The 44897-nt window shown below is 73.4% G+C and carries 35 protein-coding genes and 2 pseudogenes (1 of these 37 cut by a window edge); 18 read left to right on the top strand and 19 right to left on the bottom strand.

Annotated elements, in window-relative coordinates; genetic code table 11:
• The 3 genes and pseudogenes from LQ326_RS33980 to LQ326_RS33970 form a co-directional block, all read left to right on the top strand.
• Positions 1-1188, top strand: a pseudogene (locus tag LQ326_RS33980) (IS110 family RNA-guided transposase); the annotation flags it as partial.
• A gap of 79 nt (positions 1189-1267) precedes the next feature.
• Positions 1268-1858 carry a GNAT family N-acetyltransferase gene (locus LQ326_RS33975; RefSeq protein ID WP_234542917.1) on the top strand — a complete coding sequence of 197 codons (591 nt, stop codon included), beginning with the start codon at positions 1268-1270 and terminating at the stop codon, positions 1856-1858.
• A gap of 315 nt (positions 1859-2173) precedes the next feature.
• Positions 2174-2611 (top strand): DUF4442 domain-containing protein, encoded by a 438-nt coding sequence (locus LQ326_RS33970; RefSeq protein ID WP_234542916.1) that lies wholly within the window; start codon positions 2174-2176, stop codon positions 2609-2611.
• Positions 2612-2736: 125 nt separating this feature from the next.
• On the opposite strand, the gene galU is transcribed toward LQ326_RS33970, so the two are convergent.
• Positions 2737-3693 (bottom strand): UTP--glucose-1-phosphate uridylyltransferase GalU, encoded by a 957-nt coding sequence (galU, locus tag LQ326_RS33965; RefSeq protein ID WP_234542910.1) that lies wholly within the window; start codon positions 3691-3693, stop codon positions 2737-2739.
• A gap of 423 nt (positions 3694-4116) precedes the next feature.
• On the opposite strand from galU, the gene LQ326_RS33960 reads away from it, so the two are divergent.
• On the top strand, positions 4117-5784 hold the full coding sequence (locus tag LQ326_RS33960; RefSeq protein WP_234542909.1) for an RICIN domain-containing protein: 1668 nt from the start codon (positions 4117-4119) through the stop codon (positions 5782-5784).
• Here LQ326_RS33960 and LQ326_RS33955 read toward each other — a convergent pair.
• From LQ326_RS33955 to LQ326_RS33905, 11 genes and pseudogenes are all read right to left on the bottom strand, one after another.
• Positions 5728-6237, bottom strand: a pseudogene (locus LQ326_RS33955) (cysteine hydrolase family protein); the annotation flags it as partial. The gene LQ326_RS33960 and the pseudogene LQ326_RS33955 overlap by 57 nt on opposite strands.
• Before the next feature lie 163 nt (positions 6238-6400).
• Positions 6401-7957, bottom strand: a complete 1557-nt coding sequence (locus LQ326_RS33950; protein ID WP_234542908.1) for an amidase — start codon at positions 7955-7957, stop codon at positions 6401-6403.
• On the bottom strand, positions 7954-8385 hold the full coding sequence (locus LQ326_RS33945) for a cupin domain-containing protein (RefSeq protein WP_234542907.1): 432 nt from the start codon (positions 8383-8385) through the stop codon (positions 7954-7956). Before LQ326_RS33945 ends, LQ326_RS33950 begins: the two co-directional genes overlap by 4 nt.
• Positions 8386-8395: 10 nt before the next feature.
• The gene (locus LQ326_RS33940) at positions 8396-9181 is read right to left on the bottom strand and encodes a creatininase family protein (RefSeq protein WP_234542906.1); all 786 of its coding nucleotides are present in this window, start codon (positions 9179-9181) and stop codon (positions 8396-8398) included.
• Positions 9178-10608 (bottom strand): FAD-binding oxidoreductase, encoded by a 1431-nt coding sequence (locus LQ326_RS33935; protein ID WP_234542905.1) that lies wholly within the window; start codon positions 10606-10608, stop codon positions 9178-9180. The genes LQ326_RS33940 and LQ326_RS33935 overlap by 4 nt, the downstream gene beginning before the upstream one ends.
• Complete coding sequence (locus tag LQ326_RS33930; RefSeq protein ID WP_234542904.1) at positions 10608-11783, bottom strand: substrate-binding domain-containing protein; 1176 nt, start codon at positions 11781-11783, stop codon at positions 10608-10610. Before LQ326_RS33930 ends, LQ326_RS33935 begins: the two co-directional genes overlap by 1 nt.
• 46 nt (positions 11784-11829) lie before the next feature.
• A complete protein-coding gene (locus LQ326_RS33925) occupies positions 11830-12705 on the bottom strand; it encodes an ABC transporter permease (protein WP_234542903.1) in 876 nt (291 codons plus the stop codon).
• Positions 12702-13460, bottom strand: a complete 759-nt coding sequence (locus LQ326_RS33920) for an ABC transporter ATP-binding protein (RefSeq protein ID WP_234542902.1) — start codon at positions 13458-13460, stop codon at positions 12702-12704. Before LQ326_RS33920 ends, LQ326_RS33925 begins: the two co-directional genes overlap by 4 nt.
• 132 nt (positions 13461-13592) lie before the next feature.
• A complete protein-coding gene (locus tag LQ326_RS33915) occupies positions 13593-14813 on the bottom strand; it encodes an amidohydrolase family protein (RefSeq protein WP_234542901.1) in 1221 nt (406 codons plus the stop codon).
• Position 14814: 1 nt separating this feature from the next.
• Entirely contained in the window at positions 14815-15699 is an 885-nt protein-coding gene (locus LQ326_RS33910; protein WP_234542900.1) for an MBL fold metallo-hydrolase, read from the bottom strand.
• A complete protein-coding gene (locus LQ326_RS33905; protein ID WP_234542899.1) occupies positions 15696-16217 on the bottom strand; it encodes a flavin reductase family protein in 522 nt (173 codons plus the stop codon). The genes LQ326_RS33910 and LQ326_RS33905 overlap by 4 nt, the downstream gene beginning before the upstream one ends.
• A gap of 182 nt (positions 16218-16399) precedes the next feature.
• Here LQ326_RS33905 and LQ326_RS33900 point away from each other — a divergent pair, with 182 nt between their 5' ends.
• The 7 genes from LQ326_RS33900 (at position 16400) to LQ326_RS33870 (ending at position 32564) form a co-directional block, all read left to right on the top strand.
• Positions 16400-17062, top strand: a complete 663-nt coding sequence (locus tag LQ326_RS33900) for a helix-turn-helix domain-containing protein (RefSeq protein ID WP_234542898.1) — start codon at positions 16400-16402, stop codon at positions 17060-17062.
• Between the two features lie 562 nt (positions 17063-17624).
• Positions 17625-24569: a type I polyketide synthase gene (locus LQ326_RS33895; protein WP_234542897.1), complete on the top strand. Its 6945-nt coding sequence runs from the start codon at positions 17625-17627 to the stop codon at positions 24567-24569.
• 1 nt (position 24570) lies between these two features.
• Entirely contained in the window at positions 24571-29205 is a 4635-nt protein-coding gene (locus LQ326_RS33890; protein ID WP_234542896.1) for a type I polyketide synthase, read from the top strand.
• Complete coding sequence (locus LQ326_RS33885) at positions 29202-29519, top strand: acyl carrier protein (RefSeq protein WP_181809046.1); 318 nt, start codon at positions 29202-29204, stop codon at positions 29517-29519. Before LQ326_RS33890 ends, LQ326_RS33885 begins: the two co-directional genes overlap by 4 nt.
• 3 nt (positions 29520-29522) lie before the next feature.
• The gene (locus tag LQ326_RS33880; RefSeq protein ID WP_234542895.1) at positions 29523-30338 is read left to right on the top strand and encodes an alpha/beta fold hydrolase; all 816 of its coding nucleotides are present in this window, start codon (positions 29523-29525) and stop codon (positions 30336-30338) included.
• Positions 30335-31525 carry a glycosyltransferase gene (locus tag LQ326_RS33875; protein WP_234542894.1) on the top strand — a complete coding sequence of 397 codons (1191 nt, stop codon included), beginning with the start codon at positions 30335-30337 and terminating at the stop codon, positions 31523-31525. The genes LQ326_RS33880 and LQ326_RS33875 overlap by 4 nt, the downstream gene beginning before the upstream one ends.
• A complete protein-coding gene (locus LQ326_RS33870) occupies positions 31509-32564 on the top strand; it encodes a class I SAM-dependent methyltransferase (protein ID WP_234542893.1) in 1056 nt (351 codons plus the stop codon). The genes LQ326_RS33875 and LQ326_RS33870 overlap by 17 nt, the downstream gene beginning before the upstream one ends.
• A gap of 16 nt (positions 32565-32580) precedes the next feature.
• Here LQ326_RS33870 and LQ326_RS33865 read toward each other — a convergent pair whose 3' ends face one another.
• Positions 32581-33606: a lysylphosphatidylglycerol synthase transmembrane domain-containing protein gene (locus tag LQ326_RS33865; RefSeq protein ID WP_372497024.1), complete on the bottom strand. Its 1026-nt coding sequence runs from the start codon at positions 33604-33606 to the stop codon at positions 32581-32583.
• 201 nt (positions 33607-33807) lie between these two features.
• Between LQ326_RS33865 and LQ326_RS33860 the strand changes: the two genes are divergently transcribed.
• Positions 33808-34446, top strand: a complete 639-nt coding sequence (locus LQ326_RS33860) for a DedA family protein (protein WP_234542892.1) — start codon at positions 33808-33810, stop codon at positions 34444-34446.
• Between the two features lie 89 nt (positions 34447-34535).
• Here LQ326_RS33860 and LQ326_RS33855 read toward each other — a convergent pair whose 3' ends face one another.
• A complete protein-coding gene (locus LQ326_RS33855) occupies positions 34536-35063 on the bottom strand; it encodes a gamma carbonic anhydrase family protein (protein WP_234542891.1) in 528 nt (175 codons plus the stop codon).
• A 109-nt stretch (positions 35064-35172) separates the two neighbouring features.
• Here LQ326_RS33855 and LQ326_RS33850 point away from each other — a divergent pair, with 109 nt between their 5' ends.
• Positions 35173-35937, top strand: coding sequence for an acyltransferase (locus tag LQ326_RS33850; protein ID WP_234542890.1), 765 nt, complete (start codon positions 35173-35175; stop codon positions 35935-35937).
• A 31-nt stretch (positions 35938-35968) separates the two neighbouring features.
• On the opposite strand, the gene LQ326_RS33845 is transcribed toward LQ326_RS33850, so the two are convergent.
• Positions 35969-36826, bottom strand: coding sequence for a DMT family transporter (locus LQ326_RS33845; protein WP_234542889.1), 858 nt, complete (start codon positions 36824-36826; stop codon positions 35969-35971).
• A gap of 124 nt (positions 36827-36950) precedes the next feature.
• Between LQ326_RS33845 and LQ326_RS33840 the strand changes: the two genes are divergently transcribed.
• Together LQ326_RS33840 and LQ326_RS33835 are read left to right on the top strand one after the other, a co-directional pair.
• Positions 36951-37523: an XRE family transcriptional regulator gene (locus LQ326_RS33840; protein WP_234542888.1), complete on the top strand. Its 573-nt coding sequence runs from the start codon at positions 36951-36953 to the stop codon at positions 37521-37523.
• Positions 37524-37561: 38 nt separating this feature from the next.
• The gene (locus LQ326_RS33835) at positions 37562-38116 is read left to right on the top strand and encodes a YbaK/EbsC family protein (RefSeq protein WP_234542887.1); all 555 of its coding nucleotides are present in this window, start codon (positions 37562-37564) and stop codon (positions 38114-38116) included.
• On the opposite strand, the gene LQ326_RS33830 is transcribed toward LQ326_RS33835, so the two are convergent.
• Entirely contained in the window at positions 38113-39378 is a 1266-nt protein-coding gene (locus LQ326_RS33830) for a cation diffusion facilitator family transporter (RefSeq protein WP_234542914.1), read from the bottom strand. The genes LQ326_RS33835 and LQ326_RS33830 overlap by 4 nt on opposite strands.
• A 150-nt stretch (positions 39379-39528) precedes the next feature.
• Between LQ326_RS33830 and LQ326_RS33825 the strand changes: the two genes are divergently transcribed.
• Positions 39529-39894, top strand: a complete 366-nt coding sequence (locus LQ326_RS33825; protein WP_234542886.1) for an ArsR/SmtB family transcription factor — start codon at positions 39529-39531, stop codon at positions 39892-39894.
• Positions 39895-39942: 48 nt separating this feature from the next.
• On the opposite strand, the gene LQ326_RS33820 is transcribed toward LQ326_RS33825, so the two are convergent.
• The 3 genes from LQ326_RS33820 to LQ326_RS33810 all read right to left on the bottom strand — a co-directional run bounded on the left by LQ326_RS33820 (position 39943) and on the right by LQ326_RS33810 (position 43530).
• Entirely contained in the window at positions 39943-41166 is a 1224-nt protein-coding gene (locus tag LQ326_RS33820) for a 4-hydroxybenzoate 3-monooxygenase (protein WP_234542885.1), read from the bottom strand.
• A gap of 71 nt (positions 41167-41237) precedes the next feature.
• Positions 41238-42875: an APC family permease gene (locus LQ326_RS33815; protein ID WP_234542884.1), complete on the bottom strand. Its 1638-nt coding sequence runs from the start codon at positions 42873-42875 to the stop codon at positions 41238-41240.
• A 229-nt stretch (positions 42876-43104) separates the two neighbouring features.
• Positions 43105-43530: a CoA-binding protein gene (locus LQ326_RS33810; RefSeq protein ID WP_234542883.1), complete on the bottom strand. Its 426-nt coding sequence runs from the start codon at positions 43528-43530 to the stop codon at positions 43105-43107.
• 205 nt (positions 43531-43735) lie between these two features.
• Between LQ326_RS33810 and LQ326_RS33805 the strand changes: the two genes are divergently transcribed.
• Together LQ326_RS33805 and LQ326_RS33800 are read left to right on the top strand one after the other, a co-directional pair.
• The gene (locus LQ326_RS33805; protein WP_234542913.1) at positions 43736-44467 is read left to right on the top strand and encodes a hypothetical protein; all 732 of its coding nucleotides are present in this window, start codon (positions 43736-43738) and stop codon (positions 44465-44467) included.
• A protein-coding gene (locus LQ326_RS33800) for a SixA phosphatase family protein (protein WP_234542882.1) crosses the window boundary here: on the top strand, positions 44464-44897 show its 5' portion. The gene runs 124 nt beyond the window's last position; only the first 434 of its 558 coding nucleotides appear in the window; the start codon lies at positions 44464-44466; its stop codon lies beyond the right edge, outside the window. The genes LQ326_RS33805 and LQ326_RS33800 overlap by 4 nt, the downstream gene beginning before the upstream one ends.

Here is a 44897-nt window from a genome sequence, read left to right as displayed (position 1 = left end):
TGACATCGCCGTCGTCGACCACACCGGCACCCAGCTCGCCAAGGCCCGCATCAGCGACGACGCGGCCGGCTACCACAAGCTCCTGGAGGTCCTGGCCGAGCACGGTGACAGTCCGGAGAGTCCGATACCCGTGGCCATCGAGACCAGCCACGGCCGCTCGTTGCCGCACTGCGCGCCGGGAGCCGTCAGGTCTTCGCGATCAACCCGCTCTCCGCGGCCCGCTACCGCGACCGCCACGGCGTCAGCCGCAAGAAGTCCGACCCTGGCGACGCCCTGGTCCTGGCGAACATCCTGCGCACGGACATGCACGCCCACCGGCCGCTGCCCGCCGACAGTGAACTCGCCCAGGCCATCGCGGTGCTGGCCCGCGCCCAGCAGGACGCGGTCTGGAGTCGGCAGCAGGTCGCCAACCAGATCCGCTCCCTGCTCCGCGAGTACTACCCCGCCGCCCTGCTCACCTTCCAGGGCAAGGAAGGCGTTCTGACCAGGGCAGACGCCCGGGTAGTCCTGACCCTGGCCCCGACACCGGCGAAGGCGGCGCGGCTCACCCTCGCCCAGATCCGGGCCGCCCTCAAACGCAGCGGGCGCACCCGGTCCTTCGACACCGAGGCCGAGCGCCTGCAAAGCGTCTTCCGCGCCGAGTACGCCCACCACCTCCCGGCTGTCGAGGATGCGTTCGGCCAGCAGTTGTTGGCTCTGCTCAAGCAGTTGGACGCCGCCTGCCAGGCCACGGGCGACCTCGCCGCTGCCGCCGCAGCAGCCTTCCAGCAGCACGCCGACAGCGAGATCCTGCTCACCTTCCCTGGTCTCGGTCCTCTACTCGGAGCCCGTGTCCTTGCGGAGATCGGGGACGACCGGACCCGTTTCGCCGACGCCAGGGCACTCAAGTCCTACGCCGGCTCTGCCCCGATCACCCGAGCGTCCGGCAAGAAGCGCTTCGTCGGCCGCCGCTTCGTCAAGAACAACCGGCTTCTGCACGCCGGCTTCCTCTGGTCCTTCTCAGCCTTGCAGGCCTCGCCCGGAGCCAACGCCCACTACCGCCGCCGGCGTGAGCACGGAGACTGGCACAACGCCGCCCGGCGCCACCTGCTCAACCGCTTCCTCGGGCAACTCCACCACTGCCTCCAGACCCGGCAGCACTTCGACGAGGAACGTGCCTTCGCGCCGCTTCAGTCAGCGTCTGCCTGACTTGGGCGCGACACCACGCGGTGGTTGAACAGGACCTCCGCCCAAGCCGGCAGCATGAGCCAGAGGCGGGCTTGCCATGATGTCGATCATGCCTTCTCTGGTTACCCCCGTCATGCCTCCAGGCAGCCTCAACGCCTCTGGCCAGCCGACGCTGCTGATCAACGGCGGCTTGCTGCTGCGGCCTTGGCTGCCTTCCGACGCAGCCGCTGTCGCGCGAGTTTTCCAAGACCCGAGGATCCAGCAATGGCACCTGCGCAGGGCGGACTCCGAAGACGAAGCCCGGGAGTGGATCAGACAGTGGTGCGACGGCTGGGAGAGCGAGACTGCCTGCCACTGGGCCGTGGCCGATGCTGACGACGACAAGGTCCTTGGACGGGTCTCCCTCCAGTCCATCATCATGACCGGCGGCCAGGCAGAGATCTCCTACTGGACCGCCCCGGAGGCCCGTGGCAAGGGCGTCTGTTCCCGGGCAGTGGCCCGGGTGTCGAGCTGGGCACTGGACGAAGCCGGATTCAACCGCCTGGAGCTCGGCCATGCTGCGGCGAACGTCGCGTCCTGCCGTATCGCTGAGAAGACTGGCTTCGCTCTGGAAGGCGTACGGCGTCGGGCACTGCTCCACGCCGACGGCTGGCACGACATGCATCTGCACGCCCGCGTTCTCGAAGGCTGACAAAAAGACCGTGGAGCCAGGCCTGGCCGAGCGACGTCATGACCTCATTCGAACTGCCGAGCACGGACCGGTTGACTCCCCGCCCCCTGAGATGTCTAGTGCCGGCCGGTCCCGGCGGCTCAGCCGGCCGGACGTCGTACCGCCCCAGGGGGAAGAGGGTCTCGCGACCTTCCAGCCGCCGACCGTGGGTTTCAGGCCGCCGGAGGCGGCGGACGCGAGGGGCGGGGCCGGCGGGTGGTGATCCGGTTGCCGTGCCGCGGCTCTGGCCAGATCCTGCTACTCATGAGTAACATGTCCGTCATGGGCACTGACCAGATGTCGATCGGCGAGATGCTCGCCGCCACGGTCCCGATGGTGCGGACCCTCAACCTGGAGTACCTGGAGACCACTCCGGAGCGGGCCGTGCTGTGCCTGCCGGACCAGGGGGACTTCCACAACCACATCGGCGGCCCGCACGCGGGCGCGATGTTCACCCTGGCCGAGTCCGCGAGCGGCGCGATCGTGCTCGCCGCCTTCGGCGACCAGCTCTCCCGGGCCGTACCGCTCGCCGTCAGCGCCGAGATCGCCTACAAGAAGGTCGCCCTCGGCCCGGTCAAGGCCACCGCGACCCTGGGCCGTCCGATCGCCGACGTCGTCGCCGAACTCGACGCGGGCAAGCGCCCCGAGTTCCCGGTCACCGTCGCCATCACGCGCGAGGACGGCGCGGTCACCGGCGAGATGACGGTCGTCTGGACGCTGCGTCCCAACGGCTGACCGGCCTGTCGGACGTCGCCCGCAGCGGACACCGCCTGCCAGGGGCCGGCCCGCGCACGTCGTCGGCCGGCCGACGACGTGTCCCGGCGAGCGTCCGGCCGGGGCCGTGGCTCTCCGGGGCCCGCTCAGGCGGCGCGGCTCTCCTCGCGGCCGGTCCCGTCTTGCGTCAGGCCCGCCACGAAGTCCTTGAGCCACGCCGTGAACTCGGGCCCGAGATCCGGGCGTTCGCAGGCGATCCGGACCACCGTGCGCAGGTAGTCGGCCTTGTCCCCGGTGTCGTAGCGCAGTCCGTCGAAGACCACCCCGTGCACCGTGCCGGCCGCGGCCAGTTCCTGGAGCGCGTCGGTCAGCTGGATCTCGCCGCCGCGGCCGGGCGCGGTCTTCTCCAGGACGTCGAACACCTCCGGGTCGAGGACGTAGCGCCCGATGACCGCGTAGTTGCTGGGCGCCTTCTGCGGGGACGGCTTCTCCACCAGGCCGGTCACCCTGACCACACCGTTCTCGCCGGTCGGCGCGACGGCGGCGCAGCCGTAGCGGTGGACCTGCGACGGGTCGACCTCCATCAGCGCGACCACGCTGCCCTGCCGGCGGTCGCGGACGTCCAGCATCCGGCTGAGCAGGGTCTCGCGGGCGTCGATCAGGTCGTCGCCGAGGAGCACCGCGAAGGGCTGGTCGCCCACGTGGTGCCTGGCGCACAGCACCGCGTGGCCGAGGCCGAGCGGGTCGCCCTGGCGGATGTGGTGGATGTCGGCGAGCCGCGCGGGATCGCGCACGGCCTCCAGGCGCACGGTGTCGCCCTTGGCGCTCAGCGCCTGCTCCAGCTCGAAGGCGTTGTCGAAGTGGTCCTCGATGGCCCGCTTGTGCCGGCCGGTGACCATGAGGATGTCGTCGAGTCCGGCCTTCGCCGCCTCCTCGACGACGTACTGGATGGCCGGCTTGTCGACGACCGGCAGCATCTCCTTCGGTGTCGCCTTGGTGGCGGGCAGGAACCGGGTGCCGAGCCCGGCGGCCGGCACCACGGCCTTGCGGACCGGTCGGGGGGAGGCGGGGGCGGGGGAGGGGGAGGGGTGGGGGGCGGTCATGCGGCACATGCTGGCCCGCCGGGATGAGAGAGGGCCGGGAGAAACGTGGGAGGCGGCTGTGGAACTCCGCGTCCGCCGCGGTGGGGGCCGAGCGACCGTGACCGTCCGGGTGTTGAAGGTTTCGTGTGCCATCGGGTGCCCGGCGCGCACAAGTTGGAGCTGGGTGACGGCTGAATCCCGGCCGAGTGCGGGTACCGCCGGTAATTCATCTGAAACCGCCGGGCATTTGAACTCAGGCCACGCCAAGTTCTTGTTTCCTGTGATGCGTGTGTGCAAAGGTGGGCCACCGCGCGGGAGGGTCCATAGACGGTGCGGCCGGCGGGCCGCTCGTTATGGACCCTAAAGGTACGCACCAATCAGCACTGCATTCCGTCAGGGCGGCATTTCGCACGCCCGTCCTGCGGCACGGAAGGAAACGGTTCAGTGCAACCCCCCTACCCCCCACGCCCGCCCTACCCGCCGCACCCCGGTCCGACCCCGGGGGGCTCCGACCGCGAAATCGTCGCCCGGCTCACCGGCGCCCCCGCGGCCAGACACCACGCCGTCGCCCTGCTGCTGGCCCGGCACTGGCGCGCCACCTGTGACTACGCCGTCGTCTGCCTGGCCGCCGCCACGCCCAACGCCCAACTCGTCGCCAGCGCCGCCTTCGAGCGGGTCCTCGGCGGACTGGCCGGCGGCGCGGTGGGCGCCGCCCTGCGCCCGCAGCTCCTCGTGGCGGTACGGGAGACGGTCCGCGCGTGGGCCGCCGACGAAGCCATTTCCGTCGTCGTACCGGAACTGCGCAAGACCACGGGCGGCCGCGGACTCGCCGCCGCAAGACCCGGCACCCCCGAAAGGAGGCAACTCGCGGAGCGCGCTTTCCAGGCCCTTCCGGGAGCGTCGCAATGCCTCCTCTGGCACTCCGAGGTCGAAGCCGAACCCATAAACATACCAGCCGGTCTGCTGGGTGTCGACACCATCGCCGCCGCGGCCGCTCTCGATCAGGCCCGCGAACAATTCAGGACCGAATTGGTGCGCGCCCACCGGGAACTCGCGCCCTCGAAGGAATGCCGCTTCTACAACCGGCTCCTCGACGTCCCTATTCGCCGGGGCGGCTCTCTGCTCCCCGATGTGCAACGGCATCTGACCGACTGCCGGTACTGCCGGCAGGCCGCCGAGCAGCTCAGCCATTTCGACGGCGGCCTGGAGGTGCTGCTCGCCGAGACCGTGCTGGGCTGGGGCGCCCGCCGCTACCTCGACACGCGGCCCGGCCGCGGCGCGGGCGGCGGCGTCTGGCCGGCCGCGGGCGAACCCGTACCCGCGGCGGTGTCCGGCGGACGGCACCGGCACCGCGTCGGGTCCCGGAGCGGACGGCGCAAGGCCGTGCTGGCCGGCGTCGGCCTGGTCTCCCTCGTGCTGCTCGCCACCGTGCTCGTGGCCAGGAGCTGGTCCGGCGACCACGGTGTCCCGCGCCCCGGCGCCACCACCTGGGGAGCCCCCGGCGGCGGTACCCCCCGGCCCGGCCGCGCCGCGCACCCGCCGTCCTCGGGTTCCCCGTCCGCGGCCTCCGCGAGCGAGCCCCTCGAGATCGCCCACGGCAGGCTGCGCAGCCCCGGCGCCGGGCGCTGCGTCGACGTGCGCGGGGGTGAGAGCGGGGTGCGGGTGGGTGCGGACCTGCGGCTCGGCCCGTGTTCGGACGCCGCGTCCCAGCAGTGGTCGTACCAGGACGACGGCATGCTGCGCAGCGCGTTCGACCCCGCCCTGTGCGTCGCCGCCGACCCCGGCGCGCGCAGTGTCGTGGTCGCCGGCTGCCTGGTGCACGCGGGGGAGGTGTCGTACGACATCACGGTGCGCGGTGAACTCCTGCTGCGCTGGGACAGGGGTCTCGCCCTGGCCGCCGACGGCACCCGGGTGGTCGTGGCCCGGCGGAACGGGTCGGCCGGGCAGCGCTGGGGGCTGGAGCCGGGGGCTTCACTTCAGCGCCTTCCGCAGGGCCTCGGCGGTGAGGGTGAAACCGAAACACTGGCGGACGTTGTAGAGCGTGGCGTCCATGCAGTACGCGGGCGAGGTGGTGGCCACCGCGTCCTCCAGCATGAGGACGTCGTAGCCTAGGTTCGCGGCGTCCATGAGGGTGGCCAGGACGCACTGGTCGGCGTTGACGCCGGCGAACAGCAGGGTGTCGACGCGCAGGTTGCGCAGCACGCTGTCCAGTTCGGTGTCCTGGAAGCCGCTCATCCGGTACTTGGAGATGTGGAGATCCCCGCCGGCCGTCTCCAGCCCGGCGACGATCGCGGCCGAGGGGCTGCCCTGCTCCAGCACCCGGCCGCCCGGCAGCGGGGCGCCGATACCGCCGCCGGTGCCGTCGGGGTCGTAGACGTGCAGGACGCCGGGCGGCAGGTTGGCCCGGTCGGGGCGGTTGCCCCAGTTGAGCCATATGACGGGGACGCCGGCGGCGCGCAGCGGGGGCAGCAGGCCGGCGATCACGGGGATCGGCACGCGGGCGGGGGCCACGTCCACGCCGACGGAGGCGAGCCATCCGCCGGGTGCGCAGAAGTCGTTCTGCATGTCGACGACGATCAGCGCGGTGGCGGCGAGGTCGGCGACCACGGTCCGGGGCAGCGCCTCGACGGTGACCGGGCGCGGGGCGGGCCGGGGGCGGGCCAGGGTGACGGACCCGCCGTCGGTCCGCCAGGCGTTGCGGGAGTTGGGTCCGATCAGACCCTGGGCCTCAGGCATGCGTGGGGCTCCTCGTTTCGGCGGTGAGGTCCAGCAGTGCCCGGTCCGTGCCCCGGGCGCCCAGTGCGCACAGTCCCACGGGCAGCGAACGGACCCGCAGCAGCGGAGCGACGACCGACGGGAGCCCGGCCAGCGAGGCGAGGCAGGTCAGGCGGAGGGTGGCGGCGCGTACCGCCTCCACCTCCTCGGACGGCGCGTCGGCGAGCAGGGCGGGACCGCTCGTCGCGGGCAGCAGCAGGGCGGTGCCGGGCGGCAGCGCGGCGTCCAGCGCCTTGCGGGCGTCGGCCAGGATCTGTTCCGCCTCCGACCGCTCGGCCGCGGTCACCCGGCGTCCGTTCTCGAAGCGCGCCGCGACGTCAGGGGCGAGCGCGCCCGGGTGACGGGTGATCCAGGCGCCGTGCTGCTCCCATGCCTCGGCGGCCTGGACGGTACGGAAGGCGGCGAGCCACACCTGGAGGCGCTCGGCGGCTCCGGTGGACGTACGCGCCAGGGGCAGCCCGGTGCGCAGGACCAGCGCGCGGCAGGCCGCCTCGAAGGAGGAGCGGACCTCGGGGCCGGCGAGCGACACCAGGTCCTCGTCCACCACGAGCGCGGTGATCGGCGCCGGGGCGTCCTGTGCGCGCAGCAGCACCTCGGCCGCCGTGCGCAGCAGTACGGGGTCGCGGGCCAGGAGCCCGGCGGTGTCGAAGGAGGGTGCCAGGGCGAGCAAGCCGCCGGCAGGGGTGGCGCCGTGCGTGGGCCGCCAGCCGTACAGGCCGCAGTAGGAGGCGGGCACCCGGATCGAGCCGGCGGTGTCGGTGGCCAGGCCCAGGTCCGCCCAGCCGCGGGCCACGGCGGCGGCCGGACCGCTGCTGGATCCGCCGGTGATCCGGCCGGGGGCGGCGGGGTTGACGGGGGTGCCGTAGTGCGCGTTGGTCCCCGCGAGGCTGAAGGCCAGCTCGTCGGTCTGGGCGATGCCGGCGAGTTCGGCACCCGCGTCGAGCAGCCGCCGTACGGCGTCCGCGTGCGTCTCTTCCGTCCGGGCTTCCGCCAGCCACCCCGGATTTCCCGCGCCGACGCGCTGTCCCGTCACGGCGAACAGGTCCTTCACCGCGGTGCGGACGTGCGCCAGCGGGCCCTGCCCGGTGGACGCCACCAGCGGCCCGGCCACCCGCCACACCGCCGGGTCGGGGCGGTCGTCCGGCACGGGTGCGGACACGGCGCTGACGTGCGCGGCGGCGATCCGCCACCCGGTGCCGGCGTGCTGCCACACCTGGGTCTGCAGCCCGCGCGCCCCGTCCTGCCTGCGGGTCTCGGCGGTCACGACCGCGACCGACGGTGCCGGGCGCACGACGTGCACCCGCTCGACGACCCGCGCCGGAGCCCCGCCTCGCCCGCGCCGGAAGTCGGCGACGGCGGTGTGGCCCACCAGCACGGTGTCGCCCTCGGCGCGCAGGGTGCCGGGGGTGTCGAGGAACCAGTGGTCCAGGCCTGCCAGGTCGTTGGCGGCCAGGGCCTGTTCGTATGCCCAGAAGGCGGCGAGAAGATCCGCGTCCGGGGAGTCGGTCACGACGTCCCCGCCCGCAGTACGGCCAGGTCCTGCGCGTCGAGCGCGGCGAGCGGCCCGCCTTCGACGAGGTCGGCGAAGCCTTCGTCGGGGGACATGACGGTGAGGGTGTAGAGGCGCTCGGTGGCGGACGTGTTGACGATGCGGTGCCTGGACCCGGCGGGCAGCACCAGGACGTCGCCGGGGGCGAGGTCGCGCTCGTGCTCGTCGCTGGCGGCACGGCCGTGGCCCGCGAGCACGACGAACGTCTCGACCGACTCGGGATGCCAGTTGAGGGGCTGGGCGCCGCCCGGTTCCCACACCTCGAAGACGACCGTGGTCGGCGAACCGTCCCGGGGGCCGGTGAGGACGGCGAGCTTGACGGTGTCGCCCGCGGTGATGTGGTGGGCGGTGATGGCGCGCAGCGGGGTGTGCAGCGGAGGGTTGGCCATGGCGGGCTCCCTAGGAGGTCGAGGGGCGGTCGGGCAGGAAGCGTGCGCATTCGCGCAACGCGGCGGCCGCCGCGGCGATGGACGCGTCGACGAGCTTGCGGCCGAGTTCCGGTGTCGCGCCGGTGGGGTCGCCGATGACGCCGTCGCCGGTGGCGAAGTCGTCGCTGGTCCAGCCGAAGGACACCGGCTTGCCGAAGCCGATGTGCTCGTACGCGGTGAGGTGTTCGGGGACGCTGCGGCGCGCCCGTGTCATGTCCACCAGGTCGGGGCGGAGGTGGAGCATGGCGGCGGTCTCCTTGAGTCCGCCGTGCACGCCCATGCCGAGCTCCGTGGCCGGGGAGGCGCCGCCCTGGTCGGCGGGGAGGGACGCGTGCAGCAGAAAGGTGCGCAGGCCGTGGCGGGTGCGCAGTTCGCGCAGGGCCACGCCGAGCAGGGCGCTGTTGCCGCCGTGCGCGTTGAGGAAGGCGAGCCGTCGCACGGGACCGGCGGCCAGCGAACGGCCGAGGTCGTCGAGCACGGAGAGCAGAGTGCGGGCGGTGAGCCACAACGTGCCCGCGGACCAGGCGTGTTCGTCGGACTTGGTGTAGGCGAGGCCCGGCAGCAGCGTGATGTCGCAGCTCTCGCCGGCCAGCCGGGCGGCGCCTTCGGCGATGGCCTCGGCCATGTAGTGGTCGGTGGCGACGGGCAGATGGGGTCCGTGCTGCTCCACCGCGCCGACCGGCAGCACCGCGACGGTGTCCTCGCCGAGCCGCTCGATGTCCGGGCCGCTGAGGTCGATGAACCGGGTGAAGGTCACGGGGCCACCTCGGGATCGGTCTCCTTGGAAACGGTCTTCTCGGGAACGGTCTTCTCGGGAACGGCGGGGATCTTGCCGGGGTTGAGCAGGCCGAGCGGGTCGGTGGTGCGGGCGGCCTCCCGGACCAGGTCGAGGCGGCGGTCCACGAGCCAGTTGTGCGGGCTGTGCACGCCGACGCCCAGGGCTTCCAGGGCGGCGATACCGTCGTACACCGTCTGCTCGTCCTGGTAGCGGGCCATGAGCATGCCGACCGTGCCGGAGCGCATGCCCTCCAGGTGGAGCAGGGTGCCGGGGAAGACCTTCCGGATCTCGGTGGTGTCACCGAGCAGGACGTCGCCGCGGATCTCCAGGTGGAACCAGCCGTCCTCGGCCTTCATCAGGTGGTACGTGGGGTGATTGAAGGACAGTGAGCTGATCAGTGCGGGGCCCTCCGGTGCGGGCCGGACGTCGAGGACTTCTCCGCCGTACGACTCGACGAGCGCCCGTGCCTGGCCGACGGCCTCCTCCTCGATGATCGCGCGCAGGTTCAGGGCCGTGGGATCCAGTGCGGGGTCCGGCCGGTAGACCCGGACGAGGCCGGCCTCGTCCAGCGAGGCCAGGCGCGGGGCCGGTGCCATGCGGACGAGTGCCGACAGGGCGGCGGTGGCGGACGCCCAGTCGTCGAAGGCCGCGAACAGCCCGGTCCAGGTGCGGGCCCGCTGGAGCCGCACGGTGGCGGTGGTGATGACGCCGGTGGTGCCGTAGGCGTGGATGTACGGCAGCGTGTCCGCGTCCCGGACGGTGAAGGGGGCGGCCTCGGCCGTGCAGGGCACGACCGTCAACTCCTGGACGAAGCCGTCGCTGTTGGTGTTGTGCACGAGGGATCCGGTGCCGCCGTTGCCGCCGGAGAGGAAGCCGCCGAGCGTGGTCCCGAAGGTGGACGGGAACATCCACAGTTCCTGGCCGAGCGTGCGGGCGTGGGCTTCCAGCTCGGACATCTTCGCCCCGGCCTCGGCGCGGATCCAGCCGTCGCCCGCGTCGAGGACGCGGTCACAGCCGGTGAGGTCGAGCACGGCACCGTCGTACAGCGGGATCGCCTGGCCGTAGTTCCCGGTGCCCTTGCCGCGCGGGGTGAGGGGGACGCCGCGGCGGTGGGCCAGGGCGAGGAGGCCGGGGATCTGCTCGTGCGCGGTGGGGCGCAGGACGACCTCGGCGTGGCCCGCGGGGAGCTTCGCCGCGAGGATGGGCGACATGTGGGCCCAGTCGCAGGAGGCCTTCTCCCGTGCGGCCGGGTCGCGGATCACCCCGTCGGCGCCCAGGAGTCCGGCGGCCTCGCCACAGAATTCCTCGATCCCGGGGGTGGGCTGACGCGCCGGCTCTGCCGAGGCGCTTCCGGCGTCGTGGTCGGCGACCAGTTCGGTGAGCGTGGTCAGGTTCGCGGGCGTCATCACTTCAGTCCGATCGAGGGGTCGATGAACTCGTCGGTCGCCAGGTCCTGCGCGCTCAGACCCGGCTTGACCTTGGCGCCGCTCTGCTCGACGAGGGGGGTGAAGGTCTTCAGGGCGGAGGCGACGCGCTTCATGTCGAAGCCGCCGAGGCTGCCGTCGGCCTCGTTGCCGAGGATGCCGAGCTTGACCATCTGCCCGGCGGCGAAGGTGCCGGTGCCCTCCGAGTAGACCCAGCCGGTGTTGTACTGCTGGACCAGGTCGCTGATGAGCTTGACCGTCGCCGACGGCTTGGCCGCGAAGTCGGCGGCCGACCGCTGCAGGATGGGGACGAGCTTCTTCAGGCAGGGGCTGAGCGACTTCAGCTCACCGCTGCGCACGGACAGGGACTCGGGGTAGACGTTGTAGCCGACGTCCGCGAGCAGCTGGTACTTGATCGGCTTCTTCCAGGCCGTCACCTCGTGCTGGTAGATGTACGGCTCGGCGGTGGCGAAACCCTGCTGGGCGATGCCCGGGTTGGACACGAAGCGGGCGGGTGCGCCGTCGTAGCTCCCGTCCAGCTGGCTCTTCTTGATGAGGCCCTTGTCGACCAGCAGTGAGGCGTAGGTGCTGCCGTCCACGTAGACGACCTTCGCGTTCGACTTGCCGATGTCGGCGATCGTCTTCCAGTCGGGGTGGGTGGCGGGGTCCCACATCAGGACCTGCGGGCTCTTCTTCATCAGCGCCGCGACTGCGGTGACCGGCTGCTTGACGGACGCCGAGATGGCCAGGTCGGTGGTGACCGTGCCGAGGGTGATGCTCTTGTCGACGTACATCTGCGAGGGGACGGTCTGGTAGCCGATGGCGGAGCCGCCGGCCCGCACCTGGATGTCGACGCCGGTGTCCTTGCCGCCGGTCACCAGCGGCCCGGTGACCCGCTTCTTGCCGGTGTCGACGGTGTAGCCGGGGCCGACGAGGTTGTAGAGCGGGCCGTGTTCGGCCTCGGGCTCCCAGTCGACCTGGACGACGACCGTCTTGGGGCAGACACCGGCAAGGCGCTGGGCGGCGGGAGCCTCCGGGAGCTTGTCGGCGGAACCGGCCGAGGAGGCGGCGGAGCCACTGCCGCAGGCGGTGACCAATACCAGGGTGATTGCGGAGGAAACGCCTGCGGCGGCGGCGCGTCTGGCGGAAGAAGGCATGACTGACTCCCTGAGGGACGGGGGACGGCGAAGGACGAGGGCGGGGTTACGGCCGGTCGGCCGAGGCGTGCCAGGAGCCGACGGCGAGCCGGGCGACGAGGGTGAAGAGGGCGAAGACCGTGACACCGAAGAGCGAGGCGAGGATGATCGCGGCGAACAGGTCCTCGGACTGCAGCCGGGAGCGGTAGACGTCGAGCAGGGTCCCTATGCCGGGTTCGCCCTGCTTGAAGAACATGTCACCGACGATCGCACCGATCACGGACAGACCGGAGGACGTGCGCAGCCCGGTGAAGACCGAGGGGAGGGCTGCCGGCAGTTCCAGCTTGCGCAGCCGGGCCCAGCGGCTCGCCCGCTGGAGGGTGAACAGGTCGTGGTGGGCACGGTCCACCGACTGGATGCCGAACAGCGTGTTGGAGATCATCGGGAACAGGGCGATCAGGACACAGACGACCACCCGGCTGGTGAAGCCGAAGCCGAACCACAGGCCGACCAGCGGCACGATCGCGAGGATCGGCACGGTCTGCAGGATGACCGCGTACGGGTACAGGGAGCGTTCCAGCCAGCGGGCCCTGCTCATCAGCACCGCCGCCGTCACGCCCAGCGCGCAGGCGATGAAGAGGCCGACGAGCGCGACCTGGGCGGTGAGCGACAGCGCCTGGAGCATCGGCTGCAGGTGGGTCCAGTCGAGGAACGACACGGTGAGGACCTGCTGCGGGGGCGGGACGAGGAAGCGCCGGGCGGGGCTGAGCAGCAGATAGCTGACGGCGTACCAGACACCGAGGGCCGCGCCGAGCGACCCGAGCGGCGTGAGCAGGGCGGCGTACCGGACCCGGCGCCGGCGTACCGGCCTCACCGGTTCGGCCCTGGTGGCCTCCGCCGTGGGTACGGCCGTGTCGGCGCGGGCGGTGATGTCGGCGCTCACTGGAGACCTCCTCGCAGCGCGGCCGAGACCTCGCCGGCGATCCGGCCGAACCCGGGGTCGTAGCGCAGCTGGGCCGGACGGGGATGGGGAAAGGGCACGTCGAAGGAGGCGGTGATGCGGCCGGGCCGCGCCGACATCACCACGACCCGTCGGGCCAGGAAGACGGCCTCGGTGACCGAGTGGGTGATGAACAGGGCGGCGAAGCCGGTATCGGCGTAGATGCGCTGGAGTTCCTCCTGCATGCGCAGGCGGGTCATCTCGTCGAGGGCGCCGAAGGGTTCGTCGAGCAGGAACAGCGAGGGCCGGGTCATGAGGGCGCGAGCCAGGGACGCCCGCATCCGCATGCCTCCGGACAGCTGCCCCGGCAACTGCTTCTCGAAGCCTTCCAGGCCCACCAGCCGCAGGGCGTCCAGGGCCCGTTCACGGCGTTCGGCCTTCGGCGTCCCGGCGAGTTCGGCGGGGAGTTCGACGTTGGCCAGGACGGTGCGCCAGGGCAGCAGGGTCGGGTCCTGGAAGACGTATCCGACCGAGTCGACGGGGGCGTGGACGGTGCCGCCGGTGGCGGCGTCCAGGCCGGAGGCGAGGCGGAGCAGGGTGGACTTGCCGCACCCCGAGGGGCCGACGACGGCGACGAACTCGCCGGGTGCGATGGAGAGTTCCAGGCCGGTGAGGGCGGTGGTCCCGTTGGCGAAGTGCTTGTCGACGCTCTCGAATCGCAGCGTCGCGTCGAGCGTGTCTTCGGCGGTGGTCGGCACATCAGCTCCCTTCAGTGCCACAGTCAGGAATGTTGATAGCATGAACATCGATTGTTTCCAGCCAGTGTCCTGGCCGTATCTGTTCGCCGTGTCCGTGCGCCGGACCGCTCGCTTCAGCCGGAGCGGCCCGGATCAGAGGAGCTCGCGGACCACGGACGTACGGCTGACCAGCCGCCCGCCGGCGAAGACCAGCCGCTCGGGGGCGGCCGTACCCAGGGCCTCGGGCACGGACCGCGCGCGCACCGCCAGGAGATCGGCGACAGCACCCTCGTACGGCCCGGCCGCGGGCAGCCCGAGGACGGCGCGGGCCCCGCCCGTGACCGCGTGCAACGCCTCGTCCGGGGTGAGATGACCGGCCGTGACCAGCAGGGACGAGGTCTCCAGCGGATCCGCCCGGCCCATCGGGTTGAACGGGTCCCGGATGTTGTCACCGCCCGCCGCGACCGTCACGCCCGCGTCCAGCAGCGCGCGTACGGCGGTGAGGCCGCGCGGTGTGGACGACGGACGGTCGCGGCCCTGCAGGTAGAGGTTGGTCAGCGGCAGGGTGACCACGCCGATCCCCGCCGCCGCGACCTCCTTGGCCGTGCGAGCCGCCTCCTCCGGCTCCACCGCGCCCAGGCTGACGCAGTGGCTCGCGGTGACGCCGGGGACGAAGCCGCGCTCGCGCACGGCACGGGCGAGCAGACGCAGATCCCCGGCGTCCGGGGCGAGGGTCTCGTCCGCGTGCAGGTCGACCCCGACCCCGTGCTCGGCGGCGATGCGCAGGGTCCGCCGCACGGACCCGGCCGGATCGGCGGACAGGTGGGGGCAGTCGCCCAGCAGGTCCGCGCCGAGATCGAGCGCCTGGTGCAGCAGTTCGTCCGGGGCGTCGACATGCAGGACGGCGATCTGGAGCCGTACGCGCCCTCGGAGTCGCGCGCGCAGCCGGAGCAGGCCGCGCAGGCCGCGCAGCGGATCACCGTCGCCGTAGCTGCCGTCGCGGGTCAGGAGATCCACGTGGGTCCTGACCGCTGTCACGCCGTTCGCACACAGTTCGTCGACGGCCCTCCCGCCACGCTGGAACACGTCCTCCTCGGTGATCCGCGCGGCATACGCACGCCAGGCGGCGACGGCGGAGAGCAGGTCTCCCGGTGGTGCGCCCGCCAGGTCCCAGGTCAGGGCTTTGTCCAGGTGGGTGTGCGGTTCCGCGAAGGCGGGCAGCAGCAGGTACCCGGTCAGGTCCAGTTCCTCGGGGCCGGGGGGAAGCAGGCCGCAAGGGGCGACCCGCTCGACCAGGCCGCTGTCCGGGTCCAGCAGGACGTCGCGGAGGTCCGAGCCGGGCAGCCGTGCGCCGCGCAGCAGAAGTGGTGGCATGTCAGTGGTCCGTTCCGTGCGGCGCGGTGAGCACCGCGAAGCCGTCGAAGTCATGACGGCGTACGGGGGCGCCGAACATGTCGGTGGAGGCGTACGGGCGGGTGCGGCCGTCCCGTACGGCCGCGAACGCCTCGGCGACCCGGCCCACGAAGTCCGCCGACTCCCGGTGTCGCAGGTTGTGGCCGAGCAGCGCGGTGGTGACGGGCAGCTCCGCGAGGCGGCGTGTGGAGTCGGCGAAGGCGGTCACGTCGGCGCCGGGCACATGGGCGAAGAAGGTGCCGCTGATGAGGGTGTCGCCGGCCAGCAGCAGCCCGGTCTCCGGCTCCCACAGGCAGATGCCGTCCGGCGAGTGCCCGGGGGTGTGCAGCACCTGGAGGCGGCGCCCGCCCAGGTCGAGGAGGTCTCCTTCGCGCAGCAGCCGGGTGGGGCGTACGGCCTCGATCCGCCAGTGGGCCAGGTCGGGAGCCGGCCGTACCTCGACGCGGGAGTCGGTGAGGAAGAAACCGCCGGTGTCCAGGGCGTGGAACTCCTCGTACCGCTTGCGCAGGTCGCGCGCGATGTGCCCGTACGCCTCCAGCCACTCGTGCGGGGCCGGATCCGTGTGCAGGGCGGCCCCGCGGGGATGCACGGCGATGTCCTCGGCGTGCGCGGCCAGGGACGCGTTGCCGCCGCGGTGGTCGAAGTGATGGTGGGAGTTGACGACCAGCAGCGGCAGCCCGGTCAGCCGTCGCACCTGCGCGCCGATGTCGCCGATGCCCATCCCGGTGTCGTAGAGGAGGGCCGTCCGGTCGCCGAGCAGGAGGTAGCTGTTGACGTGACCGGGTTCGGCGATGACGAAGGCGCCCGGGCCCGTCTCGGTGACCTGGAACCAGGCGGGGCCGCTCACGCGGCACCGAGCGCGTGGTAGCGGCGGTCGTGGTACACGAGAGCGCTCGGTCCGCCGGTGCCGGGCACGACGTCTTCGACAGCGGCGACGATCAACTGGTGGTCCCCGGTGGGGAGATCGCGCACGACGCGGCACAGCACCGCGTACGAACTGTGCGCGAGCAGTACGGGCAGTCCGCCGCTCCCCCCGGCCGACCACTCCAGGCCCGTGAACCGGTCCGTGGCGGGGCCGGCGAAGCGCCGGGAGACGTGCTCGCCGTCGGCGTGCAGGATGTTCAGCGCGAACCTGCGGCCTTCGAGCAGCGCGGGCAGCGTACGGCCGCGGTGGCCCACCCCGATGGCCAGCAGGCGCGGCTCGCGGCTCAGGCTCATCACGGCGGTGCTGGTGAAGCCGACCGGGCGGCCCTCGGACGTCAGGGCGGTGACGACGCAGACGCCCCCGGCGAGGGCGGCCATGGCGTCGAGGAAGCCGGATTCCGGCGGGAAGGCGACGGGACGGTCGGAGGTGGCCGCGGCCATGGAGGCTCCCTTGGGGCTGGGTGTCGGGGAGACGGATACGAGGGACCTGCCCGACACGGGATACAATGTTCGTGCCATCAACATTGAGCCTAGGGTCTCGGTGTTTCGGTGGCGTAAAAGCTCCCTTGGCCGTCACCGGGACGCCGACGGCCTCGCGATCCCGACCCTTTAGGATTCCCGCCATGCCAGCGCGACCCGCTCAGAGCACGCCGTCCGCCGCCAGTCGTCCAGCCGCCGCAGTACCGGACACGGACGCGCTGCTGCGCGCCGAACTCGGCAGCGCGATCCGGAAGCTGCGCAAGGAGCGGGGCCTGACCCTCGTCCGGCTGGCCGAACTCGCCGGGCTCTCGCACCCGTTCCTCAGTCAACTGGAGCGGGGACTGACCCGGCCGAGCATGCCGTCCCTGCACCGCATCGCCCGCGCCCTCGGGACCACTCAGCAGGCACTCATGACGGCGGCGGCGGTGCCGTATCCCGATGCCCCGGCCGGTTCGGCCCACCTGGTGCGCTCGGGTGAGGGACTCGCCGTGGCCAGGCCCGGCGGTACGGCGCGCATGCTCGGCGCCCCCGCCTACTCCGTCCACCCCGTGGAGTACACCGGGATGCCGGAGCGCTTCGAGGAGTACTACGACCACCCCGGTGACGAGTTCGTCTACGTCGTCGCCGGCGAGATCGAGATCGACCTGCAGACGGCCGACGGACCCCGCTTCCACGTGCTCGGGCAGGGGGACAGCATCTGCTACCCGGGAGGTACTCCCCACCGGTGGCGAGCCGTCGGCGACGGTTCACGCGTACGGGTCCTCACCGTCCAGAACGCGACGGGCGAAGCCGGTCACCACTCCTGAACCGGCGTGCGGGCGGGCGTGGGCCGTCACTGAATTCCTGTCAATGAGCGGCCGGCGAACCGGGCGCTCTCCGGCCGTTTACTTCAAGGGTTTACAAGAATTTTCCCCGTCGTGCGTTTCATTTGCAGCAATGCGGTTGACGACAGGTTTTTGTCAGGATTGGGTGAGGGTTGACGCGGAGGCGTTGGGTGCGGCTTTCCGGTGTGCCACGATTGAGCCAGTGGACCGAAGTCACCCCGAATTTACAGAGCTCGGCGCGGTCGCACGGCGCGTTGCGGAGCGGTGAGTGCCGGGTGAATGGCCAGGGCGCTTTGACGGGCTTGTGACGGTGTGCCGCCGGGGATCCGGGCGCCGAACGGCCGCTGTGTCAACGTGGATTGCCGGGATTTTCGGCTCTTGCGGTGAATTCCCCCCGCTGGCCGAATCAATGCTACCGGGCGCGATGCGTACGCTCCGTTGTTGACCCGCGAGTAATGAACTCGCTAGTTTCCGGGGGCCTCACCACGAGCTTTTCGCCGCACACATCCCCCACCGTGCTGTCCTCCCGATTATTCGGAGCGTCATGACGTCCCCTGTGCGTGCTGTCGACCTGATCATGTGCATCACCCCTTTCGGAGCACCCGATGCCAGGCTCGCCACAGCGGTCTGCGCCGCCGGTGGACTCGGCGTCCTCGACCTGGGCCGCGGCGACCGAAGAACCCTGGAGGCGCTGGCCCGGCTGAGACGGGCGGCCCCGGGACCCTACGGGGTGCGGATCGCCGCCGGCTGCGCTCTCACCCCGGACGCTCTCACCCCGGACGGTCCCGGCCCGGCCCCCGACACCGTGGTCCGGGCCGCCGACGCACCCTGGACCATCGCCGAACTCGCCCCGCGCACACGGGTGCTGGCCGAGGTGACCGACCTGGCCGGAGCCCGTGCGGCGGTCGCCGCCGGTGCCCACGGGCTGATCGCCCGGGGTGCCGAGAGCGGCGGCCGGGTCGGCGAGCTCAGCACCTTCGTCCTCCTTCAACAACTGCTCGCCGCAGACGAGTTGGAGGTGCCGGTCTGGGCCGCCGGCGGCATCGGAGCGCACACGGCGGCGGCCGCGGTGGCCGGCGGCGCGGCCGGGGTGGTCCTCGACAGCCAACTGGCGCTGCTCGCCGAGTCCCGGCTGCCCGAGGCGACGGCGGCCGCCCTGCGCTCCTTCGACGGCTCCGAGACGGTCGTCGTGGCCGGGCACCGGGTCCTGCACCGCCGCGGCCCGGACGCCGTACACCCGCCCGCCGAGGACCCGGCCGCGGTCGCCGCGCTGCTCGGCGCCGAGGACCCGCGCACCCAACTGCTCCCGGTGGGCCAGGACGGCTTCCTCGCCGCACGGTTCGCCGAACGCTGGGGCGACGTACGGCGGACCGTACGGGAGCTGACCGCGGCGATCCGCGGTACCGGTGCCGCCGCGGGCGCGCCGCGGCCGGCCGGCCCGGCTGCCGCCGCCGACGCGCTGCGGCCCGCCACCTCCGCCATGAGCCGGGCCCTCGGCACCCGGCTGCCCGTCGCCCAGGGCCCGATGACCCGGGTGAGCGACCGGGCCGCCTTCGCCGCGGCCGTCGCCGACGACGGGGCACTGCCCTTCCTGGCGCTGGCCCTCGCCGACGGCGTCCGCACCCGGGAGATGCTGACCGAGGCCAAGGCCGCGCTCGACGGGCGGCCCTGGGGCGTCGGCGTACTGGGCTTCGCGCCCGAGGAACTCCGCAACGCCCAGCTCGAAGCGGTACGCGAGCTGCGGCCCAGCCACGCCATCGTCGCGGGCGGCCGGCCCGCCCAGGCGGAGGCGCTGGAACGGGCCGGGATCAGCACCTTCCTGCACGTGCCCTCGCCGGGGCTGCTGCGGCAGTTCCTGGAGGCCGGCGCCCGCAAGTTCGTGTTCGAGGGCTCCGAGTGCGGCGGCCACGTCGGCCCGCGCGCGAGCTTCCCGCTCTGGGAGGCCCAGCTCGCCGTTCTGGAGGACTTCCCGGACCTCGAAGGCCTGGAGGTGTTCTTCGCGGGCGGCATCCACGACGAACGCTCGGCGGCGATGACCGCCACCCTCGCCGCGCCCCTCACCGCCCGGGGCGCGGCCGTGGGCCTGCTCATGGGCACCGCGTACCTCTTCACCGAGGAGGCCGTGGACCGGGGCGCGATCCAGCCCCTCTTCCAGCGCCAGGTCAGGGCGGCCGCCTCGACCGCCCTCCTGGAGACCGCGCCCGGCCACGCCACCCGCTGTGTCCCCAGCCCCTTCACCTACGACTACCGCGAGCGCGAAGCCGAGCTGCGCGACCAGGGGGTGCCCGACCGGCGGGTGTGGGAGGAGCTGGAACGGCTCAACGTCGGCCGGCTGCGCATCGCCAGCAAGGGCGTCGACCGCACGGCCGACGGCGAACTGACACCGGTGGACGAGCAGCGCCAGTTCTCCGACGGGATGTTCATGGCCGGAGAGGTCGCCGTCCTGCGCTCGGCGACCACCACCGTGGCCGCCCTGCACCACGCCGTGACCGACGGAGCCGCCGGCTTCCTCGCGCGGCGGGAGGCCCCCGAGGAGCACACGGAGCCCACCGCCCCCGCCCCGCTCGACATCGCGATCGTCGGCATGGCCTGCATGTTCCCCGAGGCCCCCGACCTCGCCGACTTCTGGGCGAACGTGGTCGCCGGACACGACGCGGTCACCGAGGTGCCGGTGGCGCGCTGGGATCCGGCCGTGCACCACGCTGAGGGCACTACGACCTCCAAGTGGGGCGGCTTCCTGCCGCCGATCCCCTTCGACCCGCTGAGCTACGGCATCCCGCCCGCCTCCCTCGGACACATCGAGCCCGTCCAGCTGCTCGCCCTGGAGGCCGCCCGGCGCGCCCTGGACCACGCCGGATACGGCGCGCGCGGGCGGGAGTTCGACCGCTCGCGCACCTCCGTCGTCTTCGGCGCCGAGGCCGGCAGCGACCTCTCCAACGCGGCCACCCTGCGCGCCGTACTGCCCTCCTACTACGGCAAGGTGCCCGACGGCCTCGCAGACCAGCTGCCCCGGCTCACCGAGGACTCCTTCCCCGGCATGCTGGCCAACGTCATCTCGGGGCGGATCGCCAACCGCCTCGACCTGGGCGGCGCCAACTACACGGTGGACGCGGCCTGCGCCTCCTCGCTGGCCGCCGTCGACGTCGCCTGCAAGGAACTCACCGCCGGCACCAGCGACGTCGTGCTGTGCGGCGGCGCCGATCTGCACAACGGCATCAACGACTACGTCCTGTTCTCCTCCGTGCACGCGCTCTCCCCGACCGGCCGCTCCCGCGCCTTCGACGGCTCCGCCGACGGCATCGCGCTCGGCGAGGGCGTGGCCTGCGTCGTCCTCAAACGGCTGGCGGACGCCGAGCGCGACGGTGACCTGATCTACGGCGTCATCAAGGGCCTGGGCTCGTCCAGCGACGGCCGCTCCCTGGGCCTGACCGCCCCGCGCCCCGAGGGCCAGCGGGCCGCGCTGCTGCGGGCGTACCGCAACGCCGGGATCTCCCCGGCCCGGGTCGGCCTGGTCGAGGCGCACGGCACCGGGACCGTCGTCGGCGACCGCACCGAACTCACCATCCTCAGCGAGGTGTTCACGGAGGCGGGCGCGGAGCGGGGCGGTTGCGCGCTCGGGTCGGTCAAGTCCCAGATCGGGCACACCAAGTGCGCTGCCGGACTCGCCGGGCTGATCAAGACCACCCTCGCCCTGCACACCGGCGTCAAGCCGCCCACCCTGCACCTCGACCACCCCAACCCGGCCTGGAAGGAGACGGACAGTCCGTTCGCCTTCCACACCGAGTCCCGGCCCTGGGCCGCCCCGCCCGCCGAACGGGTCGCGGGGGTCAGCGCGTTCGGCTTCGGCGGCACCAACTTCCATGTGGTGCTCGCCGCCTACGACAGCCCGCTGCCACCGGAACAGGGACTGGACGCCTGGCCCGCCGAGCTGTTCGTGTTCCGGGGCCGGGACGAGAAGGCCGCCCACCGGGGCGTCGAGGAGATCCTGCGGGCCGCCGGCACCGGGTCCTGGCGGCTGCGCGACCTGGCGCTCGCCGCCGCCCGCCGCGCGGACGCCTCGAACGAACCGGTACGGGCCGCGGTGGTCGCCGGCGACGTGGCCGGGCTGACCGGACAACTGCGCCGCGTCCTCGCCGGCGAGCACGACCCGGCCGCCGGCATCCACCTCGCCGGCCCGCGGCCGGGCGTGGCCGCCGACGCCAAGGTCGCCTTCCTCTTCCCCGGCCAGGGCAGCCAGCGCCCCGGCATGCTCGCCGACGTCCTCATCGCCTTCCCCGAACTGCAGCACTACCTCCAGCTCGGCCGCGCCCACGCCGACACCCTCTACCCGCCCACCGCGTTCGACGAGGACACCCGCGAGCGCCGCCGGGCCGCCCTCACCGACACCCGGGCCGCCCAGCCCGCCCTCGGCATCACCGGCCTCGCCTCCCACGCCTTCCTGACGGCGGCCGGCGTCCGCCCCGACATGGCCGCCGGCCACAGTTACGGCGAACTCGTCGCCCTGAGCGCGGCCGGCGCCCTCAGCCCCGAGACCCTCCTGCAACTGAGCGCCGAACGCGCGGCCGCGATCCTGGCCGCCGCGGGCGACGAACCCGGCACCATGGCGGCCGTGTCCGCCGGAGCGGACGACGTCGAACGCGCGCTGCGGACGGCCGGCGCCCCGGCCACCGTGGTCGTGGCCAACCACAACTCGCCCCGGCAGACGGTCGTCTCCGGCCCGACCGACGACGTGACCGAGACCGTCCGGCTGTTGCGCGAGGCCGGTCTCGGCGCCAAACGGATCCCGGTCGCCTGCGCCTTCCACAGCCCGGTCGTGGCCGGGGCGGGCGACCGGTTCGCGGAGGTCCTCGCGGACACGGCCGTACGACCGCCCGAGTTCCCGGTGTGGTCCAACCGCACGGCGGCCCCCTACCGGCCGGACGCCGACGCCGTACGCGCCGAACTCGCCGCCCAGATCGGCTCACCCGTCGCCTTCACCGCCCAGATCGAGGCGATGTACGAGGCCGGGGCCCGCGTCTTCGTGGAGGCCGGGCCCGGGACCGTCCTCACCCGGCTCGTCGGGCAGATCCTCGGCGACCGCCCGCACACCACCGTGGCCTGCGAACCGCGCGCCGGCAGCGGACTGCGCGGCTGGCTCGACGCCCTGGCCCAGCTGGCCGTGGCAGACGTACCGGTACACACCGCCTGGCTGCTGCGCGGCCGGGACGCCGTGGACGCGGTCCGGACCCCGGCGCCGAAGCGGCCCGGCTGGACGGTCGACGGACAGCTCGTGCGCACCGCCGCCGGAGACCTCCTGCCCGGTGCCCTCGCACCGGCCCGACGAGTCGAGGAGACGACGACTGTGACGACGGACCAGCCGCACGGCGCCCCCGCCGACCGGGACGCGCTGATAGCCGAGTTCCTGCGCACCAGCCGGGAGATGGTCGCCGCCCAGCGCGACGTGCTGCTCACCTACTTCGGGGCGACCCAGGTACAGGTGCCGGCCGCGCCGGTGCTGCTGCAGCAACTGCCGCCCGCCGAAGCGCCCGCCCCCCAGCCGCAGCCGGCGGAGCCCGCCCTCGCGCCCGCCCCGGTGGCCGAACCCGAGGCGGCGGCCGACGTCGAGCGGGTCGTCCTGGAGATCATCAGCGAGCGCACCGGCTACCCCGTCGACATGATCGAGCCCGACCTCGATCTGGAGGCGGACCTGAGCATCGACTCGATCAAGCGGGCCGAGATCGCGGGCGAACTGGCCAAGCGCCTCGGCATAGCGGGCGGCGCGGAGACCCTGGACGACGCCGAGCTGGAGGACCTGGCGAAGGCCCGCACGGCGGCCGCGGTGACGGGGTGGCTGAAGGCGCGGGTCGACGCGGGCGGTGCCGGTCCGGCCCCGGCGGCCACCGGGACGCCGGGCGACGGCCATGGCGGTGGCGGTGTGATGCCGGTTCCGGGTCCTGCGGCCGCGAAGGCTGCCGGCGGGGGCGGTGCCGACGCGGACTCGGGTCCCGCGGCCGGCGAGCCGCTCGCCGGGGTGGCCCCCAAACGCTTCGTCCTGCGGCCCGTCGCCCTGGCCGAGCCGGACCCCGACGCCGATCCCGCCGCTCTGCTCGCCGGCCGGCGGTTCGTGCTGCTCGGCGCGGAAGCGGGCCCCGCGGCCGCCCGGATCGCGGCGCGGCTCGCCGCCTGCGGGGCGGAAACCGTGACCATGCCGGCCGGCCATCTGCTCGGGGCGGCGGACGGGACCGTGGACGGGGTGCTCTACCTGGGCGGTCTGCCCGGGGCCGCGCAGACCCCGGTCCTGCCGGACGCCTTCCCGGCGCTGCGCGCGGCCCTCGCGCGCGGTCCGCGCTGGCTGCTGGCCGTCCGCCCCGCCGACGGCGCGGACGCGGCACGCTCGGCCGGGCTGCACGGGCTGTTCCGTACCGTGGCCCGGGAGTACCCGGACACCGTCGCCCGGGTCGTGACCCTCGGGGACACCGCCCCGAACGCGGTCGCCGACGCACTGCTCGCCGAACTGCTCGCGCCGGAACCGGCTCCGGTCGTGCTGCGCACGGCCGCCGGACGGCAGGGCCTGGACATGGTCGAGGCGGCGCCCGGCGCGCTCGGCGGCACCGGGGCCGGACCGGCGGGAGCGGGCGCCGCGGAGGCCGCCGCCCTCGGCCTGGACCGGGACTCCGTGGTGCTGCTGGTCGGCGGGGCCAGGGGCATCACCGCGAAGTTCGCGGCCGGTCTGGCCGCCGCCTGCCGCTGCCGGATCGAACTGCTCGGCCGCACGCCCGCGCCCACCGGCCCGGAGAGCCCGGACACCGCGGCCGCCCGCACCCCGGCCGAACTCCGCACCGCCCTCGCCGCCCGGGGCGGCCTGAAGCCGGCCGAGATCAACCGGGAGGCCGAACTGATCCTGGCCCGGCGGGAGATCACCGCCACCCTGGACGAACTCGCCGCCCTCGGCAGCGAGGCGCGCTACCGCGCCGTCGACTTCCGGGACCGCGACGCCGCACTCCAGGCCGTCAAGGAGATCCACGCCGACCACGGCCGCCTGGACGGGGTCGTGTTCGCGGCCGGGGTGATCGAGGACCGGCTGATTGCCGAGAAGACCCCGGAGTCCTTCCAGCGCGTGTACGGGACGAAGACGGCCGGCGCGGCCACCCTGCTCGCCGCCCTCGAGGAACTGCCGGGCGGTCCCGCCTTCGCGGTGCTGTTCGGCAGCATCTCGGCCGTCCTCGGCAACCGCGGCCAGGCCGACTACGCCGCCGCCAACGACGCCCTGGAGAGCCTCGGCGCCGACTGGGCGGAGCGCACCGGGAACCGCGCGCTGACCGTGCACTGGGGGCCGTGGGCGCCCACCGGCGGCCACACCGGGATGGTCAGCCCGGAGCTGGGGCGGGAGTACGCGCGGCGCGGGGTCGAGCTGATCGACCCCGACGAGGGCACCGCCGCCCTGCTGCGCGAGCTCGCCTGGGGCGAGGAGTCCGTGCGGGCCGTCGTCTACACCGCGTCGGGCTGGTGACATGACCGACGACCGTCAGATTCCGGTCGCGATCGTGGGCATGGCGGTGCTGCTGCCGGGCGCCGCGGGCCTGGACGCGTACTGGCAGAACCTGGTGAACGGCACGGATGCCATCACGGACGTGCCGGACGGGCGCTGGGACGCGGACTACTACCGGCCCGGCTCGGCCACCGGGCCCGCCGTCCCCGACCAGGTGTACTGCCGGCGCGGCGGCTTCGTGGACGCACTGGCCGAGGTGGAGGTCACCCGGTACGGCATCATGCCGAACTCGGTCCCCGGCACCGAGCCCGACCAGCTGATCGCCCTCGACGTGGCCGCCGCCGCCATCGCGGACGCGGGCGGCGAGGACCGGCTGCCCGACCGGCACCGGGTCGGCGTGGTCCTGGGCCGGGGCGGCTATCTCACCCCCGGCCTGGTCCGGCTCGACCAACGGGTCCGCACCGCAGGCCAACTGGTCCGCACCCTGGGCGAGTTGGTGCCCGACCTCACACCCGGCCAACTGGCCCGGGTACGCGAGGCGTTCACCGACCGGCTCGGTCCCGCCAGCCCCGAGTCCGCGATCGGCCTGGTGCCCAACCTCGCCGCCTCCCGCATCGCCAACCGCCTCGACCTGCGCGGCCCCGCCTACACCGTGGACGCGGCCTGCGCCTCCTCCCTGGTCGCCGTCGACCAGGCCGTCACCGAACTCACCGCCCGCCGCTGCGACGTGATGCTCGCCGGGGGAGTGCACCACTGCCACGACATCACCCTGTGGAGCGTCTTCTCCCAGCTGCGCGCGCTCTCCCCGAGCCAGCGCATCCGGCCCTTCCACCGGGAGGCCGACGGCATCCTCATCGGCGAGGGCACCGGAGTCGTCGTCCTCAAGCGCCTCGCCGACGCCGAACGCGACGGCGACCGCGTCTACGCGGTGATCCGCGGCACCGGCGTGGCCAGCGACGGCCGTACCGCCGGACTCGTCAACCCCGACCCCGGCGGTCAGACGTATGCCGTACGCCAGGCCTGGCGGGCCGCCGGCCTCGACCCCACGGCCCCGCACTCGGTCGGCCTCCTGGAGGCGCACGGCACCGCCACCCCCGCCGGTGACTCCGCCGAACTCACCACCCTGGCCGAGGTGTTCGGGCCCGGCGGACCCGACGGGCGCGGCGCCGAGCGGGCCGTACTGGGCTCGGTCAAGTCGATGATCGGCCACACCATGCCGGCCGCCGGAGTCGCGGGACTGGTCAAGGCCGCCCTCGCACTCCACCACGCCACCCTGCTGCCCACCCTGCACTGCGACGACCCGCACCCGGCCCTCGCCGCCACCCGCTTCCGCACCCTGGACCGGGCCCGGCCCTGGGAGACCGTTCGCGGACAGCCGGTGCGCAGGGCCGGGGTGAACGCCTTCGGGTTCGGCGGGATCAACGCGCACGTGGTGCTGGAGGAGGCCCCGGGCAACCGCCCCGCCGCCGTCAGCCGCGGCGCGGGAGTCGTCGCAGCCCGCGGCACGGAAGCCGCCGCACCCCGCCGTGCGGAGGTCACCGAACCCGAGCGCATCCTCCTGCTGGCCGCCGACACTCCCGAGCGGCTCACCGCCGTCCTCGCCGCCGACGACTCCGCGGTCCTCGCCGCCGGTCTCGACCCCGCGGGGACCCATCCGCGGACCGGCCCGGTCCGGCTGGGCATCGTCGACCCCACCGCCAAACGGCTGGCCCTGGCCCGGCGCGCGGTCGGCAGGGGCCGGGCCTGGCAGGGCCGCAACGACGTGTGGTTCCGGCCCGCCGGGCTGCTGAGCACCGGCAGGCTGGCCTTCGTCTTCCCCGGTCTGGAAGGCGAGTTCACCCCCCGCGTCGACGACATCGCCGCGCACTTCGGCCTCCCCGCCGTCACCGGCCCCGCCCCGGCCGCCGTGCGGGTCGGGGACGTGGGCCGCCATGGGTTCGGTGTCGTCGGCGTGGGCCGGCTGCTCGACTCGGCGCTGCGCCGGATGGGCGTGGTGCCGGACGCGGTCGCGGGGCACAGCGTCGGCGAGTGGACGGCGATGGTGGCCGCCGGGCTCTACTCGGGTGACCAGGTTGACGCGTTCATGGCCGAGTTCGACCCCGACGCGGTCACCGTGCCGGGCCTCGCCTTCGCCGCGGTCGGCGCCCCCGCCGACCGGGTCCTCGCCGCACTCCACGAGGACTGGACGGACGCCGGGATCGTCCTCTCCCACGACAACGCGCCGAACCAGTCGATGATCTGCGGCCCGGACCGGGCCGTGGCGGACTTCGTCCGGGCCTTCCGGGCCGACGGCGTGCTCTGCCAGGTGCTGCCGTTCCGGTCCGGTTTCCACACCCCGATGCTGGCGCCGTACCTGACCCCCATCAGGGAGGCCGCCGAGCGTTTCCGGCTGCACCGGCCGGCCGTCCCGGTCTGGTCCGGCACCACCGCGGCCCCCTTCCCGGCGGCCGAGACGGAGGTACGCGAGCTGTTCGTCCGGCATCTGCTGGAGCCGGTCCGGTTCCGGCAGCTGGTCGAGGGCCTGTACGCCGCGGGGCACCGCGTCTTCGTCCAGATGGGCCCCGGCCAGCTCGCCTCCCTGATCGGCGACACCCTCGGCGACCGCGACCACCTCGCCGTCGCCGCCAACTCCCCGCACCGCTCCGGCCTGGCCCAGCTCCGGCGCGTGGCCACCGCGTTGTGGACCGCGGGCGCCACCGTCGCACCGGCGGTCCCGGGGACGAGCAACCCGGCCACGTCCACTCGGCAGCGGCCGCCCGTCCGGCTCGACCTGGGCGGCGCGCTGGTCTCCCTGGACGGCCCGGAACTGGCCGGACTCCGCACGGCGCTGGGCAGCGGACGGACATCCGCCGGGCCGTCCCCGCTGGACGACCTCGCCACCCGCATCCCGGCCGCCGCCGAACTCGACGCGCTGCTGCGGGAGACGGCCGACACCGCAGCGGCCGTGCTCACCGCGATCCGCACCCCGTCCGGCACCACGGCCCCCGCCACCGCCCGTGCCCTGCCCCGCCACGCGGCCCCTCGCCCCACCGCACCCCAGCGCACCGCGGACCGCGCCCCCGCCCGCACGGCACCGCCGCCCACCTCCCGCACCACCACCCTCCGGGTGTCCCCCGAGGCGATGCCCCACCTCCTCGACCACTGCTTCTTCCCGCAACGCCCCGGCTGGCCCGACACCGAGGACCGCTGGCCGGTGGTCCCCGCCACCACGATCGTCCAGCACATGATGGACGCGGCCGAGGACGCCACCGGGCTGCGGGCGGTGGCCGTGCACGGAGCCCGCTTCGACCGCTGGCTCACCGCCACGCCCCCCGTCGACGTGCCGGTGACCGTCACCCCCGACGGGCCCGGACGGGTCTCGGTCACCTTCGGCCCCACCGCCCGCGCGGTCGTGGAAGTCGCCCCCGAACACTCCCCGCCGCCCGTCGGCCCCACCCGCCCCCCGGCCCCCGAGCGGACCCCCGACCACACCGCGGCCGAGCTGTACACCGAACGCTGGATGTTCCACGGCCCGGCGTTCCAGGGCGTCACCGAACTCACCGCGATCGGCGACCGGCACGTGCGCGGGGTGATCACCGCGCCCGCCGCCCCGGGCGCGCTGCTCGACAACGTCGGCCAGATCCTCGGCTACTGGATCATGGCGACCCGCACCGAGCGGACCGTCGTCTTCCCGGTGCAGATGCGCCGCGCGTGCTTCCACGGCCCGCATCCCGCCCCCGGCACCGAGGTCGGCTGCCTGGTGCGGATCACCTCGCTCACCGACACCGTCCTGGAAGCGGATGTGGAGCTCACCGTCGGCGGCCGGGCGTGGGCCCGGATCGACGGCTGGCAGGACCGTCGCTTCGACAACGACCCGCACACCCGGCCCGTCGAGCGCTTCCCAGAGCGCAACACCCTCTCCCAGACGCAGCCCGGCGGCTGGGCGCTGCTCCACGAACGCTGGCCGGACCTGGCCTCCCGCGAGCTGATCATGCGCAACTCCCTCGGTGGCGCCGAGCGTTCGCAGTACGCCGAGCGGCCACCGCGCGGCCGCCGGCAGTGGCTGCTGGGCCGGATCGCGGCCAAGGACGCGGTACGGCAGTGGCTCTGGCAGCACGGCGAGGGGCCGGTCTTCCCGGCCGAACTCCGGGTCGCGAACGACGCGTCGGGCCGTCCCTACGTGGTCGGCGTGCACGGCCGCACGCTGCCCGAGCTGGACGTCTCCCTCGCCCACCGGGCCGAGGCGGCGGTGGCGATCGTACGCCCGCACACCCCCGGACCCGGGCCGGGCATCGACCTCGAAGAGGTCGCCGAACGCGACCCGGCGGCTCTGCGGGCCGCGCTCGGCGCGGACGAACTCCGGCTGTTGCACACCCTGTCCGCAGCCGGCGCGGGCGGCGCGGGCGGCTCAACGGACCTCTGGTTCACCCGGTTCTGGGCCGCCAAGGAAGCCGTCGCCAAGGCCGAGGGCACCGGATTCGACGGCCGGCCACGGGACTTCACCGTCCTGGAGGCGGCCCCGGACGGCAGCCGGCTGCTGGTCTCGGGCCGGCTGGAACGCGCCTACCCGGTGCACTGCGCGCCGGTCCGCAATCCCCCCGCACTGCCGGACCGCGACTACGTCGTGGCCTGGACGACCGGACCGGCAGCCGCAGACCCCGAGGAGGACCCGCGATGAACCCCACCGAGCCCGAAGTCCGCGCCGACGAGGAGGCGGTCCTCGCCGACCTGGCGCGGATGCTGCGCACCCTCCTGGAGGAGTACGGCGACGACGACGCCGAGATCGGCATGAGCACCACCTTCAACCGCGACCTAGAACTGGAGAGCATCGACCTGGTCACCCTGGCCGGGCTCCTGGAGGAGCGGTACGGCAAGCGGGTCAACTTCGCCGAGTTCCTGGCCGGGATGGAGTTCGACGAGATCATCGAGCTGACCGTCGGACGGCTCGTCGAGTACGTGGTGTGGAGCCTGAAGGCCACGGAGGCGGGCTGAGCCATGGCGATCGTCGACACCGGGGACATCCGGCTGCACGTACAGCGAATGGGCCCGGCGGAGGGCCGTACCCCCCTCGCCACCGTGGTCCTGGTGCACGGGCTGCTCACCGACAGCCTGGCCAGCTACTACTTCACCGTGGCACCCGCGTTCGCCGCCTCCGGGCTCGACGTGGTCATGTACGACCTGCGCGGTCACGGCCGCAGCGGCCGTCCGGCCGGCGGCTACACCCTCGACCACAACATCGACGACCTGGAGGCCCTGCTCGACCGGCTGGCGATCACCGGCCCGGTCCACCTCGTCGGCAACTCCTACGGCGGCACCATCGCCTTCGGCTACGCGGCCCGCCACCCGGAGCGCACCGCCAGCCTGAGCCTGATCGAGTCCGAGCCGGCGACCGCCGCCTGGGCCGCGAAACTCGGCGGCATCCTGCACCGGGTCGTCACCGAACTCGCCCGCAACGAGCCGGAGGCGATCGCCTGGGTCACCGCCAACCACGGCCGCAACACCGCCCGGCTGGCCAGGGGCGCGGCCCGGCTGGTCCGCGAGACCAGCCTCGGCCGGGACATCCCGGCGAGCCGTGTCCTGACCGAGGACCAGATCAGCGTCGTACGCTGCCCGGTCCTCGGGGTGTACGGCGGTGACTCCGACATGGTCGAGGTGGTCCCGCTGAAGGAGACCCTGCTGGCGGACTACCGGTCGGTGGTGCTGCCCGGCCACGAGCACTCCGTGCTGGTCGAGGCGGCCGGCACGGTCGGCGGACACATCCTGGAGCTGATCCACTCGGTCAGCGGGGCGCGGGCGGCCGGGGTCCGGTGAGCGGCTTCCTGTTCGTCGTGCCGCCCCTGGTCGGGCACATCAACCCGGCCGTCGGTGTCGCGGCCGAGCTCGCCGCGCGCGGGCACCGGGTGGCCTGGGTCTGCGCGGACGCCGAGCTGGTGCGCCGGCTCGCGGGAGGGCAGGCACGGGTGTTCCGGTGCGCCGGGACCGCGGAGGGGGAGCGGCCCGCGGACCTGCGGGGCGCGGAGGCGCTGAAGTTCCTCTGGGAGTGGTTCCTGGTGCCCCTGGCGGACGCCATGGCGCCCGGTGTGCGGGCGGCCGTCGAGGACTTCCGCCCCGATGTGGTGGTCGCCGACCAGCAGGCCTTCGCCGGGGCCCTGGTGGCCGAGCGGCTCGGCCTGCCCTGGGCGACCTCCGCCACCACCTCGGCCGAGTTCGGCGGTGCCTACGACGGCATCCCCAAGGTCGCCGAGTGGCTCCGGGACCGGCTGGCCGAGCTGCGGGAGCGCATCGGCGACCCGGCGGCCACCGCCGACCCGCGCTTCTCGCCCCGGCTCACCCTCGCCTTCACCACACCCGAACTGGCGGGCCCCACCGACCGGCCGGCGGTCCGCTACGTGGGCCCGTCGATCTCCGAGCGACCGGTCGCCGACGGCTTCCCCTGGGAGTGGCTGGACCCGAGCCGGGAGCGGGTCCTCGTCTCCCTCGGCACCGCCAACGCGGACGTGGGCGGGCGGTTCCTCGCCGAGTGCGTGGCCGCCGTACGCGAACGGGCCCACCGGGTACAGGCGCTGGTGGCCGACCCCGGCGCCACGCTGCCCCCGGCGGCCGACGACAAGGACCTCCTGATCCTGCCCTCGCTGCCCCAGCTCCCGCTCCTGGAAAGGGTCGACGCGGTGGTCTGCCACGCCGGGCACAACACCGTGTGCGAGGCCCTGTGGCACGGCGTCCCGCTGGTCGTCGCTCCCATCCGCGACGACCAGCCGGTGATCGCCGGGCAGGTCGTCGACGCCGGGGCGGGCGTCCGGGTCAGGTTCGGCCGGGTCACCGCCTCCCGGCTGGGCGACGCCCTCGACACCGTCCTGTACGAACCCGGCCCGCGCGCCGCGGCGGCCAGGATCCGCACCGCGTTCCGCGCGGCAGGCGGCGCGCCGGCCGCCGCGACCCACCTGGAACGCCTCGCAGCCGACCCGCACGCAAGGAGAGCCGATGAGCAAGCAGAGTGAGATCGAGGCGTTGCGCTCCGCCTACCAGCGGGACCTCGCCGAAGGCACCGACCGCTTCTTCGAACCCCCGCGCACCACCTGCCCCTGGTGCCACTCCGGCCGGCTGACCACCCGGCTGCGCACCACCGACCTGCTCCAGCACAAGCCCGGCGCCTTCGTCCTCGACCGCTGCGGCGACTGCGGACACACCTTCCAGAACCCGCGCCTCAACGACACGGGCCTGGAGTTCTACTACCGCGACTTCTACGACGGCCTCGGCGAGCAGAAGATGAGCGGCACCTTCGGCGGCCGGACCAGGATGTACCAGGGCCGCGCCCGGTCCATGGTCCCGCACGACCCCACCCCCAAGAACTGGCTCGACGTCGGCACCGGACACGGCCACTTCTGCGAGGCGGCCCGCGAGGTGCTGCCGGGCACCGCCTTCGACGGCCTCGACTTCACCGACGGCGTCGAACTAGCCGCCCGCGAGGGCCGGGTGGAGCGCGCCTACCGGGGCGCCCTCCCGGACCTGGCCCCCGAACTCGCCGCCCGCTACGACGTCGTCAGCATGTTCCACTACCTGGAGCACAGCACCGACCCCGACCGCGAACTGCGCGCCGCCCACGAGACGGTACGCCCCGGCGGCCACCTCCTCATCGAGGTCCCCGACCCCGAGAGCCGCTACGCCCGGCTCCTCGGCCGCTGGTGGCTGCCCTGGCTGCAGCCGCAGCACCTGCACTTCATCCCGGTCGCCAACCTGCGCGAACGGCTCACCGGGCTGGGCTTCACGGTCGTCGCCGAAGAGCACGCGGAGGCCCACGACCCCGTCGACCTGCTGGCCGCCGTCTGGCTCGCCCTGGACCACACCGCCCCGCACGAGGACGCCCCCTGGCTTCCCCACCCGCCGGGCGCCCTCCAGAAGGCGCTCCGCGCCGCCCTGCTCCTCGCGGGGATCCCGGCTCTGATCGCCGGCACCCTCCTGGACCGCTTCGCCGTGCGGCCGCTCTCGCAGCGCCTGCGCCTCGCCAACGCCTACCGCATAGTCGCCCGCCGCGACTGACGACTCCGGGGACGCCTCACAGCGCCTTCGCGCGGATCAGCGCCGACAGCACCAGGGCGCCCGGCAGCAGCGGAACCCAGTCGGTCAGCACGCGGTAGCCGAGCACGGTCGCGGTGGCCACCGCCAGCGGGGCGCCGAACGCGGCCAGCGTCAACACCAGCGCCGCGTCCACCGCGACCCCGCCGGGCACCGGCACGGCACCCCCGGCGGTGCCCGCCGCCAGATAGGCGAGGGTCACGTCCGCCCACGGCAGCCCGAGCCCGAGCGCCTCCCCGGCGCAGGCCAGCACACTCGCCTGCACCAGCGGCATCGCGGTGGCCCCGCCCCACAGGGCCAGCACCCGGGAGGGCCGCGCGTGCACCGTCCGGGCATCGGTGAGCGCACAGCGCACCAGCCCCGTCACGGGCCGGCGCAGCGGTCGTACGACGGCCATCGCCACGCCCGCCAGGGCGAGGGCGGCGGCGACCGGGATCAGGACGACGCCGTCCGGTACCAGCTCGCCCAGCCGCCGCCACGCGGACGAGGACAGCAGGAACCCGATCAGCACGACCGTCTTGGCACCCGACCTGGCCACCGAGTACAGCGCGATCGAGGCGGTGGCCCGCTCCAGGGGGACGCCCCGGGTGCGCAGGAAACGTACGGTGACGGCGTGCGCGCCGAGCCCGGCGGGCAGCGCGTGGTTGGCGGCCCCGGCGGCGAACTGCGAGGCCAGCAGCAGTCCCGGCGGCAGCCGGTCGGGCACGGCGCCCTGCCGCATGCAGGAGGCCACCACCCAGGTCAGGCAGGTGCAGGCGCCGCCGGCCAGCAGCCACCCCGGTTCGGCGCGGGCGAGCCGGGTGACGCCCTCGTACAGCAGTGACTGGTTGGCCAGCCCCCAGACCGCGGCGACGAGCAGCGGGGACAGGCACAGGGCGAGCCGGAGCGGCCGGCCCGCCCGCGAGGGTGCCGGCAGCGGAGACACGGGCGTGCCGGAGCGGAGCGAGGGCTGCAAGGACGGCGAGGACGGCGAGGACAGTGACGGCAGTGACGGCAGTGAGGACACGGGGACGTTGTCCTTCCACAGGGGGCCCGTGGTGAGGAGCCGCGGGCGAGCGGGGCCGCCCGGGAGCCTTCCCGTCCCGAATGACACCCGGATGTCCGAAAACCTAAGGCAGGAGGGCGGTCCGGTGCCACGGACGATGCGGTACCCGGCCGACCCGGTAGCCTTCCTGGGGAAGGGCACGCGACAGGGGAGGTTCCAGCGGTGCACGTCCAGGAATGGCTCGACTCGGTACCGGCGGTCGCCGTCTACGCCGTGGTGGCGCTGGTCATCGGGCTGGAGAGCCTGGGCATCCCGCTGCCGGGCGAGATCGTCCTGGTCTCCGCCGCGCTGCTCTCCTCCCAGCACTCGGGCGTCAACCCGTTCGTCCTCGGCGCCTGCGCGACGGCCGGCGCGGTGATCGGCGACTCCATCGGCTACGCGATCGGCCGCAAGGGCGGCCGCCCGCTGCTCGCCTGGCTGGGCGGGAAGTTCCCGAGACACTTCAGCGAGGGGCACGTCGCCACCGCCGAGCGCTCCTTCGAGAAATGGGGCATGTGGGCGGTCTTCGTCGGCCGCTTCATCGCCCTCCTGCGCATCTTCGCGGGCCCGCTGGCCGGTGTCCTGCACATGCCGTACTGGAAGTTCCTGACCGCCAACCTCCTGGGCGGCATCTGCTGGGCGGGCGGTACCACCGCGGTCGTCTACTACGTCGGCATCGTGGCGGAGGACTGGCTGAAGAGGTTCTCGTACGTGGGCCTGGCGGCGGCGGTCCTCTTCGGCCTGGCGTCGATGCTGATCGTGAGGCGGAAGGCGAAGCAGGCGCAGCCGAAGGAGCCCGAGCCTGTCAGTGCCGGCGACTGAATGCTCTTTCGGGGGTGCGGGGCTGTATCGATGTCGGCTCCGCCGCGTGGGCGCGACAAGCCCCCACGCACCCGCACCCGCCACTGCACCTACTCATGCACCTCGCGATGCGCCTTCGCCAACTCCGCGTACAAGGTCCCGTTCAGGGTCACGCCCTCCCGCTCCTCCTGGCTGAGCTCGCGCCGCACCTTCGCGGGCACCCCCGCCACCAGCGACCCCGGCGGCACCACCATCCCCTGCGGCACCAACGCCTGCGCGGCCACCAGCGACCCCGCCCCGATCACGGCCCCGTTCAGCACGGTCGCCCCCATCCCGATCAGGCAGTCGTCCTCCACGGTCGCCCCGTGCACCACCGCGTTGTGCCCGATGGACACGCGCTCCCCGATACTCACCGGGAACCCGGGATCCGCGTGCAATGTCACATTGTCCTGGACGTTCGCCCGCGCCCCCACGACGATCCGCTCCACGTCCCCCCGCACCACCGCGCCGTACCAGACGCTCGCCCCGGCCTGCAGCGTCACGTCCCCGATCACCGAGGCCGTCGGCGCCACGAACACGTCGGCCCCGACCTTCGGTTCGCGCCCCCCGATCCCCACGACCAGCGCCTTGTGAGTCATCACCGTCTCCCGTCGTCGTCGATTCCCCGGAAACCTACGCCACCGGTTGGGGCGCAGATCACAGCAGCCCGCTCTCTTCCCGCCGGCGCCCGCTGAGTAGCGTGACTGCGTGCCGAAGCCCAAGAACACGTTCTCGTCCTGGCGTCACCGCCTCGCCCAACGCGCAGTGCACGCGGCCTGGGCCTGGGTGCAGCGCACGGGATCCGTCACGGCCGACCACCCCGGCCGCTTCCGGTTCGGCGCCCTCGGCGAGGCCACCCGCCTCGCCTTCCCGCTCGGCACGGTCTTCGGCGAACCGTGGATCCACCTCGGCTCGCACTGCATCGTCGGCGAACAGGTCACCCTCACCGCGGGCCTGATGCCCGACCTCGACCTCGGCCCCGACCCGATCCTGCGCATCGGCGACGGCGTGGTCCTCGGCCGCGGCAGCCACGTCATCGCCGACACGACGGTCACCATCGGCAGCGACTGCTACTTCGGCCCGTACGTCTACGTCACCTCCACCAACCACTCCTACGACGACCCGCACGAGCCCATCGGCAGACAGTGGCCCCGCATGGAGTCCGTGGAGATCGGGCCCGGCTGCTGGATCGGCACCGGCGCGGTGATCCTGCCGGGCGCGCGGATCGGCCGGAACGTGGTGGTGGCCGCCGGCGCGGTGGTCCGGGGCACGGTGCCCGACCATGCCGTGGTGGCCGGCGCGCCCGCCCGGGTCGTACGCCGCTGGACGCCCGAGACCGGCTGGCAGCCGCCGCTGCGCACGCCCCCGCCGGTGCCGATACCCGAGGGCACCACGCCGGAGCAGTTGCGCGCGCTGGCGGAGTTGGACGAGCAGGACGTGGCGCGGCTCGCCGCACTGGAGGCCGAGAGCTGAGCGGCCGGTGGCCGAGCCGCCGGCCGTCGGCTCAGCCGGTGGCCAGCAGCAGGGTCCCCACCAGCGCCAGCCCGGCGCCCGCCGCCTGGACCGCGCGCAGCCGTTCGCTGAGGAAGCCGCGGGCCGCGACCGCGGTGACCACCGGGTAGAGCGAGGCGAGCACCGCGGCGACGGTGACCGGACCGTGCTGGGCGGCGACCGAGTACGTGCCGTTGGCCGCGACGTCGGCGAGACCGACAGCGCCCAGCGCCGGGAGCGTGGACCAGGCGAAACCGCCCTCCGGCAGCGCGGGCGTGCCCCGGCGCGCGGACAGCCACAGGGCCGCGCCGCCCGTCACGACGCTGGTCAGCCGCTGTACGAAGAGGGCCAGGAAGAGGCCGGTGACCGTGGTGGACGCCTCGGTGATCAGCGCGAACACCGTGCCGAAGCCGGCCGCCGAGACCAGGGTGAGCAGGATCGTCCGGCGCTGCACGGGCGCGCCGCGCAACTGCGGGCCGCCGGCCAGGACGACCCCGGTGACGGCGACCGCGATGCCCGCGATCTGCAGCAGCCCCGGCCGCTCACCGAGAAAGAGCCCGACCCCGACCGGCACGGCGACGCTCAGCGTGGCCAGCGGGGAGACCACTCCCATCGGGCCGAGGGCGAGGGCCTCGTAGAAGGCGAACAGCGCGACCGGTCCGACCAGTCCCGCCGCGACGGCGAACCACAGCCGCGGTCCGGCCTCGCTCCACCCACCGGTGGCGACCACGATCACGCCCAGGACCGCCGCCGCCAGGCCCTGCGACACGACAACCACCGTGAGCGCCGGGGCGCGTCGCGTGAGCAGCCCGCCGCCGAAGTCGGCCAGTCCCCACAGGAGACTGGTGGTCAGGGCGAAGAATGCTGTCACGGCCCGCCTCGCAGTACAGTTCGGTGAACGATCAGGTGCATCCCACCGTAGTTCAGCGAGATGAACTTCGTCATTCAAAATATTGGACCGCAATGCTTTCAACGCCTGCCATGATGGACGGAACGTGTCGGACCTCGACCTGCTGACCCAGTCCCTGGCCCGCAACGTCAAGCACTGGCGGGCGGTGCGCGGGTTCACTCTGGACGTGCTCGCGGCGCGGGCGGGGGTGAGCCGCGGCATGCTGATCCAGATCGAGCAGGCCCGCACCAACCCGAGCATCGGCACGGTCGTCAAGATCGGTGACGCGCTCGGCATCAGCATCACCACCCTGCTCGACTACGAGCAGGGCCCGAAGGTCCAGATCGTCCCCGCCGACAAGGCGGTACGGCTGTGGCACACCGCGGCCGGCAGCTTCAACCGGCTCCTCGCCGGTACCGAGGCGCCCGGCCCGCTGGAGATGTGGGACTGGTATCTGATGCCGGGGGAGAGCAGCCCGTCGGAGCCCCACCCCGCCGGCACGGTGGAGATCGTCCACGTCACCGCCGGCGAGCTGACCCTCACCGTCGACGGCACCGAGTACCGCGTGCCGACGGGCGCCAGCGCCTCCTTCGAGGCCGACACGGCCCACGTCTACGGCAACACCGGGGACGTGCCGATGAAGATGGTGATGACGGTCTCCGTGCCGCCCGTGTCCTGAGCCCCGGTCCCCGCGGGCCGGGCTGTTAGCGTGCGGACATGCGCGCACCCATCGGAGACTTCGACACCGCTGTCCCCGCCCCCGACTGCCTCGACGAGCTGACCGCGCCGGTCGCCGACGTCGTACGCCACTGGACCGGCGCCGTACCCGCCGACCGGATCGTCTACGTCGAGACCGACCCGCGGTGGGCGGACACCGCGGTCTTCGTCGAGCACTACGGGCAGGACCTGCTGGAGCGGTCGGCCAACTGCGTGGTGGTGGCGGGACGGCGCGGCGGCGAGACCACCCTGGCGGCCTGTCTGGCGCTGTCCACGGCCAAGGTCGACGTCAACGGCCTGGTGCGCCGCCAACTCGGCGCCCGCAAGGCGTCCTTCGCCTCGATGGACACCGCGACCGGCGCGACCGGCATGGAGTACGGCGGCATCACCCCGATCGGACTCCCGCGCGACTGGCCGCTGTTGGTGGACTCCGCCGTGGTCGACCTGCCCTACGTCCTGGTCGGCAGCGGCCGCCGGCGCGGCAAACTCCTGGTCCCCGGAAAGGCGTTCGCCGAGCTGCCGGGCGCGGTGGTGCTGGAGGGGCTCGGCGGCTAGGACGGCGCGTGGGCGTGGTGCGCCAGCGCCAGATGCGGGTCCGCCTGGCCCGGAGCCGGCGCCGGATCCGCGTGCACCAGGGCCGCCGTCAGCCGCGGCACGGCGTGCAGCAGCGCGTGTTCCGCCGCCACGGCGATCCCGTGGGCCTGTCGCACGGTCGCCTCGCCGTCGACCACGACCGCCACCTCGGCCCGCAGCCGGTGCCCGATCCACCGCAGCCGCAGCTCGCCCACCGCACGCACCCCCGGCACCTCGCGCAGCGCCTGTTCGGCCCGGTCCGTCAACTCCGGGTCCACGGCGTCCATCACCCGGCGGAACACCTCGCGCGCCGCGTCCCGCAGCACCAGCGTGATCGCGGCGGTGATCGCCAACCCCACCAGCGGGTCGGCGAGTTGCCAGCCGAGCGCCGAGCCGCCGGCCCCCAGCAGCACGGCCAGCGAGGTGAATCCGTCGGTACGGGCGTGCAGCCCGTCGGCCACCAGCGCGGCCGAGCCGATCTCCCGGCCCACCCGGATCCGGTACCGGGCCACCCACTCGTTCCCCGCGAACCCGGCCAGCGCGGCCACCGCGACCGCCAGGAGGTGCGAGACGGGGCGCGGATCCAGCAGCCGGTCGACCGCGGTCCAGGCGGCGAAGACGGCCGACGCGGTGATCGTCAGCACGATCGCGATGCCCGCGAGGTCTTCGGCCCGCCCGTAGCCGTAGGTGAAGCGGCGGTTCGCCGCGCGACGCCCGAGCACGAAGGCGATGCCCAGCGGTACGGCGGTCAGCGCGTCCGCCGCGTTGTGCACCGTGTCCCCGAGCAGCGCGACGGAACCGGACAGGACCACCACGACCGCCTGCACGAGCGCCGTCGCGCCGAGCACGGCCAGCGAGACCCAGAGCGCCCGCATGCCCCGCGCCGAGGACTCCAGCGCGGGGTCGAGCTTGTCGGCCGTCTCGTGAGAGTGGGGGGTGAGGAGGTGCGTGAGGCGGTGGCGGAGACCGGCGGATGCGGAGTGCGCGTGACCGGAGGGGTGGCCGTGGCCGTGCGCGTGACCGGACGGGTGGCCGGGGTCGTGCTGGTGGTGGCTGTGCTCGTGGTCCTGGCCGTGGCCGTGTTCCTTGTCGTGGTCGGGCTCAGGGCCGTGTCCGTGGCCGTGCCCATGTTCATGGCTGTGGTCGCGGTCGGGCCCAGGGCCGTCGGTGGGCTTGCCGTGCCGGTCGAGGGGCGGGGTGTGCCCGCGAAGGTGATGGTCGTCCGCGGATGCGTGCCCGTGCAGGTGATGGTCGTCCGCGGATGCGTGCCCGTGCAGGTGACGGTCGTCCGCGGATGCGTGTTCGTGGTGGTGCCGGTCGCTCATGCGGCTCCCCTCTCCGGTGCGCTGGGCGCGGACATGGACATCGGGCGCCCATGACGCCATTATGTGCGTATGAGCGCACGCATGCACCTATCACCTGCGCATCATGCGCATCCGCGCACCCCCGGCGAGGAGCAGTTCGTGCTCGCGGCCGAGGTCCTCGCCCTGCTCGGCGACCGCACCCGGCTCACCCTGCTGCACGCGCTGACGGCGGGGGAGGCCGACGTCAGCACGCTCACCGAGGTGTGCGGGGCCGCGCGGCCCGCCGTCAGCCAGCATCTGGCCCGGCTGCGGCTCGCGGGGCTGGTGGGCACGCGCAAGGAGGGGCGCCGGGTGGTGTACTCGCTGCGCCACGGTCATCTGCGGCGCCTGGTCGACGAGGCGCTGAAGGTGGCGGACCACAGGCTGTCCGAGACCGCCACCGCGGCAGACGGCTGAGTGCCCACGACCCGCGCCGGAACCCCCGCGGCCGTCCCCGCGCGGTGTTCAGAAGGCGGCGGCCGTACCGAGGTACTGCTCGGCGAAGGCCGTCGCCGCCGCGCGCGAGGTGAACAGCCTGCGCAGCCGGGCCAGCGTGGTGCCCGCGAGGAACGGATCGCCGGAGGCCGTGCCGTGGTAGATGCCCGACAGGAACTGTGAGAACTCCTGGTAGTCCCAGACCCGGCGCAGGCAGGCGTGGGAGTAGCCCTCCAGGCCGGCGTCGTCGCCCTCCGTGGCGTGCGCGGTGATCGCGTCGCCCAGCAGGAAGGCGTCGTGCAGGGCGAGGTTCATGCCCTTGGCGGCGATCGGCGCGGTCAGGTGCCCGGCGTCCCCGGCCAGGAAGAGGCGGCCGTACACCATCGGTTCGACCACGTAGTCGTGCATGTCCAGCACGCGCTTCTCGATCAGCCGCCCCTCGGTGAGCGGCGGCGCCCCGGCCGCGCCGAGCCGCTCGCGCAACTCGTCCCAGACCCGGTCGTGCGACCAGTTCTCCGGATCGTCGCCCGGCGGGCACTGCAGGTAGTAGCGGGTGACCTCGGGGCTGCGCGCCATGTGCCCGGCGAAACCGTCCGGATGGACGCCGAAGACCACACAGTCCGAGGACGGCGGTGCCTCGGCGAGCAGGGCCAGCCACGCCACGCCGTAGTCCCGCCGGGCGACCCGCACCCGCCCGTCCGGTATCGCGTCCCGGGTCACCCCGCGCGCCCCGTCGCAGCCCGCGACGAACTCGCAGCGCAGAACGTGCCGTTGCCCGGTCCTCGGGTCGAGATACGATACGGCGGGCCGGTCGGTCTCCAGGTCGTGCAGCATGACGTCCCGCACCTCGAACCTGATGTCCCCGCCGCGCACGTCGGCGTACTCCCGCAGCAGGTCGGTCACCAGCAACGGTTGCGGGTAGACGTAGTGGTGACGTCCCGTCAGTTCGTGGTAGTCGAACCGGAACCGCTCACCGGCGAACCGGAACTCGCACACGCTGTGCGGCTCCGCCCGGGCCGCCAGGTTCTCACCCAGACCGCGCTCCCGGAGCCCGCGCACCGCCCATTCCTCGATGACCCCCGCCCGTGGCCGGGTCTCGACGAACTGCCTGCTCTCGGTCTCCAGGACCACGCAGTCCACGCCGGCGGCCCGCAGGATGTTCCCGACGGTCAGTCCGGCGGGCCCGGCGCCCACGACGACCACCGTACGGCGTTCTTCGGCGGGGGAGTTGCGGTGGGGGGAGGGGTGCGTCACCCCCGCATTATGACGGTGTGCCGTCAGCCACGGCGGCACTGCCGTGGCTGACGGACGCGGGTGCGGAGCGGTCAGTGCGCCGGGGCGTCCGTGACCGCGACCTCGTCGATGCTGCGCTCGATGTCGGCGGCCGTGGAAGCGGTCGCCTTGGCCCAGTAATAGACGCCGATCGAGAAGACGGCGACGACCAGGATGTCCCACCACAGCGCGATGTGGTTCTGGCCGCCGAAGCTGCCCTGCCAGGAGATCAGGCCCATGCCGATCAGATAGGCGGGCAGCCACTGGGCGGCCCGGAAGTCCAGCCGGGGCGCGTCCGGCAGGTTCTTGCTGTGGGCGTAGAAGGAGTAGCCGCCGAGCAGCAGGTAGCCGAGCACGATCGCGAGGCCGAGCCGCCACAGGATGTCCCAGCCGGACCAGTAGATGATCAGGTTGGCGACCACGAACGACAGCGGGGAGACCAGCTTGCCGAACGGCAGCCGGTAGGGCCGCTCGTGCTGCGGCAGCTTGTCGGCGAAGACGCCGTACGCCAGCGGCGCGCCGGCGTACATCAGCACGCTCGCCGAGGTGATGAAGCCGACCAGCTGCTGCCAGCTCGGGAAGGGCAGGAAGCAGACGACGCCCGTCACGAAGGACATGATGAGGCCGAACCACGGCACACCGCGGGCGTCGGTCCGGGTGAAGGCCTTCGGCGCATAGCCGTTCTTCGCCAGACCATAGGAGACGCGCGAGGTGGCGGTGGTGTAGATGAGGCCGGTGCCGCCGGGGGAGATGATCGCGTCCAGGTAGAGGACCACGGCCAGCCAGCCGAGGCCCACCAGGGTGGCGAGACCGGCCCACGGGCCACTGATGCCCTTGTAGTACAGGTGACCCCAGCCGTGCGCGAAGGAGGTGTGCGGCAGCGCGGCGATGAACACCACCTGGAGCAGGACATAGATGACGGCACCGATCGCGACCGAGCCGAGTGTGGCGCGCGGCAGGTCCTTCTTCGGGTTGCGGCTCTCGCCCGCCAGCTGGATCGCCTGCTCGAAGCCGAGCAGCGCGAAGATGATGCCGCTGGTGCTGATCGCGGCCAGTACGCCCTTGGCACCGAAGGGCGCGAAGCCCTCCGAGTGGAAGTTGGACGGGTGGAAGTTGCCGATCGCGATGATGAAGATCGCGGCCAGCGGTACCGCGATCTTCCACCAGGTCGCCGCGCTGTTGGTGTGCGCGAGCACCCGGACGCCGAAGAAGTTGACGCCGACGAACAGGGCCATGAGCACGACGGCCACCAGCAGGCCGCTCGCGGTCAGGGTGCCGTCGGCGTGTTCGAGGTGCTGGGCCCACTTCCAGTGACCGGCGTAACCGATCATGGCCTCGACCTCGATCGGGGCCACGGTCGCCGCCTGCAGCCAGGAGAACCAGCCGAAGGACATGCCGGCCAGGCCGCCGAACGCGTAGTGCGGGTAGCGGGCCGTACCGCCCGCGACCGGGAACATGCCGCCGAGTTCGGCGTGCACCAGTGCCAGCAGCACGATCGCGACCGCGCCGATCACCCACGAGATGATCGCCGCGGGGCCGGCCACACCGACCGCCTTCTCGGCGCCGTACAGCCAGCCGGAGCCGATGATCGAGCCCACGGAGGCCCACATCAGGCCGATCAGGCCGACGTCCCGCCTCAGACCGCCCGAAGGTGTGGTGTCCTCCGACGCGGCTTTCTCGACACTCACCATGTCAAGTGGCCTCTCACTTTCTGAACGCGGATTTAACGAACAAGAGGCCACAAGGTAAGGGCGCGCATCACAAGCGGAGAAGAGCGTTTCCCAAGATTTGACCCTCGATCTTTCCTGTCTTGGCCAAAGCTTTTGCACAGGTCAGCGAGGGTCACGGAATGTCCCTATTCAGTTGTGATATGTGAGAAGAGGGTAAGACAGGCAAGCTCAGATCTTCCTCAAATCCGGCTCAGTTCCGGCTCCGTTCCGGGCCCAGGCGAGGAATTTCGATGGCCGGGCAGCGGTCCATGACCATGTCCAGTCCCGCGGCCCGCACCCGCTCGTACGCCGCCTCGTCGACCACCCCGAGCTGGAACCACACGGCCTTCGCGCCCTTCGCCACCGCCTCGTCCGCGACCGGCCCGGCCAGCTCGCTGTTGACGAAGACGTCGACCACGTCGACGGCGAAGGGAATCTCCGAGAGGGACGCGTAGCCCCGCTCGCCGTGGACCGTCTCCGCCTTGGGGTGGACCGGCACGATCCGCTTGCCGAACCGCTGCAGCGTCTGAGCCACCCGGTACGCCGCCCGTTCCCGGTTGGACGACAGGCCCACCACCGCCCAGGTGTCCCCCGTCCCGGTCAGAATCCTGCGGATCGTCGCTTCATCGCCGTACATCGTCGGCCTCCTCGGCTCGGGGATCATCCGCCGTCGCCAACAGTGACCACCGGACCCTGATTCCCCGGCCCCGAGCGGGTCCGCGCGGCAGCGCCGGAACGGTCCGCGCGGCAGGAGAGGCCGCATGTCCCGCATGTCCCGCCACGGTGACCTGAATCATCGCAAGGTGCCTGCGTACGGCCCGCCGCACGCCTACGCTCAGCCCGTGCTCCGCATCCTCGACGCCAAGACCGGTGAGACCGTCCCCGCCGTCTCCGCCCGCCGTGCCCTGACCCGTGTCCAGGCGCATGCCTCCGGGTACGACCTGACGGCGCTGCGGGTCCTGCTGACCAGCGACCTCCTGCTGCGCGCGCTGGAACTCGGCGGCACCCCGGTCCTGCCCCTGCTCACCGCCGACCGCCACCAGGCGGAACTGCACGCCGCCGCCACCACCCTCGGCATCCGCCCCTTCGAGGACGGCCGCGACCTGGCCGCGGGACTGGGCGAGGCACAGGTCGTCCATGTCACGGCCACGGGCCTTGCCGTGCCCGGCACCGGCGTGACCGTCGCCGTAGCCCCCGCCGACGGCTCCGACGCCGCCGTCCTCCACACGCTCGCCGACCCCGCCGCACTGCGGCTCGCCCTCCTCGACGCACCGCGCGGCGCGGCCGTGCACCTCGGGGCCGGCGCCCTCAACGCGGCGGGCCGGCGGCTCGGCAGGCTGCGGCAGTCGGTGGCGCACTGGGCGCGCAGCCCCTCACGGCCGGTGCCCGAGAAAGTGCGGGGACGGCTCCGGGACGCCTGGGAGGACGACCTCGACGTGCCCGCGGTGCTCGGCGTGCTGCGCTGGATGGAGAACCAGCCCGAGATCCCCGACGGCGCCCGCTTCGAGACCTGCGCCTACGCCGACCGGCTGCTCGCCCTCGACCTCGTCCGCGACATCGGGCGGGCGCCGTGATCACCCGGGCGGGCACGGGACCGCTGCGCCGCCTGGTCGTCCTGCGGCACGCCAAGTCGGCCTGGCCCGAGGGCGTCCCGGACCACCTGCGCCCGCTCGCGGGCCGCGGCCGCCGCGACGCCCCCGCCGCCGGTCACGCCCTCGCCGTGTCCGACTGCCTGCCCGACCTCGCGGTGTGCTCCACCGCGCTACGCGCCCGGCAGACCTGGGAGCTGGCCTCCGGCCAGTGGGGCACGCCGCCGCCGGTGCGCTACGACCGGCGGGTGTACGCGGCCGGCGTACCCGACCTGCTGGAGGTCGTGCGCGAGGTGCCGGCCGAGGTGGAGACGCTGCTGCTGGTCGGGCACAACCCGGGCCTGGAGGAACTCGTCCTCCACCTCGCGGGCGACGGCCTCGACGACACCCTGGAGCGGGTCCGCGAGAAGTTCCC

It is taken from the genome of Streptomyces shenzhenensis, assembly GCF_021462265.1.
GTDB lineage: Bacteria > Actinomycetota > Actinomycetes > Streptomycetales > Streptomycetaceae > Streptomyces > Streptomyces shenzhenensis.
The sequence above is the reverse complement of the archived record's forward strand: the minus strand, read 5'-3'. Positions and strand labels throughout refer to the sequence as shown.

Excerpts from the sequence above, each read along its gene's own strand:
- LQ326_RS33810 (WP_234542883.1), bottom strand. The coding sequence starts at position 43,530 with ATGTACGGCGATGAAGCGACGATCCGCAGGATTCTGACCGGGACGGGG.
- LQ326_RS33880 (WP_234542895.1), top strand. The coding sequence starts at position 29,523 with ATGGCGATCGTCGACACCGGGGACATCCGGCTGCACGTACAGCGAATG.
- LQ326_RS33885 (WP_181809046.1), top strand. The coding sequence starts at position 29,202 with ATGAACCCCACCGAGCCCGAAGTCCGCGCCGACGAGGAGGCGGTCCTC.
- LQ326_RS33900 (WP_234542898.1), top strand. The coding sequence starts at position 16,400 with ATGCCAGCGCGACCCGCTCAGAGCACGCCGTCCGCCGCCAGTCGTCCA.
- LQ326_RS33945 (WP_234542907.1), bottom strand. The coding sequence starts at position 8,385 with ATGGCCAACCCTCCGCTGCACACCCCGCTGCGCGCCATCACCGCCCAC.
- LQ326_RS33930 (WP_234542904.1), bottom strand. The coding sequence starts at position 11,783 with ATGCCTTCTTCCGCCAGACGCGCCGCCGCCGCAGGCGTTTCCTCCGCA.
- LQ326_RS33905 (WP_234542899.1), bottom strand. The coding sequence starts at position 16,217 with ATGGCCGCGGCCACCTCCGACCGTCCCGTCGCCTTCCCGCCGGAATCC.
- LQ326_RS33855 (WP_234542891.1), bottom strand. The coding sequence starts at position 35,063 with ATGACTCACAAGGCGCTGGTCGTGGGGATCGGGGGGCGCGAACCGAAG.
- galU (WP_234542910.1), bottom strand. The coding sequence starts at position 3,693 with ATGACCGCCCCCCACCCCTCCCCCTCCCCCGCCCCCGCCTCCCCCCGA.
- LQ326_RS33815 (WP_234542884.1), bottom strand. The coding sequence starts at position 42,875 with ATGGTGAGTGTCGAGAAAGCCGCGTCGGAGGACACCACACCTTCGGGC.
- LQ326_RS33935 (WP_234542905.1), bottom strand. The coding sequence starts at position 10,608 with ATGACGCCCGCGAACCTGACCACGCTCACCGAACTGGTCGCCGACCAC.
- LQ326_RS33835 (WP_234542887.1), top strand. The coding sequence starts at position 37,562 with ATGCGCGCACCCATCGGAGACTTCGACACCGCTGTCCCCGCCCCCGAC.
- LQ326_RS33970 (WP_234542916.1), top strand. The coding sequence starts at position 2,174 with ATGTCGATCGGCGAGATGCTCGCCGCCACGGTCCCGATGGTGCGGACC.
- LQ326_RS33890 (WP_234542896.1), top strand. The coding sequence starts at position 24,571 with ATGACCGACGACCGTCAGATTCCGGTCGCGATCGTGGGCATGGCGGTG.
- LQ326_RS33870 (WP_234542893.1), top strand. The coding sequence starts at position 31,509 with ATGAGCAAGCAGAGTGAGATCGAGGCGTTGCGCTCCGCCTACCAGCGG.
- LQ326_RS33915 (WP_234542901.1), bottom strand. The coding sequence starts at position 14,813 with ATGCCACCACTTCTGCTGCGCGGCGCACGGCTGCCCGGCTCGGACCTC.
- LQ326_RS33975 (WP_234542917.1), top strand. The coding sequence starts at position 1,268 with ATGTCGATCATGCCTTCTCTGGTTACCCCCGTCATGCCTCCAGGCAGC.
- LQ326_RS33895 (WP_234542897.1), top strand. The coding sequence starts at position 17,625 with ATGACGTCCCCTGTGCGTGCTGTCGACCTGATCATGTGCATCACCCCT.
- LQ326_RS33825 (WP_234542886.1), top strand. The coding sequence starts at position 39,529 with ATGAGCGCACGCATGCACCTATCACCTGCGCATCATGCGCATCCGCGC.